This is a genomic window from Enterobacter cloacae complex sp. 418I7, assembly GCF_050030705.1.
Taxonomy (GTDB): domain Bacteria; phylum Pseudomonadota; class Gammaproteobacteria; order Enterobacterales; family Enterobacteriaceae; genus Enterobacter; species Enterobacter intestinihominis.
The window spans coordinates 2,180,179-2,235,728 of record NZ_JBLGUU010000001.1 but is presented as its reverse complement, the minus strand read 5'-3'; the positions used below and the strand labels follow the sequence as shown (position 1 = coordinate 2,235,728).

Annotated in this window: 56 protein-coding genes (2 of these 56 only partly in view); 20 read left to right on the top strand and 36 right to left on the bottom strand. The window is 55.4% G+C overall.

Annotated elements, in window-relative coordinates; genetic code table 11:
- Together ACQG0S_RS10790 and sad are read right to left on the bottom strand one after the other, a co-directional pair.
- Nucleotides 1–606 carry the 5' end (the start) of a methyl-accepting chemotaxis protein gene (locus ACQG0S_RS10790; protein ID WP_063137748.1) on the bottom strand. 984 nt of this gene lie to the left of the window's left edge, so only the first 606 of its 1,590 coding nucleotides appear in the window; it begins with the start codon at nt 604–606; its stop codon lies beyond the left edge, outside the window.
- A gap of 127 nt (nt 607–733) precedes the next feature.
- Complete coding sequence (gene sad, locus ACQG0S_RS10785; protein ID WP_169441104.1) at nt 734–2,116, bottom strand: succinate-semialdehyde dehydrogenase; 1,383 nt, start codon at nt 2,114–2,116, stop codon at nt 734–736.
- Between the two features lie 99 nt (nt 2,117–2,215).
- Here sad and ptrR point away from each other — a divergent pair, with 99 nt between their 5' ends.
- Nucleotides 2,216–3,094, top strand: a complete 879-nt coding sequence (gene ptrR / locus ACQG0S_RS10780) for a putrescine utilization regulator PtrR (protein ID WP_045622741.1) — start codon at nt 2,216–2,218, stop codon at nt 3,092–3,094.
- Here ptrR and ACQG0S_RS10775 read toward each other — a convergent pair.
- From ACQG0S_RS10775 to ACQG0S_RS10765, 3 genes are all read right to left on the bottom strand, one after another.
- Complete coding sequence (locus ACQG0S_RS10775; protein WP_032622224.1) at nt 3,048–3,530, bottom strand: GNAT family N-acetyltransferase; 483 nt, start codon at nt 3,528–3,530, stop codon at nt 3,048–3,050. The two genes, ptrR and ACQG0S_RS10775, sit on opposite strands and share 47 nt — an antisense overlap.
- A gap of 62 nt (nt 3,531–3,592) precedes the next feature.
- Nucleotides 3,593–4,405, bottom strand: a complete 813-nt coding sequence (locus ACQG0S_RS10770; RefSeq protein WP_063137746.1) for a PhzF family phenazine biosynthesis protein — start codon at nt 4,403–4,405, stop codon at nt 3,593–3,595.
- Nucleotides 4,406–4,427: 22 nt separating this feature from the next.
- Nucleotides 4,428–5,216, bottom strand: a complete 789-nt coding sequence (locus tag ACQG0S_RS10765) for a PhzF family phenazine biosynthesis protein (RefSeq protein ID WP_063137745.1) — start codon at nt 5,214–5,216, stop codon at nt 4,428–4,430.
- Between the two features lie 176 nt (nt 5,217–5,392).
- On the opposite strand from ACQG0S_RS10765, the gene ACQG0S_RS10760 reads away from it, so the two are divergent.
- On the top strand, nt 5,393–6,589 hold the full coding sequence (locus ACQG0S_RS10760; protein WP_022648106.1) for a sugar transporter: 1,197 nt from the start codon (nt 5,393–5,395) through the stop codon (nt 6,587–6,589).
- 48 nt (nt 6,590–6,637) lie between these two features.
- On the opposite strand, the gene ACQG0S_RS10755 is transcribed toward ACQG0S_RS10760, so the two are convergent.
- Nucleotides 6,638–7,480: a lysozyme inhibitor LprI family protein gene (locus tag ACQG0S_RS10755; RefSeq protein WP_063137743.1), complete on the bottom strand. Its 843-nt coding sequence runs from the start codon at nt 7,478–7,480 to the stop codon at nt 6,638–6,640.
- 176 nt (nt 7,481–7,656) lie between these two features.
- Nucleotides 7,657–8,322, bottom strand: a complete 666-nt coding sequence (locus ACQG0S_RS10750; protein WP_022648105.1) for a MarC family NAAT transporter — start codon at nt 8,320–8,322, stop codon at nt 7,657–7,659.
- Nucleotides 8,323–8,578: 256 nt separating this feature from the next.
- Here ACQG0S_RS10750 and marR point away from each other — a divergent pair, with 256 nt between their 5' ends.
- The 3 genes from marR to marB are packed head-to-tail and all read left to right on the top strand — an operon-like array spanning nt 8,579 to nt 9,662.
- On the top strand, nt 8,579–9,013 hold the full coding sequence (gene marR, locus ACQG0S_RS10745) for a multiple antibiotic resistance transcriptional regulator MarR (RefSeq protein WP_020884159.1): 435 nt from the start codon (nt 8,579–8,581) through the stop codon (nt 9,011–9,013).
- Nucleotides 9,014–9,033: 20 nt separating this feature from the next.
- Nucleotides 9,034–9,414 carry an MDR efflux pump AcrAB transcriptional activator MarA gene (gene marA / locus ACQG0S_RS10740; protein WP_001303241.1) on the top strand — a complete coding sequence of 127 codons (381 nt, stop codon included), beginning with the start codon at nt 9,034–9,036 and terminating at the stop codon, nt 9,412–9,414.
- A 32-nt stretch (nt 9,415–9,446) separates the two neighbouring features.
- Nucleotides 9,447–9,662 carry a multiple antibiotic resistance protein MarB gene (marB, locus tag ACQG0S_RS10735; protein WP_023300098.1) on the top strand — a complete coding sequence of 72 codons (216 nt, stop codon included), beginning with the start codon at nt 9,447–9,449 and terminating at the stop codon, nt 9,660–9,662.
- A gap of 38 nt (nt 9,663–9,700) precedes the next feature.
- Here marB and eamA read toward each other — a convergent pair whose 3' ends face one another.
- The gene (gene eamA / locus ACQG0S_RS10730) at nt 9,701–10,600 is read right to left on the bottom strand and encodes an O-acetylserine/cysteine exporter (RefSeq protein ID WP_023330139.1); all 900 of its coding nucleotides are present in this window, start codon (nt 10,598–10,600) and stop codon (nt 9,701–9,703) included.
- Nucleotides 10,601–10,793: 193 nt separating this feature from the next.
- On the opposite strand from eamA, the gene ydeE reads away from it, so the two are divergent.
- On the top strand, nt 10,794–12,011 hold the full coding sequence (ydeE, locus tag ACQG0S_RS10725; RefSeq protein ID WP_023306188.1) for an efflux MFS transporter YdeE: 1,218 nt from the start codon (nt 10,794–10,796) through the stop codon (nt 12,009–12,011).
- A gap of 46 nt (nt 12,012–12,057) precedes the next feature.
- On the opposite strand, the gene zinT is transcribed toward ydeE, so the two are convergent.
- The 8 genes from zinT to ACQG0S_RS10685 form a co-directional block, all read right to left on the bottom strand.
- Nucleotides 12,058–12,696, bottom strand: coding sequence for a metal-binding protein ZinT (gene zinT / locus ACQG0S_RS10720; protein WP_045308192.1), 639 nt, complete (start codon nt 12,694–12,696; stop codon nt 12,058–12,060).
- A 52-nt stretch (nt 12,697–12,748) separates the two neighbouring features.
- On the bottom strand, nt 12,749–13,447 hold the full coding sequence (gene urtE / locus ACQG0S_RS10715; protein WP_063137742.1) for an urea ABC transporter ATP-binding subunit UrtE: 699 nt from the start codon (nt 13,445–13,447) through the stop codon (nt 12,749–12,751).
- A 9-nt stretch (nt 13,448–13,456) separates the two neighbouring features.
- Nucleotides 13,457–14,254 carry an urea ABC transporter ATP-binding protein UrtD gene (gene urtD, locus ACQG0S_RS10710; protein ID WP_023300093.1) on the bottom strand — a complete coding sequence of 266 codons (798 nt, stop codon included), beginning with the start codon at nt 14,252–14,254 and terminating at the stop codon, nt 13,457–13,459.
- Nucleotides 14,254–15,327, bottom strand: coding sequence for an urea ABC transporter permease subunit UrtC (gene urtC, locus ACQG0S_RS10705; protein WP_063137741.1), 1,074 nt, complete (start codon nt 15,325–15,327; stop codon nt 14,254–14,256). Before urtC ends, urtD begins: the two co-directional genes overlap by 1 nt.
- Nucleotides 15,327–16,901: an urea ABC transporter permease subunit UrtB gene (gene urtB / locus ACQG0S_RS10700; RefSeq protein ID WP_063137740.1), complete on the bottom strand. Its 1,575-nt coding sequence runs from the start codon at nt 16,899–16,901 to the stop codon at nt 15,327–15,329. Before urtB ends, urtC begins: the two co-directional genes overlap by 1 nt.
- A 22-nt stretch (nt 16,902–16,923) precedes the next feature.
- Entirely contained in the window at nt 16,924–18,195 is a 1,272-nt protein-coding gene (gene urtA, locus ACQG0S_RS10695; protein WP_063137739.1) for an urea ABC transporter substrate-binding protein, read from the bottom strand.
- Between the two features lie 199 nt (nt 18,196–18,394).
- On the bottom strand, nt 18,395–19,498 hold the full coding sequence (locus ACQG0S_RS10690; protein ID WP_023300089.1) for a cobalamin-independent methionine synthase II family protein: 1,104 nt from the start codon (nt 19,496–19,498) through the stop codon (nt 18,395–18,397).
- Between the two features lie 156 nt (nt 19,499–19,654).
- Complete coding sequence (locus tag ACQG0S_RS10685) at nt 19,655–20,065, bottom strand: rhodanese-like domain-containing protein (protein ID WP_023300088.1); 411 nt, start codon at nt 20,063–20,065, stop codon at nt 19,655–19,657.
- 73 nt (nt 20,066–20,138) lie between these two features.
- On the opposite strand from ACQG0S_RS10685, the gene ftrA reads away from it, so the two are divergent.
- The gene (ftrA, locus tag ACQG0S_RS10680; RefSeq protein ID WP_063137738.1) at nt 20,139–21,134 is read left to right on the top strand and encodes a transcriptional regulator FtrA; all 996 of its coding nucleotides are present in this window, start codon (nt 20,139–20,141) and stop codon (nt 21,132–21,134) included.
- A gap of 148 nt (nt 21,135–21,282) precedes the next feature.
- On the opposite strand, the gene ACQG0S_RS10675 is transcribed toward ftrA, so the two are convergent.
- Nucleotides 21,283–21,645, bottom strand: coding sequence for a hypothetical protein (locus ACQG0S_RS10675; protein ID WP_015570547.1), 363 nt, complete (start codon nt 21,643–21,645; stop codon nt 21,283–21,285).
- 242 nt (nt 21,646–21,887) lie between these two features.
- Between ACQG0S_RS10675 and ACQG0S_RS10670 the strand changes: the two genes are divergently transcribed.
- Nucleotides 21,888–22,121, top strand: coding sequence for a DUF2554 family protein (locus tag ACQG0S_RS10670; RefSeq protein ID WP_063137737.1), 234 nt, complete (start codon nt 21,888–21,890; stop codon nt 22,119–22,121).
- Here ACQG0S_RS10670 and ACQG0S_RS10665 read toward each other — a convergent pair.
- Together ACQG0S_RS10665 and ACQG0S_RS10660 are read right to left on the bottom strand one after the other, a co-directional pair.
- The gene (locus ACQG0S_RS10665) at nt 22,118–24,082 is read right to left on the bottom strand and encodes a peptidase U32 family protein (protein WP_169441102.1); all 1,965 of its coding nucleotides are present in this window, start codon (nt 24,080–24,082) and stop codon (nt 22,118–22,120) included. The two genes, ACQG0S_RS10670 and ACQG0S_RS10665, sit on opposite strands and share 4 nt — an antisense overlap.
- A gap of 80 nt (nt 24,083–24,162) precedes the next feature.
- Nucleotides 24,163–24,690, bottom strand: coding sequence for a helix-turn-helix domain-containing protein (locus ACQG0S_RS10660; RefSeq protein WP_032624275.1), 528 nt, complete (start codon nt 24,688–24,690; stop codon nt 24,163–24,165).
- A gap of 92 nt (nt 24,691–24,782) precedes the next feature.
- On the opposite strand from ACQG0S_RS10660, the gene ACQG0S_RS10655 reads away from it, so the two are divergent.
- Complete coding sequence (locus ACQG0S_RS10655) at nt 24,783–25,949, top strand: benzoate/H(+) symporter BenE family transporter (protein WP_048966352.1); 1,167 nt, start codon at nt 24,783–24,785, stop codon at nt 25,947–25,949.
- Here the strand turns inward: ACQG0S_RS10655 and ACQG0S_RS10650 are convergent.
- Entirely contained in the window at nt 25,929–26,801 is an 873-nt protein-coding gene (locus tag ACQG0S_RS10650; RefSeq protein WP_022648088.1) for a helix-turn-helix domain-containing protein, read from the bottom strand. The two genes, ACQG0S_RS10655 and ACQG0S_RS10650, sit on opposite strands and share 21 nt — an antisense overlap.
- Before the next feature lie 174 nt (nt 26,802–26,975).
- On the opposite strand from ACQG0S_RS10650, the gene ACQG0S_RS10645 reads away from it, so the two are divergent.
- Nucleotides 26,976–27,872 (top strand): DMT family transporter, encoded by an 897-nt coding sequence (locus ACQG0S_RS10645; protein ID WP_045308102.1) that lies wholly within the window; start codon nt 26,976–26,978, stop codon nt 27,870–27,872.
- Nucleotides 27,873–27,906: 34 nt separating this feature from the next.
- Here the strand turns inward: ACQG0S_RS10645 and ACQG0S_RS10640 are convergent, their stop codons facing one another.
- Together ACQG0S_RS10640 and ACQG0S_RS10635 are read right to left on the bottom strand one after the other, a co-directional pair.
- Nucleotides 27,907–28,581, bottom strand: coding sequence for a DUF3313 domain-containing protein (locus ACQG0S_RS10640; RefSeq protein ID WP_022648086.1), 675 nt, complete (start codon nt 28,579–28,581; stop codon nt 27,907–27,909).
- A 134-nt stretch (nt 28,582–28,715) separates the two neighbouring features.
- Nucleotides 28,716–30,311: an ABC transporter substrate-binding protein gene (locus ACQG0S_RS10635; RefSeq protein ID WP_022648085.1), complete on the bottom strand. Its 1,596-nt coding sequence runs from the start codon at nt 30,309–30,311 to the stop codon at nt 28,716–28,718.
- Nucleotides 30,312–30,422: 111 nt separating this feature from the next.
- On the opposite strand from ACQG0S_RS10635, the gene pepT reads away from it, so the two are divergent.
- Nucleotides 30,423–31,652 (top strand): peptidase T, encoded by a 1,230-nt coding sequence (gene pepT, locus ACQG0S_RS10630; protein ID WP_426750308.1) that lies wholly within the window; start codon nt 30,423–30,425, stop codon nt 31,650–31,652.
- Here pepT and tehB read toward each other — a convergent pair.
- Nucleotides 31,649–32,242 carry a tellurite resistance methyltransferase TehB gene (gene tehB / locus ACQG0S_RS10625; protein WP_022648083.1) on the bottom strand — a complete coding sequence of 198 codons (594 nt, stop codon included), beginning with the start codon at nt 32,240–32,242 and terminating at the stop codon, nt 31,649–31,651. The genes pepT and tehB overlap by 4 nt on opposite strands.
- The gene (gene tehA, locus ACQG0S_RS10620) at nt 32,242–33,237 is read right to left on the bottom strand and encodes a dicarboxylate transporter/tellurite-resistance protein TehA (protein WP_063849031.1); all 996 of its coding nucleotides are present in this window, start codon (nt 33,235–33,237) and stop codon (nt 32,242–32,244) included. Before tehA ends, tehB begins: the two co-directional genes overlap by 1 nt.
- Before the next feature lie 121 nt (nt 33,238–33,358).
- On the opposite strand from tehA, the gene ydcK reads away from it, so the two are divergent.
- On the top strand, nt 33,359–34,339 hold the full coding sequence (gene ydcK, locus ACQG0S_RS10615; protein ID WP_063849030.1) for a YdcK family protein: 981 nt from the start codon (nt 33,359–33,361) through the stop codon (nt 34,337–34,339).
- Here the strand turns inward: ydcK and rimL are convergent.
- From rimL to ACQG0S_RS10595, 4 genes are all read right to left on the bottom strand, one after another.
- A complete protein-coding gene (gene rimL, locus ACQG0S_RS10610) occupies nt 34,334–34,873 on the bottom strand; it encodes a 50S ribosomal protein L7/L12-serine acetyltransferase (RefSeq protein WP_063200295.1) in 540 nt (179 codons plus the stop codon). The genes ydcK and rimL overlap by 6 nt on opposite strands.
- Before the next feature lie 104 nt (nt 34,874–34,977).
- Complete coding sequence (locus ACQG0S_RS10605; protein WP_032622222.1) at nt 34,978–36,633, bottom strand: glucan biosynthesis protein D; 1,656 nt, start codon at nt 36,631–36,633, stop codon at nt 34,978–34,980.
- 230 nt (nt 36,634–36,863) lie between these two features.
- Nucleotides 36,864–37,637 carry an ABC transporter substrate-binding protein gene (locus ACQG0S_RS10600; RefSeq protein ID WP_038416033.1) on the bottom strand — a complete coding sequence of 258 codons (774 nt, stop codon included), beginning with the start codon at nt 37,635–37,637 and terminating at the stop codon, nt 36,864–36,866.
- 10 nt (nt 37,638–37,647) lie between these two features.
- Nucleotides 37,648–38,817 (bottom strand): pyridoxal phosphate-dependent aminotransferase, encoded by a 1,170-nt coding sequence (locus ACQG0S_RS10595; RefSeq protein ID WP_032624285.1) that lies wholly within the window; start codon nt 38,815–38,817, stop codon nt 37,648–37,650.
- Nucleotides 38,818–38,930: 113 nt separating this feature from the next.
- Here ACQG0S_RS10595 and ACQG0S_RS10590 point away from each other — a divergent pair, with 113 nt between their 5' ends.
- Nucleotides 38,931–39,773 (top strand): LysR family transcriptional regulator, encoded by an 843-nt coding sequence (locus ACQG0S_RS10590; protein ID WP_048966343.1) that lies wholly within the window; start codon nt 38,931–38,933, stop codon nt 39,771–39,773.
- Here ACQG0S_RS10590 and ACQG0S_RS10585 read toward each other — a convergent pair.
- Both ACQG0S_RS10585 and hglS read right to left on the bottom strand, forming a co-directional pair.
- Nucleotides 39,760–41,265 carry a carboxylesterase/lipase family protein gene (locus ACQG0S_RS10585; RefSeq protein WP_169441098.1) on the bottom strand — a complete coding sequence of 502 codons (1,506 nt, stop codon included), beginning with the start codon at nt 41,263–41,265 and terminating at the stop codon, nt 39,760–39,762. The two genes, ACQG0S_RS10590 and ACQG0S_RS10585, sit on opposite strands and share 14 nt — an antisense overlap.
- 42 nt (nt 41,266–41,307) lie before the next feature.
- A complete protein-coding gene (hglS, locus tag ACQG0S_RS10580; protein WP_154051249.1) occupies nt 41,308–42,651 on the bottom strand; it encodes a 2-oxoadipate dioxygenase/decarboxylase HglS in 1,344 nt (447 codons plus the stop codon).
- A 227-nt stretch (nt 42,652–42,878) separates the two neighbouring features.
- On the opposite strand from hglS, the gene ACQG0S_RS10575 reads away from it, so the two are divergent.
- Nucleotides 42,879–43,802, top strand: a complete 924-nt coding sequence (locus ACQG0S_RS10575) for a LysR substrate-binding domain-containing protein (RefSeq protein ID WP_022648073.1) — start codon at nt 42,879–42,881, stop codon at nt 43,800–43,802.
- Nucleotides 43,803–43,843: 41 nt separating this feature from the next.
- Here the strand turns inward: ACQG0S_RS10575 and ACQG0S_RS10570 are convergent, their stop codons facing one another.
- The 3 genes from ACQG0S_RS10570 to ACQG0S_RS10560 form a co-directional block, all read right to left on the bottom strand.
- Nucleotides 43,844–45,532: a methyl-accepting chemotaxis protein gene (locus tag ACQG0S_RS10570; RefSeq protein ID WP_169441096.1), complete on the bottom strand. Its 1,689-nt coding sequence runs from the start codon at nt 45,530–45,532 to the stop codon at nt 43,844–43,846.
- 159 nt (nt 45,533–45,691) lie between these two features.
- A complete protein-coding gene (locus ACQG0S_RS10565; RefSeq protein WP_017693450.1) occupies nt 45,692–46,810 on the bottom strand; it encodes an S-(hydroxymethyl)glutathione dehydrogenase/class III alcohol dehydrogenase in 1,119 nt (372 codons plus the stop codon).
- A gap of 32 nt (nt 46,811–46,842) precedes the next feature.
- Nucleotides 46,843–47,118: a metal/formaldehyde-sensitive transcriptional repressor gene (locus ACQG0S_RS10560; RefSeq protein WP_169441095.1), complete on the bottom strand. Its 276-nt coding sequence runs from the start codon at nt 47,116–47,118 to the stop codon at nt 46,843–46,845.
- Nucleotides 47,119–47,361: 243 nt separating this feature from the next.
- Between ACQG0S_RS10560 and ACQG0S_RS10555 the strand changes: the two genes are divergently transcribed.
- From ACQG0S_RS10555 to ACQG0S_RS10535, 5 genes are all read left to right on the top strand, one after another.
- Entirely contained in the window at nt 47,362–47,967 is a 606-nt protein-coding gene (locus ACQG0S_RS10555) for a hypothetical protein (RefSeq protein WP_023300068.1), read from the top strand.
- Between the two features lie 186 nt (nt 47,968–48,153).
- A complete protein-coding gene (locus ACQG0S_RS10550; protein WP_032624291.1) occupies nt 48,154–48,426 on the top strand; it encodes a DUF883 family protein in 273 nt (90 codons plus the stop codon).
- A 191-nt stretch (nt 48,427–48,617) separates the two neighbouring features.
- On the top strand, nt 48,618–48,857 hold the full coding sequence (gene ycgZ, locus ACQG0S_RS10545) for a regulatory protein YcgZ (protein ID WP_003857265.1): 240 nt from the start codon (nt 48,618–48,620) through the stop codon (nt 48,855–48,857).
- Between the two features lie 112 nt (nt 48,858–48,969).
- Nucleotides 48,970–49,269 carry a hypothetical protein gene (locus ACQG0S_RS10540; RefSeq protein ID WP_045622789.1) on the top strand — a complete coding sequence of 100 codons (300 nt, stop codon included), beginning with the start codon at nt 48,970–48,972 and terminating at the stop codon, nt 49,267–49,269.
- Nucleotides 49,270–49,292: 23 nt separating this feature from the next.
- Complete coding sequence (locus tag ACQG0S_RS10535; RefSeq protein WP_075208094.1) at nt 49,293–49,571, top strand: biofilm development regulator YmgB/AriR family protein; 279 nt, start codon at nt 49,293–49,295, stop codon at nt 49,569–49,571.
- Between the two features lie 85 nt (nt 49,572–49,656).
- On the opposite strand, the gene ACQG0S_RS10530 is transcribed toward ACQG0S_RS10535, so the two are convergent.
- Entirely contained in the window at nt 49,657–51,114 is a 1,458-nt protein-coding gene (locus ACQG0S_RS10530) for an EAL domain-containing protein (protein WP_169441093.1), read from the bottom strand.
- 286 nt (nt 51,115–51,400) lie between these two features.
- Here ACQG0S_RS10530 and ACQG0S_RS10525 point away from each other — a divergent pair, with 286 nt between their 5' ends.
- A complete protein-coding gene (locus tag ACQG0S_RS10525) occupies nt 51,401–52,285 on the top strand; it encodes a MarR family transcriptional regulator (RefSeq protein WP_169441091.1) in 885 nt (294 codons plus the stop codon).
- A 33-nt stretch (nt 52,286–52,318) separates the two neighbouring features.
- On the opposite strand, the gene ACQG0S_RS10520 is transcribed toward ACQG0S_RS10525, so the two are convergent.
- Both ACQG0S_RS10520 and ACQG0S_RS10515 read right to left on the bottom strand, forming a co-directional pair.
- Nucleotides 52,319–53,494: an HlyD family type I secretion periplasmic adaptor subunit gene (locus ACQG0S_RS10520; protein ID WP_022648066.1), complete on the bottom strand. Its 1,176-nt coding sequence runs from the start codon at nt 53,492–53,494 to the stop codon at nt 52,319–52,321.
- Nucleotides 53,491–55,550: the 3' portion of a type I secretion system permease/ATPase gene (locus ACQG0S_RS10515; protein ID WP_022648065.1), read on the bottom strand. Its footprint extends 106 nt past the window's final position; 2,060 of the gene's 2,166 nt are visible here — the last part of the coding sequence; its start codon lies beyond the right edge, outside the window; the stop codon is at nt 53,491–53,493. Before ACQG0S_RS10515 ends, ACQG0S_RS10520 begins: the two co-directional genes overlap by 4 nt.

Here is a 55,550-nt window from a genome sequence, read left to right as displayed (position 1 = left end):
CCGTTGCAGGCCTGAGAGTTGTTCCATGAGCGACTGACGCCCCTGTATAGCCTGCTTCTCACTCCGTTGCTGATAACGTGCAAAGTTGTCATTAAAATCGGTCTGAAACGCCTGGGCGGGTACGGCGAAAAAGAGGTCGATGCTGTTGGTTTTCACCAGCCCTTCCGCCTGCTCGCTAATGGCACCGAAGAACTGCTGATAGCTATTAACAAGCCCCTCGTCCTGCGGAGGATTAAGCGCGAGCCAGGCTTGCCATGCCTGCTGAGACGCCGCCAGGGATTTTTGCGCCTCGTCCATCAGGCTATGCCAGCTCCCTTCCGAACCGGTCTCTTTATCCTGCATAAAGTACACCCCGGAGCGGTTGAGCAGATCGCTCGCCGCAAGCAGCGAAATACGCGCCTGATCCAGTCTGCTCTGTTGCTGCCAGGCCAGCTGATTGCGCTGTTCGTTACGCTGGGCTTGATTCAGGGAAGCGGTAAGCAGGAAGGAGGATGAAAGTTGCAGGGCGGAGAAAAGGCCGATAATACAAAAGATGCCGGTCAGCAGGCCAAACTGACGAGGAAAAAAGCGCTGCGCAAGACGACGAAAAATTTGCGTTAGGTTCATAATTTTCTTCTGTAACAATACGTTAGACGCGAGCGAGTCTACGAAACGAAAATGACAGAACCATTGCAAAATAATGACAGGAAACGTGAATTGCCGGGTAGCGGCCTTGCCCTACCCGGCATCAACATTACACGCGATCCTTCCAGACCGTCTGAACGTTACAGAACTCATGCAGACCGAAATGTGAAAGCTCTCGCCCGAAGCCGCTCTTCTTCACTCCGCCAAACGCAACGCGCGCATCGCTTGCGCTGTAGCCATTGATAAAGACTCCGCCGCACTCCAGCTCGCGAGAGAAGGTTTCAGCCAGCGCATCGTTCGCGGTAAAGACCGTCGCTGATAAGCCAAAGTCGCTGTCGTTAGCCAGCTGCAACGCGTGCGACGCATCATTGGCGACGGTAATCGCAGCCACCGGGCCAAACAGCTCCTGACGGAAGGCCGTCATCTGTGGGGTGACGTCGCCGAGTACGGTTGGCGCATAAAAGTTACCGGTCCCGGCAAGCTTCTCGCCGCCGAGCAGCAGGGTCGCCCCTTCCGCCAGCGTAGCCTGTACCTGCTGTTGCAGTTCATCGCGAAGATCAAATCGCGCCATCGGGCCAATATAGTTATCTTCCTCATCCGGTGCGCCCATTTTCAGCGCCTTGACCGCGTCAACAAAGCGTTGGGTAAAGGTGTCTGCCACGCCAGCTTCCACAATAAAGCGTTTCGCCGCCGCGCAAACTTGTCCGGTATTCTGATAACGTCCGGCCACGGCCGCGTTGACAGCCAGATCCAGATCGGCATCATTCAGAACGATAAACGGATCGGAGCCGCCTAGCTCCAGCACGCATTTCTTCAGCGCCGCGCCCGCCTGCGCGCCAATTGCCGCACCAGCCCTAACGCTGCCGGTTACGGTCACCGCCGCGATACGCCGATCGTTAATCGCCTGGCTGACGCCGTCATTTGTCGCGTTCACCCAGCCAAAGATCCCCTCCGGGAAACCGGCATCCGCGAACACCTTCCCGATCAGCTCCGCCGAGCCGAGCACATTTGGCGCATGTTTAAGCAGATAGCTGTTCCCTGCCAGCAGGATCGGCACCGCACCGCGCAGCACCTGCCAGAGCGGGAAGTTCCACGGCATCACCGCCAGAATAGGCCCCAGCGGACGGTACTCAATCACCGCATTGTCGACCTGGGTAGATTCCGGGCGCAGCATTGCCGGGCCGTATTCAGCGTACCAGTCGCAAAGGCTGGCGGACTTAGCCACCTCCGCACGCGCCTGCACAATGGGCTTGCCCATCTCCCGGGAGATAGTCTGCGCCATCTCTTCCGCACGGCTACGCAGCGCCGCACCCAGATCGCGAAGTTTTTGCGCCCGGTGCGCCACGCTTTCGCGTCGCCACTGACGAAAACCGGTATCCGCCTGCGCAATGGCACGCTCAACGTCACCGGACGTTGCCCACGGGTAAGCAGCCAGCGTTTCGCCGGTAGCCGGGTTGACAGAGTAGGCATGGGTAGCAGATGAATACGTCATGAAGTTCTCCATGTAATAACAGTTGATTGATTGTGGCCCACTCTGCTATTTCTTAAAAATGAATAATACTCACCACCTTGTTCACGAATCGAGAATGGTATGGACTTAACACAGCTTGAGATGTTTAACGCCGTCGCACTGACCGGCAGCATTACCCAGGCGGCGCAGAAGGTACACCGGGTGCCGTCAAACCTCACCACCCGCATCCGACAGCTTGAAGCGGATCTCGGCGTGGAGCTGTTTATTCGCGAGAATCAGCGCCTGCGGCTTTCCCCCGCCGGGCACAATTTTTTGCGCTACAGCAAACAGATCCTGGCGCTGGTCGACGAAGCGCGAATGGTCGTCGCCGGGGATGAACCGCAGGGATTATTCTCGCTCGGCGCGCTGGAAAGTACCGCCGCCGTACGCATTCCGGAAAGTCTGGCGCGGTTTAATCAGCGCTATCCGCGCATTCAGTTTGCGTTGTCCACCGGGCCTTCCGGTACGATGATTGACGGTGTGCTTGAGGGGACGCTCAGCGCCGCCTTTGTCGACGGGCCGCTCTCACACCCCGAACTGGAAGGAATGCCGGTTTACCGGGAAGAGATGATGCTGGTCACCCCTGCGGGCCATGCGGAAGTGTCAAAAGCCACGCAGGTGAGCGGTAGCGACGTGTATGCCTTTCGCGCCAACTGTTCCTACCGGCGTCATCTGGAGAGCTGGTTTCATGCTGACCGCGTAACGCCGGGAAGGATCCACGAGATGGAGTCCTACCACGGGATGCTCGCCTGCGTGATTGCCGGGGCAGGCATTGCGCTGATGCCCCGCTCCATGCTGGAGAGTATGCCGGGGCATCATCAGGTGGCGGCGTGGCCGCTGGCGGAAAACTGGCGCTGGCTCACCACCTGGCTGGTGTGGCGACGCGGGGCGATGACCCGCCAGCTTGAGGCGTTTATAGGGCTGCTAAACGAACGTCAGCCACCAGTGTCTTCTCCATAAACAGGCTCAGCGGATCCTCGTTGTAGGGGGCAAACGCGGGGCGCCGTTCGTATCCACACTGTTGATACAGACGAATAGCGGCGTGTTGTTTGATCCCCGTCTCCAGCCGGACGGTGTGGCAGCAGCGGCTGAGGGCTTCATCTTCCAGCGCCGCCAGTAATTTATCACCCAGCCGTTGCCCGCGATGGGTTGGATCAATATAGACCCGTTTCATTTCCCCGGTCCCGTCCCCGTTCAAAACAACAGCGCCACACCCGACGGCGTTAAGCTGAGTGTCACGAATAATCATCAGGATCAGCGAGTCGTCCGGCAGTTCGGTTAAATCCAGCAGATGATTACTTTCCGCGGGATAGAGAACGCTTTGATAACGGTCCAGCGCCGTAATCAGGGCGAGAATATCTGGATGATGGGCGGATTCAGCGGTAATAGAATACATGGCAGGCTCCTTGTCGTTTTCGTTCAACATACCGCCCGCCCTGTATACCGGCGTCATAGTTTTTAATGATGACCGTAATCCTGGAGACGAAGGAAAATTTTCCCCTTCATATACAGCGTGGCCTGGCCGCCAATCAGCACGCGGTCGCCTTTCAGCTCGCAGCGCAGATCCCCGCCGCGCAAGGAGACCTGGCGGGCCGACATCTGCGTTTTTCCAAGCTTTTCGCTCCAGTACGGGATCAGCATGCTGTGCGCTGATCCCGTCACCGGATCCTCCGGTACCCCTTCCCCCGGGCAGAAGAAGCGGCTGACGAAATCATACTCATCCCCCGGCGCCGTAACGCAGACCATTTTCCCCAGCGGGAGCATGGTTGTGATATTAGGCGTCAGCGCCTCTACCTGCCGCTGGCTGTCGAGCACCACCATGTAATCGCGCCCTGCACGCACCTCTTTTGCCGCGTTAATGCCCAGCGCGCTGAATAGCACTGCGGGTGGAGTATCGACAACCTCGGTTGACCACGCCGGGAAATTCAGCGTCAGCCAGTCGCCGCTGCGTTGTACCGTCAGTTCGCCGACAAAGCGCGTGGTGAAGGTGATTTCCGTATGCGGATAATCCAGGTATTCGAAAATAACGTGAGAAGCCGCGAGGGTTGCGTGGCCGCAGAGGTTAATTTCATCCTGCGTGGTAAACCAGCGCAGTTCAAACCCGTTATCCGTTCGGACAAAGAACGCCGTCTCTGACTGATTATGCTGCTTCGCCATCTTCAGCAACGTCTCATCCGGCAGCCACGCTTCCAGCGGACACACCGCCGCCGCATTGCCGCCGAACGCCCTGTCGCTGAAGGCATCCACCAGATAAAAATCAATTTCCTGCATCGTTGGTTCCTCTTAGATTTATTCAGCGCAGAAATACTGTGCCCTTCAGATACAGCGCCGCCTGCCCGCCCATCCGCACGCGGTCGCCTTTCAGTTCGCAGCGTACGTCGCCACCACGGGCAGAAACCTGACGGGCAAACATCTGTGTTTTGCCAAGCTGTTCACTCCAGTAAGGGATCAGCATGGTGTGCGCGGAGCCGGTGACAGGATCTTCCGGCACGGCCACGCCCGGCGAGAAGAAACGACTGACAAAGTCGTATTCCCCTTCGTCCCGGGCGGTGACGGCCACTTTATGCTCCCCCGGCGTCATGGCGGAGAAATCCGGATTAATGGCTTCCACCTGCTCGCGGCTCTCCAGTACCAGCACCCAGGCGCGGCCTTTTCGCGCCTCGACGTAGTGGCTGATACCGAGTGCGGCGAGCATCTCCGGTGGCGGCGTCTGTGCCTGCGTCGGGCAGGCCGGGAAGTCCAGCGTCATCCAGTCACCTTCACGGCTGACGGTCAGGCGACCAGAAGCGGTGTCAAAATGAAGGCGTGAGTCCGGATAATCCAGTTCGTTAAACAGAACATACGCCGCGGCAAGCGTCGCGTGACCACACAGATTAACCTCGGTGAGCGTGGTGAACCAGCGCAGCTCAATCCCCCCTTTGGTGCACACAAAAAACGCGGTTTCCGACTGGTTATGCTGTTGTGCCATCCGCAGTAACGTCTCATCCGGCAGCCACGCGTCGAGCGGGCACACCGCCGCCGGGTTGCCGCCAAAGGAGGACTCGCTGAACGCATCTACCAGATAAAAATCAATCTCCTGCATCGTGTTACCGCCTGTTTTTGTTGTGTTGTTCTTTATCTTCAATGAAAACAACCGCGTTCGCTACCGCTGCATGAAGGTAAATTTTGTGATTCACATCACATAACGGTTGAGTTTTCGCCGTTTAAGGCTTTAAGATCGTCTCCTCATCTTTCAGGCAACGAATCCCAGATATCCCTATGACAACACACACGGTTTCCCGCAGGGTCGCGTGGCTACGCGTGGTCACGCTCGCCATCGCAGCGTTTATTTTCAACACCACGGAATTTGTTCCGGTTGGGCTGCTGTCCGACATTGCAGCCAGCTTCCATATGGAAACGGCACAGGTTGGCATTATGCTGACCATCTATGCATGGGTGGTAGCGCTGATGTCGCTGCCGTTTATGCTGCTGACCAGCCAGATGGAACGTCGTAAGCTGCTGATTGGGCTGTTTGTGGTGTTCATAGCCAGCCATGTGCTGTCATTTATGGCATGGAACTTTACGGTGCTGGTGATCAGCCGCGTCGGCATCGCGTTTGCCCATGCCGTTTTCTGGTCGATCACCGCATCGCTCGCCATTCGTCTCGCCCCGGCGGGGAAACGCGCCCAGGCGTTGAGCCTGATTGCCACCGGAACGGCGCTTGCGATGGTGTTAGGCCTGCCGATCGGGCGCATTGTGGGTCAATACTTCGGCTGGCGCACCACCTTCTTTGCCATCGGCATGGGGGCGCTGATCACCCTGGTGTGTCTGATCAAACTGCTGCCAAAACTGCCCAGCGAACACTCCGGCTCGCTGAAAAGTCTGCCGCTGCTGATGCGTCGACCAGCGCTGATGAGCATCTATCTGCTGACCGTGATTGTGGTGACCGCCCATTACACGGCCTACAGCTATATTGAGCCGTTTGTTCAGGTTGTGGCGGGCTTTAGCGCTAACTTCGCCACCGTTCTGCTGCTGATCCTGGGCGGCGCGGGGATTATCGGCAGCATCCTGTTCGGGAAGCTGGGCAATAAGCACGCGTCTGCGCTTGTAAGCAGTGCGATTGGCCTGCTGCTGGCGTGCCTGCTGTTACTGATGCCTGCGGCAGGCAGCGAGAGTCATCTGGCGATCCTCAGTCTGTTCTGGGGCGTGGCGATCATGATTATTGGTCTGGGAATGCAGGTCAAAGTGCTGGCCCTGGCCCCGGACGCCACGGACGTGGCAATGTCGCTGTTCTCGGGAATTTTTAATCTGGGAATTGGGGCCGGTGCGCTGGTGGGAAATCAGATCAGCCTGCATGTATCGATGTCGGCCATTGGCTATCTCGGGGCGATTCCCGCGCTGATTGCGCTGATCTGGTCGGTGCTTATCTTCCGTAAATGGCCGGTCGCGATGGAAGAACAGACCAGCCACGGTTGACGTTTGTTATGCCGGGTGGCGGCTTCGCCTTACCCGGCCTACGAAGCATTAATATCCGTGTTCTTCATCACCGCCAAGATAACGGAATCTTTCATCTGTCATTTTGGTCTGACAATCATAGATACCGATTCTCGTTGCCAGAGGAGTGGTTGCAGAAGACGCATCGCTTATTTTGCCGCATTTTTTAGCTTTTTCATTGATCCACATGTTCTGCTCCTTTTTCATCGAAGCTTTGACGGAATCAGGAAGATACTTCCATAGTTCGTTTAACTGGCGATCGCTCTCGGAATAATTATGTGCGGCAATATTTAATTTATTATTGAGTTCAGCCTTTTGAAGTTCATCTTTATTCATGGCGAGAGTAGCCATCGCCGCTATTGATTCAGAAATATAATCTTTATTATTGTATTCATATGAAACTGAAATATCTTTTCCGTTATCCGCCATCGCTAACGAGTAGGTAAACTTGTCCCATTGAACGTTATTGTTAAGCACCTTTCCACCATCGTTAATTATACGTCTCAGTCTGTCTGGGTAGGATGCAATGTAACCCATGATTTCAGAAGGCACCGTGAGCGTGACGGTCGCGCTACAGCGCCGCGCCTGCGCTTCGTCATCAGACGATTTTGTTGTGACATTCGCCATTACAATTGCGATTTCATTAGCTTTTGCAATGTAGTCCTTCAGCGGTTTACCGTAGAAATCTGAGGGGTTAGCGAGATAAGCTACCTGTAACTTACTGACTGCATCATCTCTTATTTTTGACTGAGCAGCAGAGATGGCATCATCGCGACCGCATTTGAAATCTGGCGTGGAATCGAACAACCCAGCATTGGCATTTAATGAAAAAAGCAGTGTGCTCACTGCGATAAATGAATATTTTTCTCGCATGTCTATAACCCGAAAAGAAATGAGTGCTGAACGTTACTTTAAGCGGTAATACACAGCAAGGCAGTGGATAATATTAATGCTGAAAAAATTCGATTTTCAGAATGCATTTATATTCATAAGAATTATATCCATTGCGAGTAGGCCGGGTAAGGCGAAGCCGCCACCCGGCAACGTTCTCAATGATACGTCTTAATGATCTCCAGCACGCCGTTAATAATAAACTGCACGCCCATACAGACCAGCAGGAAGCCCATCAGACGGGAGATAGCTTCAATCCCCCCCTTGCCCACCCAGCGCATAATCGCCCCGGAGCTGCGCAATGACCCCCAGACGATAATGGCGATAAGCGCAAAAATGATCGGCGGCGCAACGGTAATAACCCAGTGCGGAAAAGTAACACCATCACGCACCGTTGAGGCGGAACTGATGATCATCGCAATCGTTCCCGGCCCCGCCGTGCTCGGCATGGCTAACGGCACAAACGCGATATTGGCGCTCGGTTCGCTTTCAAGCTCCTCCGATTTGCTTTTGGCTTCCGGCGATTCATGCGCTTTATGCGCCGGGAACAGCATCCGGAAACCAATAAACGCCACAATCAGCCCACCGGCGATACGCAGACCGGGAATCGAAATACCAAAAGTATTCATCACCAGTTGTCCGGCGTAATAAGCCACCATCATAATCGCGAAGACGTAGACGGAGGCCATCCTCGACTGCTGGTTGCGCTCCGCGCTGTTCATGTTACCCGCCAGCCCCAGAAAGAGCGCCACGGTCGTTAACGGGTTCGCCAGCGGAAGCAACACCACCAGCCCAAGCCCCACTGCTTTAATCAAATCCAACATAATGCACCGCAGTCCTTATCCTTATTCATTACCGCAATTATAGGGGGAAAGTCTCGTCCTGAGCTATCCGCGCAACGTAACCATAATTGTCCCGCGAAACTAATAACCCCAGATTATCTATATGATTTAAAAGCGTACAGAAAAAGTTCCTGAAGCGTTTTAGCATTTCGTGGCATCGGCTGATCCATTCAGTTGACTTATACTTGCCTGAGCAATAATATCTGCCGTGACTAAACTACTTGCCAGGGCAACCATTGTGAAAAGCACCAGTGATCTCTTTAACGACATAATCCCACTGGGTCGTCTTATTCATATGGTTAACCAGAAAAAAGATCGCCTGCTCAATGACTACCTGTCACCGCTGGATATCACCGCAACACAGTTCAAAGTGCTGTGTTCCATTCGCTGCGAAGTGTGTATCACGCCGGTTGAGCTGAAAAAGGTGCTCTCTGTCGATCTGGGTGCGTTAACCCGCATGCTGGATCGTCTCGTCTGCAAAGGATGGATAGAACGAAGCCCTAACCCGAATGACAAACGTGGCGTACTGGTGAAACTGACCAGCGATGGCGCGGCCATGTGTGAGCAATGTCATCAATTAGTAGGACAAACACTGCACCAGGAACTGACAAAAAACTTAACGGCAGATGAAGTGGCAACGCTTGAGCTTTTACTCAAGAAAATCCTGCCGTAAACAGAAAAAGAGGTATGACGATGTCCAGACGCAATACTGACGCTATCACCATTCATAGCATTTTGGACTGGATCGAAGATAACCTGGAATCTCCACTTTCCCTTGAGAAAGTGTCTGAGCGTTCAGGTTACTCAAAATGGCACCTGCAACGGATGTTTAAAAAAGAGACCGGCCATTCATTAGGACAATATATTCGCAGCCGTAAGCTGACGGAGATTGCCCAAAAACTGAAAGAAAGCAATGAGCCGATCCTCTATCTGGCGGAACGCTACGGATTTGAATCGCAACAAACCCTGACGCGTACGTTCAAGAACTACTTTGACGTGCCGCCTCATAAGTACCGTATTACCAGTATGCCGGGTGAATCCCGTTATCTGTATCCGCTAAAACATTGCAGTTAATCATCGCCTGTTAAGACGTAACCGAGGAAATCATGAAATTTATCGTCTCCGCCGCCCTCACCTTGCTGGTGCTGGTTTCCGGCCAGAGCTTCGCGGAGCAAACCCCCAGTGCGGGGCAGCAAAATAATCGTGACACCATGATTATGCCGTCCACGCAAAACCAGTCGCCCTGGGACTTCAATCACATGGGCGCTGGCAGCGACAAATCCGACGAATTAGGCGTGCCGTATTATAATCACGACCTGTAATTCGTTTTTGCCCCGCTAATGCGGGGCTTTTTTCTGCCTTAACTCCGCACCCGCGTCGCCCGACGCACCCGCAAGCCAAAGACGTTGATATACAGCCCGGCCATAATCAGCCCTGCGCCACACAGTTGCAGCGCGCTGAGCGTTTCATCCAGCAACAGGGCGGCGCTGGCAAGCCCGACCACCGGTACCAGCAGCGATAACGGCGCCACGCGCCAGGTTTCATAGCGCCCGAGCAGCGATCCCCAGATGCCGTAGCCAATGATTGAGGCGACTAATGCCAGGTAGATCAGCGACAAAATGGTCGTCAGGTCGATCTCCACCAGGCTTTTCAGCATCACCTGCGGTCCATCCAGAATAAACGACGCGGCCATAAACGGCACAATGGGGATCAACGCGCTCCAGACCACCAGCGACATGATCCCAGGACGCGACTCATGCTGCATTATCAGCTTGTTAAAGATGTTGCCGCACGCCCAGCTCAGCCCCGCCGCCAGGGTGAGCATAAAGCCCAGCAGCGCGACATGCTGACCGTTGAGGCTGCCTTCTATCAGCACCAGCACGCCAAAGACCGCAAGGCTAATACCCGCCAGCTGTTTGCCCTGCAAACGTTCGCCAAAGACAAACGCGCCGAGAATAATGGTAAAGAAAGCCTGCACCTGAAGCACCAGCGAAGCCAGACCCGCAGGCATACCGAATTTGATAGCGCAAAAAAGAAACGCAAACTGACCAAAGCTGATGGTGAGGCCGTAGCCCAGCAGAAGCTTCAGGGGAATCTTTGGACGGGCAACGAAAAGCAGCGCCGGGAAGGCCACCAGCAGGAAGCGCAGACCCGCCAGCATGAGTGGAGGCATGTTGTGCAACCCCATTTTGATGACCACAAAATTGAGTCCCCACACCACGACAACCAGTAACGCTAACAGCCCGTCTTTCCGCGTCATTTTCCGCCTCTGAATTATTAAATTTTTGTAAACACTTCAAGGTAACAGAAAAAATACCCCCGCGAGAAGATCATTAATTCTGGTACTGAGGAGAAGCACTTGCGGATAAATTGGGTGCTATACAAGCTGCCGATCCCATGATAATCCTGTAATAACACAACAAAAAAAGCATAAGCATTTGTCGGGCAGGAAAATGAAACCATCAATCAGGCGCTCAACCGCAGCGCTGCTGGCATCGTCATTGTTATTAACAATTGGCCGCGGGGCAACGCTGCCCTTTATGACCATATATCTCACACGCGTGTACGATATGAGCGTGGAGAATATTGGCTATGCCCTTACCGTGGCGTTGACCATTGGCGTGGTGTTTAGCCTGGGGTTTGGCATCCTGGCGGACAAGTTCGACAAAAAACGCTATATGCTGGTCGCCATCGTGGCCTTTATCGCCGGGTTTGTGGCCATTCCGCTGGTGAATAACGTGACGCTGGTGGTGTTGTTCTTTGCCCTGATTAACTGCGCCTATTCCGTCTTCTCAACGGTGCTGAAAGCGTGGTTTGCCGACGTGCTGACCTCCAGCGAAAAGGCGCGCGTTTTCTCACTCAACTACAGTTTCCTGAACATCGGCTGGACGATTGGGCCGCCGGTTGGCACTCTACTGGTGATGTACAGCCTGCAACTGCCGTTCTGGCTGGCGGCCTTCTGCGCCGCACTGCCGCTCGGGTTTATCCATTTCTTTGTGCAGAAAAGCGTAGCGTCTGACAGCGTGGAGGAAAAAGCGCCGTGGCAGCCCTCGGTGCTGCTAAAGGACCGGGCGCTGTTCTGGTACACGCTCTCCGGCCTGCTGGCGTCCTACGTGGGCGGATCGTTCGCCAGCTGCATTTCCCAGTATGTCCTCGCCGCGTATGCGGACAGCGATTTCGCAGAAAAGGTGGTGGCCGTTGTGTTGCCCGTCAACGCGGTGGTGGTGGTCTCCCTGCAATACGCGCTTGGCCGCAAGATCTCCGCCAGCAACATCCGCCCGCTAATGACTGCCGCGACGCTCTTTTTCATCCTCGGGCTGGGCGGGTTTATGCTTTCCGGCGAGAACCTGCTTTACTGGGGGATTGCGGCGGCGATTTTCACCCTGGGTGAAATTATTTATGCTCCGGGTGAATACATGCTGATCGACAATATCGCCCCGCCGGGCATGAAGGCGAGCTACTTCTCCGCCCAGGCGCTGGGCTGGCTGGGCGCGGCGGCGAACCCGATGATCACCGGGCTCATCCTGACCCATCTGCCGCACTGGTCGTTATTTATTATTATGATGGCCGCCATTATTGCGGCATGGCTGATGGTTTTGCGCGGGATGCGCGTGAAAAGTGAAGATAGCGTGTCGGGTGGCGCTGCGCTTACCCGACCTGGAAAACCCTAATCCCACGCCGGGTAAGGCTAAGCCCCAACCCGGCAAATCCGACAGCCTAGTGGTGCAACATCTCCTCCACCACCTGCTCTTTGTACATCTCGTTCGGGTAGTAGGTCGGCCAGTTATCCATCTCTTTCAGCAGCGCCTCGTGGGAGGTGTTGCCCATAAAGATATGGAAGTGTGAAGAGGCTTTCGGCCCGATGGTATGATCGCTGAACTGCACAAACTTAGGCGCCTGGCTTGCCTTATCCTTACATTCAAACAGGTAGCGCACGCCTTTTTTCCCCGACGCATAGGTCAGAATTTTATAGCCGCTGTAGTCGTAGCGGCAGCTGCTCATCGTTTTGCCTCTGTGGAATTCCATCACGTTGTTTTCAATGCCGATGGCGTCCACGTCCGTCGCGTAGCCCTTACGGTAGTAGGCTTTCACCTCGGCAGCGGATTTTTCCCCCTTCTGCGCTTTCTTTTCGAAAACCGGATCCAGCGAACCATCAAGCAGGAACGGGTAAACAGACTGCCAGGTCCCGTCCCAGTCAGACAGCGTCCTGTCCCTGACGTCTTTATCCTCAAAGACGCCGTTTGCCGCCTTCTGTTCCGCCTCCGTCATCTGATGACCGTGCGAATGGGCAAAAAGCGAGCCGCTTACCAGCAGCGTTCCCAGAGTCAGCGCAATTTTTCCAAGTTGTGCAGCCACAGCAAAACCCTCATTCCGTGTTATAAGAATGAGGATGTTATAGTATAACATTTCAGATCGCAACCAGTCCGCGAACCCCCTCCTGCTCCATGTTCTCACCGCGCCCCTGCTGGACGATGCTGCCGCGCGACATCACCAGATAGCTGTCGGCCAGCTCCGCCGCAAAATCATAAAACTGCTCCACCAGCAGGATCGCCATATCCCCCCGGTTCGCCAGGCTGCGGATCACCTGCCCAATCTCTTTAATCACCGACGGCTGTATACCTTCCGTGGGTTCATCCAGGATCAGTAACCGTGGACGGCTCGACAGCGCGCGACCAATCGCCAGCTGCTGCTGCTGACCACCGGAAAGATCGCCTCCGCGACGGTGTTTCATCTCCTTCAGCACCGGGAAAAGCTGCCAAATCTCCTCCGGCACGCTCCTTGCGTTTCCCGCGGAGAAGCGCGACAGTCCCATCAGCAGGTTTTCTTCTACGGTCAGACGCGGAAAAATCTCCCGCCCCTGCGGAACATACGCCACGCCGGACTGCACCCGCTGGTGCGGTTTACTGTGAGTGATGGTCTTTCCCTGCCAGACCACCTCCCCGGCTTTCACCGGGATCAGCCCCATCAGGCACCTCAGCAGTGTGGTTTTCCCTACCCCGTTGCGCCCCAGCAGGCAGGTAACTTCCCCGACCACCGCCTCAAAGCTCACCCCGCGCAGAATATGACTTCCGCCGTAGTACTGATTCAGCTCGTTAACCTGTAACATCCCCTCTCCTTAGCGTCCCAGATAGACGTCAATCACCTGCTCATTGGCCTGTACCTCGCGAAGCGAGCCTTCGGCCAGTACGCGCCCCTGATGCAGCACCGTGACGTGGTCGGCGATGGTCTCGACGAAGCCCATATCGTGCTCAACCACCATCAGCGAATGCTTGCCTGCCAGAGTTCGGAACAGCTCGGCTGTGTATTCCGTCTCTGCGTCGGTCATACCGGCGGCGGGTTCGTCCAGCAGCAACAGATGCGGATCCTGCACCAGCAGCATGCCGATCTCCAGAAACTGCTTCTGCCCGTGGGAAAGCAGCCCGGCGCGGCGATCGCGCTCGCTGCCAAGCCGTAGCAAAACCAACATCTCGTCAATGCGGTCGCGCTGCTCGCCGCTTAGCGTAGCCCGCAGGCTCGCCCAGACGGACCTGTCGGCTTTCATGGCGATTTCGAGGTTTTCCCCTACGGTCAGCGCTTCAAACACGGTCGGTTTCTGGAACTTACGGCCAATGCCCTGACGGGCAATGGCCGCCGGTTCAAGGGCTGTCAGATCGATGGACTGATCGTAAATAGCCTTCCCGCTTTTTGGCCGGGTTTTGCCGGTGATCACGTCCATCAGCGTAGTTTTACCGGCGCCGTTAGGGCCAATGATGCAGCGCAATTCTCCAATGCCGATATTAAGTGAGAGATCGGTCAACGCCTGAAAACCATCGAAACTGACGTTAATGGCCTCGAGCTGTAACACCGGATCGGTCTGCTCACGGTAACGATCGCCCGGTAGCTGGCGGGTAAAGAGTCCTTCAGAGGGCTGCATTAATTCTCTCCCTTACGAAACAGACCGAACACGCCGCGCGGTAAAAAGAGCGTCACGGCGATGAAAATCAGCCCAAGAAACAGTTGCCAGTACTCCGGCATCGCCACGGTGAAAAAGCTCTTCGCACCATTGACCAGTGCCGCACCAATCACCGGGCCTACCAGGGTGCCGCGCCCGCCCAACGCCACCCAGATGGCCGCTTCAATCGAGTTGGTCGGCGACATTTCACCCGGGTTGATAATACCCACCTGCGGAACGTACAGCGCGCCCGCCAGACCACACAGTACGGCGGAAAGCGTCCAGACCAGCAGCTTGAAGCCGCGCGGATCGTAGCCGCAGAACGTCAGACGGTTTTCCGCATCGCGCACCGCCGTTAAAATGCGACCAAATTTACTCTTCGCCAGCGCGTAGCCTGTGCCCAGGGCCAGAAGCAGCAGCATGACCGTTGCGAGAAACAGCGCGATCCGCGTGGTAGTCGCCGTAACGGAAAACCCGAGCAGCGTGGTAAAGCCGGTAAAGCCGTTATTGCCGCCAAAACCGGTTTCGTTGCGAAAGAACAGCAGCATGCCCGCATAGGTCAGCGCCTGGGTCATGATGGAAAAATAGACCCCTTTTATCTTCGAGCAGAAAGCAAACCAGCCGAAGACCAGCGCCAGCAGGCCGGGGATCGTCACGATTAACACCAGCGCCCAGGCAAAATGCTGCGTTCCCCACCAGAACCAGGGCAGTTCGCTCCACGAGAGAAACGACATAAACGCGGGCAGCCCGTCCCCGGCCGCCTGGCGCATCAGGTACATGCCCATCGCATAGCCGCCCAGGGCGAAGAATATGCCGTGCCCCAGCGAGAGCATACCGGCATAGCCCCAGACCAGATCGAGGGCCACGGCGACAATTGCGTAGCAGAGGATCTTGCCGATAAGCGTCAACATCCACGTCGAAACGGCCAGCGGATGGGTGGCGGGTAACAGCGCGAGAAAAGGCAGCACCAGCAGCGCCGCAACCAGCAGACTGCCGAAGATTTGCGCGGTGCGCGGTGCCCTGCGCGCCAGAGTTAAGGTCAATGGCTGGCTCATCAGTCTGTCACCCTCCCTTTAAGTGCGAATAACCCCTGCGGACGTTTCTGGATAAACAGAATGATCGCCACCAGAATCAGGATCTTGCCCAGCACGGCGCCCATCTGCGGTTCAAGAATTTTATTGAAGATCCCCAGACCAAAGGCCGCCGCGACGCTACCGGCCAGCTGGCCGACGCCGCCGAGCACCACCACCAGGAACGAATCGATGATGTATCCCTGGCCCAGCTCCGGCCCCACGTTCCCCAGCTGGGATAACGCCACGCCGCCCAACCCGGCAATGCCGGACCCGAGGCCAAATGCCAGCATATCTACCCGTCCGGTGGGAACGCCGCAGCAGGCCGCCATGCTGCGGTTTTGCGTCACCGCCCGCACGTTGAGACCCAGACGCGTTTTGTTCAGAATGAGCCAGGTGAAGAACAGCACCAGCAGCACAAAGCCGAGCACCACAATACGGTTCCAGGGCAGCGTCAGGTTGGCGAAAACCTGCACCCCGCCGGACAGCCATGCCGGGTTAGCGACCTCAAGGTTCTGAGCGCCAAAGGTCATGCGGACCAGCTGGATAAGCATCAGGCTTATCCCCCAGGTGGCGAGCAGGGTTTCCAGCGGGCGGCCATAAAGATGGCGTATCACCGTGCGCTCCAGCACCATTCCGATGCCTGCGGTCAGGCAAAACGCCACCGGCAGCGCCACCACCGGATAAAGCGCCAGCCACTGAGGCATCCACTGCGCCATTACCTGCTGCACCATCCAGGTGGCATACGCCCCGAGCATCAGCATTTCACCGTGAGCCATGTTAATCACCCCCAGCAGACCATAGGTGATAGCCAGCCCGAGCGCGGCCAGCAAGAGTACCGACCCCAACGACAGGCCCATGAAGGCCTGCCCCAGCAGTTCGCCCCACATCAGCCGGTGCTGAATACGCTCCAGGCTCTCAGCGGCGGCGGCACGTACCCGTGCGTCCGGCTCGGTTTGCGTTTGGGTGAACGGCGTCAGCGTGGCCTGCACGTCCGGATCGTCAGACTGTCCTAACAGCTCAACAGCCTTGAGCCGTACTTCAGCCTGTGGGCTCGTCAACTGGAGGTTTGCCAGCGCCAGCATCAGCGACTGTCGGGTGACGTCGTCCGTTTCGCTACTGGCCCGCTGTTGCAGAAAGCCGAGCATATCCGGCTGGGCGTCACGCTGAAGTTGCCGCGCGGCATGACGCCTTTCTGTGACACTGTCACTGACAAGCTGATGCGTCGCCAGCGCCGTGACGGTTAACACGCGCAGTCGGTTGGTCAGCCGCACGGCTTTGGTCGTGCCTTCAGCGCTTTTTGCCGCGCCCAGGGCAACCATTTCGCCGTCGATGCGGGTAAATGCCTTCTTCTGGCTGTCGGTATAAAGGTTCTCCTGTTGCAGCGCCTTAAGCAGCGGCAAACGTGCAGGTTCCGGCGTGGCTGCCCAGCGGATCAGCATGGCGGTTTGCTGGCTGCGGCTAGCGGCAACGAAATCATCGGCATCCGATGCCTGCGCCATCCCTGGCAGCAGTCCGGTAAGCCACACAATCGCAATCATCATGCGTATGGCGTTCATGACGTCTCTCCCTGGTGGTGGCTTAGTTGCTGGCGGTTTTCATCGGCTGGTCAGGCTTTTTGTCATTCCCGGCGATAAACGGGCTCCACGGCTGAGCGCGTACCGGCTGTTCGGTTTGCCAGACGACGTTGAACTGGCCGTTGCCTTCAATTTCACCAATCATGACGGGCTTATGCAGGTGGTGGTTGGTGGCGTCCATGGTCAGCGTAAAGCCAGACGGCGCGTTGAACGACTGGCCCGCCATTGCCGCGCGCACTTTGTCCACGTCGGTTGTTCCCGCTTTTTCAACCGCCTGCGCCCACATATGCAGGCCAACGTAAGTCGCTTCCATCGGATCGTTGGTGACCACGTTATCGGCATTCGGCAGCTTATGGGCTTTCGCGTAGGCTTTGTAAGCCGCGACAAAGGTCTGGTTGGTCGGGTTGTCGACGGATTCAAAGTAATTCCACGCCGCCAGGTTACCCACCAGCGGTTTGGTATCAATGCCGCGCAGTTCTTCCTCACCCACCGAGAACGCCACCACCGGCACGTCCGTGGCTTTCAGCCCCTGGTTCGCCAGTTCTTTATAGAAAGGCACGTTGGAATCACCGTTGATAGTGGAGACCACCGCCGCTTTGCCGCCCGTGGAGAACTTTTTGATACTGGCGACAATGGTCTGGTAATCGCTATGACCAAATGGGGTGTAGACCTCTTCAATATCTTTATCTTCAACGCCTTTCGAGTGCAGGAAGGCGCGCAGGATCTTGTTCGTAGTGCGCGGGTAAACGTAGTCCGTACCCAGCAGGAAGAATCGCTTCGCGCTGCCGCCGTCCTCGCTCATCAGGTACTCCACCGCCGGGATCGCCTGCTGGTTAGGCGCCGCGCCGGTATAGAAGACGTTAGGTGACATCTCTTCACCTTCATACTGCACCGGATAGAACAGCAAACCGTTCAGCTCCTCAAAAACCGGCAGAACCGATTTACGCGATACGGAGGTCCAGCAGCCAAACACCACGGCGACCTTATCCTGGCTCAGAAGCTGGCGGGCCTTTTCGGCAAACAGCGGCCAGTTGGATGCCGGGTCAACCACCACCGGCTCCAGCTTTTTCCCGAGCACGCCGCCTTTAGCATTGATTTCATCGATGGTCATCAGGGCGACATCTTTCAGGGGCGTTTCTGAAATGGCCATCGTACCGGAGAGAGAGTGCATAATCCCGACTTTAATGGTCTCTGCGGCCTGGACGCCAAAGCTCATTCCCATGGCGATGACGGAGGCGGACAAGGTGAACGCTTTAATAAAGGTACGACGGTGCATATTTTCACTCCTGAAAAGAAAGCTGTGCGAAGACGTCCGTTACCGCCGGACGCAGAAAAAAGTAACGCCAGTTTCAGGAGAGCAAAAACAGTGCCAGGTTGCAGAGACAGGATTTTAAAGGGATCGAAGAGAGGAGTGACGGGAAACGACTCAGAATGGTACAGCGCTGCACTGTAATAATGCAGCGCTGTAAACGGCGTTACCAGACGTCGCTGGCGATTTGCGTTACCAGGCGAACTTTATCCCACTGTTGGGCTTCGCTCAGGCTGTTACCCTCTTCCGTAGAAGCAAATCCGCACTGCGGGCTGAGGCAAATCTGCTCTTTCGCCACGTAGCGCGCAGCCTCTTCCAGACGCGCTTTCACCCCTTCCGGGTTCTCCAGTTCACCGTGTTTGGTGGTGATCAGCCCCAGAACCACCTGCTGTTTACCCGGGCGCACAAAACGCAGTGGCGCGAAGTCCCCGCTACGGTCGTTGTCGTACTCCAGGAAGAACGCGTCGACGTTCACCGTGCCGAACAGCACCTCCGCCACCGGCTCATAGCCGCCCTCGGAAATCCAGGTTGAGCGGAAGTTGCCGCGGCAGACGTGCAGCCCGACGGTCAGATCGTCCGGTTTGCCCTCCAGCGCCTTATTCAGCACCCGGGCATAGGTCCGGGCAAGTTCGTCTGCATCGTCACCGCGCTCGCGGATCTGGCGGCGCTGGTCCTCCGAACAAAGATAGGCCCAGACGGTGTCATCCAGCTGCAGATAGCGGCAGCCTGCATCGTAAAAGGCCCGAATGGCATCGCGCCAGGTGGTCGCCAGATCGTCAAAGTAATCCTTCAGATCCGGGTAGACCGTAGCATCAATATCCTTGCGGCCACCGCGGAAGTGCAGCACGCTCGGGCTTGGAATGGTCATCTTCGGCTGTGCATTACCGCTAATGCTTTTGAGGTAGCGGAAATCTTCCAGCATAGGATGATCGCCGAAGCCCAGTTTGCCCGTTACGCGCACGCCATGGGCTTTAGTCTGCACCCCGTTGAACTGAATGCCCTGCTGGGAATCATAACGCTCCACGCCCTGTAGCCCGTCAAAGAAGTCAAAGTGCCACCAGGCGCGGCGGAATTCACCGTCCGTTACCACATGCAGACCGCAGGCGCACTGCTGCTCGACAACATGACGAATGGCCTCGTCCTCAACCGCGCGAAGCTGCCCGGCATCGATTTCACCGCTGGCAAATTGCAGACGGGCCTGTTTAATGGCATCCGGGCGTAAAAAACTGCCGACTACATCGGCGCGGTACGGAGCATGGTGTCGCTGCATGGAAATCTCCTCTGTCTGTCGGCGTTAATTGCCCACAGTGATAATTCATCTCTTGAATTTTTAGACTTCTGGATGTCTAAACGTCCTGAAAAGATGTCATACCGGCTCGCCGCCGACAAACGAGAAAATTTCATCTGTGTTGAAATAAATTCATGTTCACAGAGCGGGTGATGAAGATCCTGCAAACGCGAACCGCTCATCTTCCCAGCCGGTCATGCCCCCGAGCATAATCTTAACCGGCAGACCCAGACGCGCCAGCTTTAGGGCCGCCCTGTCCGCCCCGTTGCAGTGCGGGCCTGCACAATAGACGACAAACAGCGTGCCCTCCGGCCACGCTTTCATCCGCTCTGCGGTGATCTGGCTCCAGGGTAAATGCAGCGCGCCGGGCAGATGCCGCCGGGCAAAATGTTCAGGCTTTCCGACAACGTGCAGCAGAACAAAGTCCTGCTCACCGCTGGATACCGCGTGATGGACATCGGCGCAGTCCGTCTCGACACTCAGACGACGCAGAAAATGTCCCACAGCTTCCTGCGGCTCAGCAGCCGGAAATTCAGTAACATAGCTCATGAATCTTCCTCATTTGTGGTGTTTGTGTTAACACTACTCTATCCCTTAATTCAGCCAATGAATGCGTCCGCCTATGCCAGAAAACAGCAAAAAGATGACAAACTTAAGACATCCCTCGCCGCGCGCGGTCGTGCTGGCATATGACGGTTTATGTACCTTTGAGTTTGGCGTGGCGGTAGAAATCTTTGGCTTGCCGCGCCCGGAGATGGGCGATGACTGGTATCAGTTTGCCGTGGCGAGCGTGGATGATGGCGAACTCCGGGCAACGGGCGGGATCCGTATTCTGGCCGATGGCGATCTGGGTCTGCTGGAGACGGCGGATCTGGTTGTCGTTCCTGGCTGGCGAGGGCTGGACGAACCCGTACCGGAAGCGCTCTGCCAGGCGCTCCGCGCGGCGCATGCCCGCGGCTGCCAGCTACTCTCGATCTGTTCTGGCGTTTTCGTTCTGGCAGCCTCAGGCCTGCTTGACGGGCGGAAGGCAACCACCCACTGGCGCTACACGCAAGCGCTGAAAACACGCTATCCCGCCATTACCGTGGTCGAAGATGTGCTCTACCAGGACGAAGGCGACATTCTCACTTCCGCCGGAAGCGCCGCGGGGATTGATCTGTGCCTGCACGTGGTGCGCCGGAATTATGGTATGGAAGTGGCAAACCGCGTGGCGCGTCGGCTGGTGATCCCGCCCCATCGGGACGGCTCGCAAACCCAGCAGCTTAGCCGACCGGTGGCTCAGTTGCGGGAGAGCCAGCGCCTGGGCCAGTTGTTTGATTATCTTCACCAGCATCTGGCTGTTTCCCATACCGTCGAATCGCTGGCCCTGCGGGTGGGTATGAGTCAGCGCACCTTTCTGCGCCGTTTCCAGGACGCGACCGGAACAACGCCCGCGCGCTGGTTATTGACTGCGCGATTGCAGCGGGCAAAAGATTATCTCGAAAACAGTCGGCTCAGCATCGACAATATTGCGGAACAAACCGGATTTGGACAAAGCGCCACGCTGCGCCACCATTTCCGGCAGCAATTTGCGCTTTCACCCGCGCAATATCGCAAACAATTTTTACCAGTACGATAAACGGGCAAAAAAAAACCGCCATAATCTGGCGGTAAATGCTTGCATGGATAGATTTGTATTTTGGTATCTACGCTCCGGTATTCCATACCGGGATGTGGATCACCTGCAATCTACCACTGTGAGCCTCAACGAAGCATAAACGAATCGATTAACCCGCTTTGGTATTAATTTGCAGATAACGCATCAGCCCCTGCTCTGCACTCTGGCGGGCATCATCATTAATCGCTTCGAGATAAAACGCACGAGAGACCCCATACGGCGCCTGCTCGGATGGGTAAACAGCGAACTGGAAGGTTTTGCCCCTCGCCTTATTGGTACAGCCCAGCTCCCAGCGATCTTCACTTACCTGGGTGCTATTACATTCGACACGTCCGTAATCGCTGGTTAAATACGATCCGACACGGCTTTTTGCTGACTGAATATATTCTGGTTCTTCATTTGAATAGATGCTGGCCGCAGCACCCACCGCAACCACTACGCCCAGAAGTGATAGCACGATTATTTTTTTCATTTATTCGATCCAATCCTTAGCCAGAAAAATCTTATTGTAAATGATTTCCCAATAAATCTAGCTTCTCTTTGCATACCAGAAATGGGAGTTTACAACGACGATATTGCTTTTAAGAATAGTCTTAAGTGAGTTTTATGGCGACCACAATTTTTGACAGTCTATTTTCTCAAATTTAAAGAGTCGAATAATTACTCTATGAAATTATCTCTACGATGACCGTAGCGTATTTTCGGGGGTAAAAGATGTTCAGAAAAGGCTTTTCGCTACTGCTGCTGATTAGTGCACTGTTGTCGGGGCAGATTATGGCAGAGCACAAAGGGCATGAATTTGTGTATGTGAAAAACGCCGACCATCAGCTTCGTCATGAAGCTGACAGCGACGAGTTACGCAGCGCAGCAGAGGAGTCTGCGGAGGGGTTGCGCGAGCACCATGCCTGGCAGAAATCGCGCAAACCGGATACCCACTCTGCGGGTTAGCTGCCTTTACGCTTCGGCAGGGTCTTCATCAAATCGTCAGGGCTGACGGAGGCCACAATGCTGCCCGGAGACGGCATTTTGAAGATGTGATTCTTCATCTTGCCGATAACGTGCATTTCACACGGACGGCAGTCAAACTTCAGCGTCAGTACTTCATCGCCATTCACCAGCTGCATCGGCGTCGCTTTCCAGCTTTTAATATTCCCTTTCGCCTGTTTCGGACAAAGGTTAAAGGCAAACCGCAGGCAGTGTTTGGTGATCATCACCGGCACATCGCCCTTCTCTTCATGCGCTTCATACGCGGCGTCAATCAGTTGCACGCCGTGACGATGGTAAAACGCACGCGCTTTGTGGTTGTAAACGTTCGCAAGGAAAGAGAGATGCGTGTCCGGGTAGACCGGCGCAGGCACCGCTTCGGCCTTACGACTGCCGCGCGGATAGTTTGCCAGGCGTGCTTCATCCAGCATCTCAGCCGTTTCACGGCGGAACTGGTTCAGCAGGCTGTTCGGCACGAACAGCGCATCCGGCAGATTCACCTCAATATTGCGCGCATAATAAATGGTCTGCCCGAGCTTCGCTACGCCATCCTTGAGGTTGCTAAGCGCTTTCTCCGCATTGTTCGCCACCTCGAACAGGCCATCGAGCGTATGCGTCACGCTGATGCCGTCTTCGCAGGTCATGGTCAGGATCAGCTGCTCTTCCCAGCCACCCAGCGCGATATCCACCGCAATGCGACGCTCGCTGGAGGTCTTGAGCAAGGCCTGCTGCCAGTTGTGATCCAGGTTACGGTTCAGCGCCGCATTCGGGCGGGCTTTGTAAAGGTCGGCAGGCATTTCGTTCGGCCAGACGCGATAACGATTTTCGCCGGTTTTCTCCACCGTATTGGCGCGAAAACCAACCACTTCACGTTTGATCAGCACGTTGAGGCCATCGCCGTTCGCCAGCGGCTCTGTAACCTGAACGTCAAGATGATCCTTCGCCACTTTCAGCACTTCACCCACCGGCAGACCAATAAACTTCGGTGAATCGAACGCGCCAATATCCCCTTTGCGCGCATTAACGAAATAATCCGTACTGCCGCGGTGGAAAGTTTTGTCCGTCGACGGAATAAAGAAATGCTCTGTACGACCGGCGGACGCGCGCGCCAGGTCACCGCGATCCTCGATGATGGCATCCAGCATCTGACGATAATGGGCGGTGATATTTTTCACGTAGCTCATGTCCTTGTAGCGGCCTTCAATTTTGAAGGAGCGTACGCCGGCATCGATCAGCGCGCCGAGGTTTGCCGTCTGATCGTTATCTTTCATCGACAGCAGGTGTTTTTCGAATGCCACCACGCGGCCCTGATCGTCTTTCAGGGTATACGGCAGACGGCAGGCCTGAGAGCAGTCGCCGCGGTTAGCGCTGCGCCCCGTCTGGGCGTGAGAGATATTACACTGCCCGGAATAGGCCACGCAAAGCGCACCGTGGATAAAGAATTCAATGGTCGCGTCGGTGGTCTGGTGGATATCGCGGATCTGGTTAAGGTTCAGCTCGCGCGCCAGAACAATCTGCGTAAACCCGACGTCTGAAAGAAACTTCGCCTTCTCAACGGTGCGGATATCGCACTGGGTGCTGGCGTGCAGCTCAATTGGCGGGATATCCAGTTCCAGAACACCCATATCCTGAACGATCAGAGCGTCAACGCCGGTCTGGTAGAGATCGGTAATAAGACGCTGCGCGGGCTCCAGCTCATCATCATGAAGAATGGTGTTCAGGGTCACGAACACCTTCGCCCCGAAACGGTGGGCGAACGGTACCAGTTCGGCAATGTCGCGCAGGCTATTGCTGGCGTTATGACGGGCACCGAAGCCTGGGCCGCCAATGTAGACGGCATCCGCACCGTGAAGAATGGCTTCACGGGCAATGGCGGCGTCGCGGGCCGGGCTTAGCAGTTCAAGATGATGGGGGTGCAGGCGCATACTTCGTCGTTATCCGTTATGGTCAAAATGGCGGCTATTGTAGTCAGAAGTCTGTGCCAGTGAAACCGTTTTGCGACGCTTTAGCGGGGATAATGGATCAGAGAGTGAAAATGCACCGTCCGGGTGCTGCTGTTGCGGTACGCGTGCGGTTTATCGCCGGCAAAACGCACGCCTGAATCAGCGTATAGAGTGCGCCAGACACCGTCGATATGCATATCCAGCTCACCGCTTATCACCACCACGTGTTCAATCACCCCGGCTTCGTGCGGCGTGGACTCACTCAGCGCGCCGGGCGACAGGGTGATGGAGAAATGGTCGAACTTAAGCTGTTCATCCCAGGGGAAAAGCGGTTTCACCACCATCGCCTGCTGCTGCGGATCGAACACCGCCTGCGGTTCGCTCTCTGGAGTGATAAACGCCGAAAAAGGTACGTTCAGCCCGGTAGCAATTTTCCACAAGGTTGAGACCGTCGGGCTGGACTCATTGCGTTCGATTTGCCCAAGCATCGCTTTCGACACGCCCGTCTCTTCCGCCAGTTTCGACAGGCTCCAGCCCCGCGCCTGACGCAGCGCTTTCAGTGTGGTTGCCAGATGTTGAGTGATATCCATGGTTCCTCCCGTTGCAGCAAAGCATACCACTTGTACGCTATAGCGCACAGTGATACCTTATCCCGGACGTTATAACGCACAACGGAGTTCACATGCGATCGACTGCCTCTCTCTTTCCTGCCGTGCTGGCCGGTTTTGTTGCCGTTCTGGTGGGCTACGCCAGCTCTGCCGCCATTATCTGGCAGGCGGCTGCGGCGGCGGGCGCCAGTACACAGCAAATCGCCGGATGGATGACCGCGCTGGGGCTCGGGATGGGGATCAGCACGCTTGCATTGTCGTGGTGGTATAAAGCCCCGGTGCTGACCGCCTGGTCGACTCCTGGCGCGGCGCTGCTCGCCACCAGCCTGCAAGGCGTGACGCTGGCGGAAACCATAGGGGTATTTATATTTGCGAATGCGCTGATTCTGCTGTGCGGCGTCACTGGCCTGTTTGCCCGGTTGATGAAACTGATCCCGCACTCGCTTGCCGCCGCTATGCTGGCAGGCGTGCTGTTACAGTTTGGCCTGAAGGCATTCAGCAATCTTGAGGGACACGTGCTTCTTTGCGGCAGTATGCTGGCCGCCTGGCTGGTGGCTAAAGCCGTGGCGCCCCGGTATGCCATTGTCGCCACGCTGCTGGTGGGGGTGTTCGTGGCCTGGGCTGGAGGTGACGTTGTCACGAGTAAAATGACGTTATCGGTGATCATGCCGGAATTCATTGCCCCTGCGTTCACCTTCACCAGCCTGATCAGCATCGGCTTACCCTTCTTCCTGGTGACCATGGCGTCGCAGAATGCGCCCGGCTTCGCCACCATGCAGGCATCGGGCTATCCGCTGGCGGTCTCACCGCTGATCGTTGCCACCGGCGGGCTGGCGCTGCTGTTGTCCCCCTTCGGCGTCTATTCCATCTGCATCGCCGCCATCACCGCCGCCATCTGCCAGAGCCCGGACGCCCACCCGGATGCCAGTAAACGCTGGCTGGCAGCGGCGGCCGCAGGTGGGTTTTATCTGCTGGCGGGGGTGTTCGGCGGGTCGATTTCGGGGCTGATGGCCGCCCTGCCGCTGAGCGGCATCCAGACGCTGGCCGGGCTGGCCCTGCTCGGCACTATCAGCGGGAGTTTGTATCAGGCACTGAATCATGAAGCAGAGCGCGACGCGGCGATCGTCACCTTCCTGATGACCGCCAGCGGCGTCACGCTCCTGGGAATTGGCTCCGCTTTCTGGGGGCTGGTGCTGGGTGGGATCTGTTACGCTGTCTTCTCACGCCTTCGCCGCGCGTAGCTGTGACGGCGTGATGCCGGTCATGCTGCGAAAACGGTTACTGAAATGGCTGGCGGAGTTAAATCCGCAGGCAAGCGCGATGTCGGTGAGCGGCGTGGTCGTGTGCTGAATCAGCGCTTTGGCCTTCTCCATGCGGCGCTGCATGACGTACTGATGCGGCGCCAGCCCCATCGACTGGCGGAACATCCGCGCAAAGTGATACTCACTGAGTGCGGCCTGGCCCGCCAGTTCCGCCAGCGTTAAGGGTTGCGCCAGATTTTCCTCGATAAAGGCCAGCACGTTGCGCAGCACAAACGGCGATAGCCCGCCGGTGACCACCGGTAACTTCCACTGGACGCTGGAATAGTGCTGGACCAAATGCGTCAGTAATAAGGTCGACGCAGTGCTCAGGGTGAGCTGATTGGCGTTTTGCTGCCAGTCGCAGCCGAGCAAAAACTGGCGATAAAGGGCGGTGATTTTCGGATCGCTGCCGAAGATTTTTTCCTCCAGCGTCAGCGATAGCGGTCGTTTATCCCAGATTTTCTCCCCCACGTCCCGCAGGTGTTCATCGGTGCAGTAGAGGTGCACGAACGACAGGTCATCACGAATATCCCATGTGGATTCGCTCTCTTCCGGCATCAGACAAAAACGGTCCGGCCCACCGCCATTTTTCCAGCCACCCGGCGTTTTTTGATAGCTTTCATAGCCATCCGCCACGTACAGGCTAAGGGTGTGATGGTTGCTTTTCACGGTGATCGTGTCGTGCTTGTTGTACCACGCCGCCAGTTGAATGCCAGTATTGAGCGCGACGGTTTCCCGCAGCACTGCATTTTTTTGGCGTAACGTTTCAAAGGTGTCGTAAACGAGAGACATGGCCGTAAACAGGTGATTAATCAGACTGTCAGTCTAAGAAGTGTTGCAGCCTGTTACCAGCCATTGTGCGAGAAAAAAGCGCAAGAATTTGCAAGTCCGGCGCAAGGCGATGAAAGCCGGGGCCCCCTTCTTTCGCCACACTGTTGTTTTTCGCGGTATGAGAAGAGAGACACCATGAACGCATTACTCTATGGGCTGGTTGTTGTTATCTGGGGCACGACCTGGATCGCCATTTTTTTACAACAGGGGCCGGTTGCAGCGCCGGTCTCCATTTTCTGGCGCTTCGCCGTGGCCAGCGCCACGATGATGATCGTCCTGGTCGCCCTTCGTCGCCTGCGCAGGCTGGCGCTGCGGGATCATCTCTATTGCATGCTTCAAGGTTGCTGCGTTTTCTGTTTCAACTTCTGGTGCTTTTACACCGCCGCCGCCCATATCAATACCGGCCTTGAGTCGGTGATTTTCTCGATGGCCGTACTGTATAACGCCATCAACAGCTTTATCTTCTTCGGCCAGCGTCCACCCGCGCGCTTCTGGACGGCGGCAGCGCTGGGGCTTATCGGGATCATTACCCTGTTCTGGAACGATCTGCTCGCCAGCGGCTGGAGCGCGTCATTGCTTACGGGCATCGGGCTTTCCGCCCTCGGCACCTACGGCTTCTCGCTGGGGAATATGATCAGCATGCGTCATCAGCGAAACGGGCTGGAAACCATGACCACCAATGCCTGGGCGATGCTGTATGGCACCGTCGTGATGGGCCTTATCGCTCTCTTCAGGGGCGATAGCTTTATGCCGGAATGGACGGTGAGCTATATGGGGGCGCTGCTCTATCTTGCGCTGTTTGGCTCGGTGATTGCCTTCGGCGCCTACTTTACGCTGGTAGGCCGCATTGGTCCCGGTAAGGCCGCGTACAGCACCCTGCTGTTCCCGCTGGTGGCGCTGTCGATTTCAACGGTGTACGAGGGTTACGTGTGGCATATCAACGGGATCGTCGGCCTGCTGTTGATATTGGGGGGAAATATGGTGATGTTTACGAAACCGGAAACCTGGTTCCGCCGCCTGCTGACGGCATAAAATAACGGCCTGCGTAAATGCAGGCCGTTTTTTATTATTTTGCTGTCTGATGGACATCAAACATGGTGGCATCGGTCGCCATATCATCCACAACCTGTTTCAGTGTGGCGAATCCCAACGGCGTGTTCTCGTTGGCAAGCTCTTTACCTTCACCTTTACGAACAACTTTAACTACCGGTTTGTTCGTGGCGGCATCAATCAGCTCACCTTCAAAGAAAAGATGCGTATCCATGGTGCGATGGCCAGTTGCCATCTGCGTACCCGCAACCAGCAGCGCGACGGGCACCACTTCATAGAACTGCAAACCTTCTTTCTCTGAGCTCACACCCGTGATGGCGCCGCGGAAGATCAGGCTATGTTTGCCCGGCGTCGTCACAATTGGCTTACGCTGGCCAATCGCGTTTTTTAATGTGTTATTGGTGTAACTCAACAATTCATCAAGCGTTTTTTGCCCAAGCTGTGTGGTTGGCTTTGGTGTCGGATAATAGGTTATCGGGGTCCAGATAATACTGTCGTAGTTCGCCGGATCATAGGAAGGATCGACCCAACGCAAGGTTGGTTTCCCGGTTGCTGATGTCATCTCCTGCAAGTCAGAGTAATCTTTTAAAAAGCCTGAATATTGATCGGGGGCTGCGACTTTTGACGCACAGCCAGAAAGGGCCAACAGGCCAGAAAGCACTGCAACTTTAAAAAAAGTGGAAGTACGCATGATGGAGTTCCGAGTTATCTGCAAGTATGCACTTGAAGTTATAACAAAAAACAGAGGGAAATGTTGTGGCAAAAAATGACGGGGAAGGCACAAATTGTAAAAATAGTGCCCGGACGGATCCGGGCAGAAAAATATTACTGTTTTATATCTACCTGCCAGAACAGATGTTTGCCGAAGGGATCGATTTCATAGCCCGTGACCTCTTTTCTGACTGGCTCAAAAATGGTCGAGTGGGCAATCATAACCGCCGGCATTTGATCGTGCATCATCTGCTGCGCCTGCTTGTACAGCGCCACGCGTTTTTCGCGATCGGTTATCGATTTTGCTTCGGCAATCAGGTTATCAAACGGCTTATAGCACCATTTGGCCGAGTTCGACCCGCCGTTGGCGGACGTACAGGTAAACAGTGGTCCGAAGAAGTTATCCGGATCGCCCGTCGCCGTTGTCCAGCCCATCAGCGCAGCCTGATGCTCCCCGCCCTTCACGCGCTTCAGGTATTCGCCCCATTCGTAGGTCACGATTTTGGTCTGCACGCCTACTTTCGCCCAGTCCGCCTGGATCATTTCAGCCATACGCTTCGCGTTCGGGTTATACGGCCGCTGCACGGGCATAGCCCACAGATCGATGCTTACGCCGTTGGCAAATCCCGCCTCCTTTAACAGCGTTTTCGCTTTTTCTGGATCGTAATCGTAGTCTTTCAGCTCGCTGTCGGCACTCCAGACGCCAGGCGGCAGCAGGTTTTTCGCCGCCGTGCCGGTGCCGTGGAAGACCGCCTCAATGATGGCCGGTTTGTTAATCGCCATCGCCAGCGCCTGGCGCACTTTTACGTTATCCAGCGGCGGCTTTTGCGTGTTAAATGCCAGGAAACCGGTATTCAGACCGGCCTTGCTCATCAGGTTGATGTCTTTGTTAGCCTTCATACGCGGCAGATCCGCCGGGTTTGGGAACGGCATCACCTGGCACTCATTCTTCTCGACTTTGGCAAAACGCACCGAGGCGTCCGGCGTGATGGTGAACACCAGTCGATCCAGCTTCGATTTTCCCTGCCAGTAGTCCGGGAAGGCGGTAAAGAGGATGCGGGAATCCTTCTGATATTGCGCCAGTTTAAACGGCCCGGTGCCAATCGGCTGCATATCAACCTTTTCAGGCGTGCCCGCTTTCAGCATGGCATCGGCATACTCCGCCGACAGGATGGAGGCAAAATACCACGCCAGATCGGCAACAAACGGCGCTTCCGGGTGCGCCAGGGTGAAGCGCACGGTGCGATCGTCAACCTTATCAATGGCGGTAATCAGGCTGCCGAACTCCAGACTTTCGAAGTTGGAATAACTGCCGTTGGAGACGTTATGGTAGGGATGATTCACATCCTTCTGGCGCATAAACGAGAAAATCACGTCATCCGCGTTGAAGTCGCGCGTCGGCGTGAACAGTTTATTACTGTGGAATTTCACCCCTTTGCGCAGGTGGAAGGTGTAGACCTTACCATCCTCGCTCACCTCCCAGCTTTCCGCCAGGCTCGGCACCAGTTCGGTAGTGCCCGGTTTGAAATCGACCAGACGGTTATAAACCGGTACGGCGCTGGCGTCCACGCTGGTCCCCGACGTATAGAGCTGAGGATTGAAATTTTCCGGCGATCCTTCGGAGCAATACACCAGCGTTTTTGCCGCGACGGTGGAACTGACCGTCAGCGCAGCAAGCGCCAGCGTTATCATTGTGAATGTGCTTTTCATCATTTATTCCTGTCTTTTTAATTCGACGGCTAATTACTTCTTTTGCCATTTCATAAATAACATTAAAGTGATGGCGCAAACACATGAAAAATAAATACAGAAGGAAACACTATGGGCTCAGAACTCTCCAGACAATTAACCCAACGCTTTTTCCGCTATCTCGCCATCACCAGCCAGAGCGACCCGAAAGTCAAAACCCTGCCCTCCACCCCGGGCCAGCACGACATGGCGCGGGAGCTGGCGAAGGAGCTGGAAACGCTGGGGTTAGACGATATTGTGATTGATGAGTTCGCCACCGTTCCCGCCGTGAAAAAAGGCAATATTCCCGGCGCGCCGCGGATTGGTTTTATTACCCATATCGATACCGTTGACGTCGGTTTATCCCCGGATATTCATCCACAAATATTAACCTTTACAGGAGATGATCTCTGCCTGAATAAAGAAAAAGATATTTGGTTGCGCGTAAATGAGCACCCGGAAATTCTGGCTTATCCTGATGAGGAGATTATTTTCAGCGACGGAACCAGCGTATTAGGCGCAGATAATAAAGCGGCCGTCACCGTGGTCATGACGGTGCTGGAAAACCTCACTGCTGAACATAAGCATGGCGATATTGTGGTGGCGTTTGTGCCCGATGAAGAGATTGGTCTCTGTGGCGCGAAAGCGCTGGATTTGAAGCGCTTCGACGTCGATTTTGCCTGGACCATCGACTGCTGCGAGCTGGGGGAAATTGTTTACGAGAACTTTAACGCGGCGGCGGCTGAAATTCGCTTTACCGGCGTCACGGCGCACCCGATGTCCGCCAAAGGGGTGCTGGTCAACCCGCTGCTGATGGCAACGGATTTCATCAGCCATTTCGATCGCCAGCAAACCCCGGAATGCACCGAGGGGCGCGAAGGTTATATCTGGTTTAACGGCATCCAGGCCGGGCAAAACGAAGCGGTGCTGAAAGCCAACATTCGTGATTTTGACAAAGAGGGTTTTGCCGCCCGCAAGCAGCAAATTGCCGATGTGGCAGCGCGGATTGCTGCGCAGCATCCCACGGCAAACGTGGAGTATCGCATTGAAGATACCTACAGCAATATCAGCAATGCGATTGGCGAAGACCGCCGCGCGATCGACCTGATGTTCGAGGCGATGGAATCGCTCGGTATCACCCCAAAACCGATCCCCATGCGCGGTGGCACGGACGGGGCGGCCCTGTCAGCCAAAGGCTTGCTCACCCCGAACTTCTTCACCGGCGCCCATAACTTCCACTCAAAGTTTGAGTTTTTACCGCTGTCGTCGTTCGAGGCCTCCTGTCGCACGGCCTTGCAACTCTGTCTGCTGGCCGCGCGTTAAGCGGGCTTGCGTGCGAGCATGGTGGCGAAGCGCAGCTTGATACGGTTGCCGTTGGCATCGGTACGGTGGAGTTCCCCCACCTCTTCGTTGTACTTGATCAGCTCCCAGCCTTCGTAGTAGTGGCTCAGTTCACCGGTTTTGAAGGCAAACGGGAAGCCGACGGTGCACGGATAATCCTCCGTATCCATGGCGGCAACGATCAGGTTATAGCCGCCTGGTTTAGTGCAACGCTGCATATTGGCGATAAGACCAGGGATGGTTTTCGCTTCGAGAAACATCAACACGACGGTGGAAAGAATAAAGTCGTATTCGCCGTCAAAGGTCAGGTTGTTCAGATCCTTTATCGCCGTTTGCAGATTCGCGATCCCTTCCGCCGCCTTAATGCGCTCGATGTTATCGATGCTCATCGGGTTTTTATCCCACGCCGTCACGTCATAGCCGTTTGCAGCGAGGTAGAGGCTGTTACGGCCATTTCCGCTACCGAGATCGAGCGTTTTTCCCGGCTTAACAATGTCCGCGCAGAGCAGGACCTCTGAGTGCGTGCGGGTCAGCCCATATTTCTCAGTAAAGTAGTTTTCATCGACAGTCATTATTTTTCCTCAGATTGCATTAGCAGTGCCTTATCAGCGCGCACCAGAAGTTTGCCCTGCATCAGCAAGATAAAAGTACGGACCAGCAGCATCGCGATGATGATGTTGGTGAAAATAAACAGGGGAACCGCGAGGGCATGAAAGAACCCTGACGGACTGCTCTGCCCCAGATGTAAACCGGTGGTCGCCAGCGCCGACACCCCGAACGAGAAGCTCCAGAACGACACGTTGAACGGCTGCGACAGATACCACGGCATCAGACGCAGCATAAACAGGAGTTGCAACAGACCATAGCCGAAAAGCATTTTGGCGAAGGTGTCCGCTTCGCCGCCGTTGACGCTAAACCAGGCGCTACAGGCCACCAGGGCAGGCGCAAGCTGGATCCCGAGCGAAGTACGAAGCGCCGCGGGCAGTTCGCCCGCGCTGCGCAGGCGTTGCAGAATGACCGGCTCGAGGCTCAGCCAGGAAAAGACCCCGGCACCAAGGAACACCAGCCCCGCATCGTGGAAACCCAGCGCACCGCAGGCCATGGCGCTGATAAAATTGTTCGCTACCGTCGGCAGATACAGTCCCGGCGTCGTGGCCTCTTCCGGATGCTTACCGCGCCACAGCCCGGCGCTTTGCCAGGCGGCATACGCAAGCTGGATCACCACGCCTACGCTAAACAGCACCAGCGACACTGGTCGGCACCACGGCACAAAGCCAATGGCCACCAGTAGCGTTGTGGCTGGAAACAGGCTGACAAAACTGCTCATTACCGGATGCAGCATCTCGGCCAGCACGCTATGTGGAAACCGTACCGCACGGGTAAGAAACGCCACGCTCAGCAGGAACCAGATCGCCACCGCCAGCGCCACCAGGATGTCGCCCGGCCAGCGCGTCACCGGCCAGATAGTACCGGCATAACGCCAGGCGAACCCCATACCTATGGTACCCAGAACCATACCGAAATAACCGGCGGGCAAGTTAAGAACGCGTTGGTCTTGGTTATGCATTTTTTTTAAACTTTAAAATGTATTTTAAATGCCATTTTAAGGGGTTTACCGTGCAGACGCCAGCACTTCGAAACGCCAAAAGTTTGCTACGTTTAGTGAATGGCTTTTCAGGGAAAACACGATGACAAAATACAGGCTTAGCAATGAAACGCGTCTCTGGCGCTGGCAGGACGGATCAACGCCGTGCACAACCCTACTCAGACAGATTATTGCCGCAAAGGATTTTAACGATGTGACCAGCGGGACAAAAGGTGGTTGGGTTGAGGATGAACACGCGCTCGCCCAGGACGGGGATTGCTGGGTTTATGATGAAAACAGCGTGGTGTTTGCCGGGGCCAGGATATCCGGCAACGCCCGCCTCACCCAACCCTGCATCGTAAGCCACCGCGCACTCGTAGGCGGCAACAGCTGGCTTGACGCGGCAGAGGTGAGTCATGGCGCGGCAATAAGTGACAACGTCACTATCCAGCACTCCACCGTACGCGGGGAATGCCGTATCGCGGGTGACGCGCGGGTGCTGCATAACAGCATGGTGATTGCAGCCAAAGGGCTGACACCCGACCGTGAGCAGATCCTGCAGATTTACGACAGAGCCACGGTCAGCCAGTCGCGTATTGTGCATCAGGCGCAAATCTACGGCGATGCCATGGTGACCTGGGCCTTTGTTGAGCACCGCGCGGAGGTGTTCGACCGCGCCATTCTTGAGGGCAACGCGCTTAATAACGTCTGGGTGTGCGACTGCGCCAAAGTGTACGGCAACGCCCGCCTGCTGGCCGGTTTAGAGGATGATGCGATCCCGACCGTGCGGTACAGTTCACAGGTCGCGGAAAACGCCCTCGTCGAAGGTAACTGCGTGATTAAACACCACGTATTGATTGGTGGCGAGGCGTGGTTACGCGGCGGGCCGATCCTGATTGATGACAAGGTCGTTATTCAGGGGCGCGCGCGTATCAGCGGTGATGTCCTGATTGAGCATCAGGTGGAGATGACAGACGATGCGGCGATCGAGGCGCTGGAGGGTGAAAGCATTCACGTCCGGGGAGCCAAAGTGATCAACGGTGACACGCGGATCACCCGGACGCCGCTGCTGGGGGCGCTATAGCGGGAATAACCTGGCGTACAGGTTTACGTCATCGAAGCGGCCGTTGAGCATTTCCGCTTCCCGCAAACAACCTTCCAGCGCAAAACCGTTGCGCTGCGCCACGCGGTTACTGTTATGGTTAGCCACGCGACATTTGATCACAAAGCGGCGGATCTCGCCGCGCTCAACGTAATAGCGCATAAACGCCTGTAGCGCCTGAGAGAGAATGCCCTGTCCCTGATGCGCTTTGTCAAGCCAGTAGCCGATGTACCCGGCCTTATTCGCAGGCTCTATCGCGTTAAAAGAAAGCACGCCCACCAGCTCGTCCTTCATGAAAATCAGGAACATTTTGGCGTAGCCGCGCTGGTGCAGCATCTGGTTGCTCTGCACGTTACGACGCGTGTCCTCTTCAGTGCCGACATGCTGCGCCCAGTCGAAGGCGGTTTGCAGCCAGGTTTTGTTTTTAACAACGAGGTTATGCAGATCGGTGGTATAGCGCTCTTCGACGGCGCGAAGCTCGATTTCCTGGGTTACGGGGATAATTTCTGAAGACATAGTGCCTCTTAATTGCCGGGTGCGCTAACGCTTACCCGGCCTACAAATGCGTCCGAATCAGGCCGGGTAAGGCGAAGCCGCCACCCGGCACAAACCCATAAGGACTAACGCATGATCCGGTCGTCAACGTAGTTACGTTTGTCCGGCGCGGGCGGGAAATACTGGTACAGCCAGGTCTCGCTGATGGCGTCGCCCTGACAGCGCAGGAACAGACGCATATCGACCGGCTCGGTGGAGTCAGAGGTTGGGTACCAGTCAAACAGAATGCGATACCCGTCGAACGGCTCGACGTAGAGGATCTCCACCTGCTTCGCTTCACCGCTGGACAGGGTGATCACCGGCTCAATGCCCTTCGGTGCGGCGGCCTTCAAATCGCCCCCGACGAAGTCGATGGCAAAGCGACGGGCCCACACTTTCGGGTAATTTTCACCCGGCGCCCAGCCCTCCGGGAAGCCGCCCATACCGGTACGGGTAGCGTAGACGTTTGCCAGCGGTGAACGCACCGGCGGCTGCGCGCTCCAGTAGAGACGGTATTTGAAGTCCAGTTCATCACCCGCCTGCACCGGTTTTTCCGGCTGCCAGAAGCAGACAACGTTATCGAGCGTCTCGCCGGTTGTCGGGATCTCCATCAGGGCGATGGATCCTTTACCCCAGTTGTTGCGCGGCTCGACCCACAGGCTTGGTCGCTTGTTATACCAGCCCATGACGTCCTGGTAATGGGAGAAATCACGGTCAAGCTGCAACAAACCAAAGCCTTTCGGGTTTTTATCCAGATAAGCGTTAAATTGCAGCTTTTGCGGGTTGTTCAGCGGTCGGCAGATCCACTCTCCGTTACCGCGCCACATTGCCAGGCGGTCTGAATCGTGGATCTGCGGATGAATGGTGTCGCACATGCGGCGTTCGTTGTTGCCGCAGCTGAACATGCTGGTCATCGGCGCGATGCCGAGCTGCTTGATGTCTTTGCGCGCATAGAGATGGTTTTCGACGTCCATGATCACCTGGCTCTTCTCACAGTGGATCACAAACTTATAAGCACCGGTAATGCTCGGGCTGTCCAGCAGCGCATAGACGGTAAAGGTGGTATCGCCCGGCTTAACGGTTTCAAACCAGAAGGAGGTGAAATCCGGGAACTCTTCCGGGGTGTCAGTAAAGGTATCCACCGCCAGCCCGCGCGCGGAAAGGCCGTACTGGTAGGTATCATCCACTGCGCGGAAGTAACTCGCGCCCAGGAACGAAACGATATCGCGTCGCGCCAGTTCCGGCGCTTTAAAGACGCGGAATCCGGCGAAGCCGAGGTCACTCTGACCTTCAAGCTGTTTGGTATCCACGCCCGTATCGCCGTAGCTGAACAACTCAGGACGGAAGTGGATCTCACGCGCCTGAGAGGTGCTTTGATCCAGCGAGAACATGCGCACGCGGCGGCGGAATCCCATCCCCATATGGAAGAACTGGGCGTCCAGCTGGCGACCTTCAATGTTATTCCACAGCGACTGTTTCTCATCGTAACGGATGGCGTTGTACGCCTGCGGCGTCATGGTGGCCAGCGTTTCCGGCAGCGGACGCGGCGCACCACCCCACGGGGTTTTCGCCAGATCGTGCGCCATGGATTGCAGAACAGAGAAGTCAAAGCGACGGCTCTGACCGTCGGCAATGTCGGAGTCAGCAGCATACGCCGCCTGGGAAAACAGAGAAGCAAGGCCAGAAGTGCCGCTCAGGGCAGCCATTGCCAGGGAACCTTTGAGAAAACGTCTGCGATTCATGCCTGAGAAAACGTCCTTATGGTCGTGTGAATGAGTTTCGCGCGCAGCGAAATGACGGCAAGAAAGAACGCACAGCCTAAACAAAAACGGTTAAGAATCCAATTGTTGGCGGGTGATTATCTGAACAAACCGAGAAATATTTTCTGTCGACCAGAACGGCCTGAAAAAGGGGTAAAGTTATGTATAAAAGAGTCCCGGCTGGACATCAACAGCCGGGACCAACGAGGCGGTTATTTTACGCTGACATCGATACCCGGGAAGTACTTATCAGCCAGTTTAGCGATCGTGCCGTCGGCACGTACTTTATCAATTGCGGCATCAAGCTGCTTTTTGGTGGCCTCATCCCCCTTACGCAGCCCAAAGCCGATCCCACTGCCGAGGATGGTGTCGTCCGACACCGGTTTGCCGATAAAGCCAAACCCTTTACCCTGCGGCTTGCTGAGGAAACCTGCCTGCCCGGCCGCTGACATGACCAGCGAGGCATCGATGCGGCCATTCAGCAGATCTCCCCAGGCCATATTCTGATCTTTATAAGACACCACGGTGACACCGTGCTTTTCCCAGTGCTCTTTGGCGTAGGTTTCCTGAATTGAACCCTGGAGAACGCCGATGGTTTTGCCCTTCAGCCCTTCCGGCGTGGCCTCTACCGCAGAACCGGCTTTGCCCACCAGCTGGGAGGGAATACGGTAGATGGGCTGGGTAAAATCAATGCTCTTACGACGCTGTTCGGTGATGTTCATCGCCGAGTTTATGGCGTCGAACTTTTTCGCCACCAGACCGGGAATCAACGCATCAAACGAGGTTTCTACCCAGCTGCACTTCAGCGCGGCGGCTTTACAGATGGCATTTCCCAGTTCTACGTCAAATCCTTCCAGCTCCCCTGAGGCATTGCGGCTTTCAAACGGTGGATATTCCGCTTCCAGCCCGTATCGCAACTCGGTAGCAGCAAACGACGAGAATGAACACAGCAGTCCTATGCCGACAACTAACGCGCGTAATTTCATCTCAAATTCCTTAACGTGGTGTAACCCGACAAAGGGCCTGGGCACCTGCCCGTAACGTCGCCTCATCTTTCGCAAAAGAGAGACGGATCAGTTTATTATCCGTGCCATCGGCATAAAACGCTGACAGCGGAATGGTGGCAACCCCGTACTCAACAATCAGCCTTTTCACCATCTCGCTGTCGCGCTCGTCGCTAAAGCCGCTGTAATCCGCAAGCAGGAAGAACGAACCGGCACTCGGAAGCAGCCTGAACGGTGAGTCGGCGAGCAAACTTTGCAGCAGATCGCGCTTGCGCTGATAAAACGCCGCCAGCGACAGCCAGGTTTGCGGATCGGTCATGTGTTCGGCAAACGCGTACTGCATCGGCGTATCGGCCGAGAACATTAAAAATTGATGGACCTTACATATTTCATCCATCAGCTCCGCGGGCGCCACACAATAACCCACGCGCCAGCCGGTGACGTGATAGGTTTTTCCGAAAGAAGAAATAATCACGCTGCGCTCCGCCAGTTGCGGGTGCGTCGCCATCCCGTGATGCGGTTCGCCATCAAAAACGACGTGCTCGTACACTTCGTCAGACAAAATGATGATGTCGGTGTGGCGCGTCAGCACTGCCAACTGGTGCAGATCGGCGGCTGAAAACACCTGTCCGCTCGGGTTGTGCGGCGTATTGACGATGATCATCCGCGTGCGTGGGGTAATAGCCGCGCGTACTTCATCCCAGTTCACGGCAAAATCCGGTACCGTCAGCTTAATAGCGATCGGCGTCGCCCCCTGCAGACGGACAATCGGCGCATAGCTGTCAAAGGAGGGCTCGAAATAGATCACCTCATCGCCAGGATGAACCAGCCCGCTGATGGCTGAGTAAAGCCCTTCGCTGGCGCTGGCGGTCACCAGTACCTCACTCGCCGGGTCATAGCGGGTGCCATAGAGCGTGGCAATTTTGTCCGCGATGCGCTCTCTAAGCGGTTGCAGCCCGGTCATGGAGGCATACTGGTTATGCCCTGACTCCATGGCGCGAGTGACGCCGGAGATAAGTTTTGGGTCGCAGGAAAAATTCGGCGCACCCTGAGAAAGGTTGATGGCGTTATGCCGGGCTGAAAGCTGGCCGATAACGGTAAAAATGGTGGTTCCTACATCGGGCAATTTGGAGCGGGTCTGCACCGGTGTTTTCAAAGTCATCCTCTGTCCCTTCTCGTGGTGAATGCATAACTATTCAAACAATAACTTGATTGCCGGGACAATCGAATTGTTGTCATAATAGCCATGACAAAAACGCATAGCTAAGGTGAGATATGTCACGTCGTTCATTTCCGCTTAATGCCGTAGAGACGTTTATCGTGACCGCGCGTCACCTGAATCTTACCCATGCCGCGAAGGAGCTTTGTCTGACGCAGGGGGCGGTAAGCCGCAAAATTGCCTCGCTGGAAAGCTGGTTCGGCTTCCCGCTGTTCGAACGCCATGCTCGCGGCCTGCGTCTTTCTTCACAGGGAAGCGCCCTGCTGTCGGAACTGCAATCTGCGTTTGAGCACCTGCTTAACGTTGCTGAACAGGCGCGGACGCACCAGACCGTAATTCGTCTGAAAGCGCCTACCTGCGCGATGCGCTGGCTGGTACCGCGTCTGTTACAGGTCGAGCGCGAACAGCCGGAACTCCAGATTGCGCTGACCACTACCACCGATCATAACGTCAATTTCAAAACCGAATCCTATGACGCGGCGATTGTGTTTGGAACGCACATGAGCGCGGGCGATCTGCTGTTCGAAGAGGCCTTAACCCCGGTGATGAGCCCGCTGCGGGCCGGTTCTGCGCTGGAAACACTCACCTTCCTGCACCCCACGCGGGACAAAACGGACTGGACGCTGTGGCTGGCGAAACAGCCGGGTCCGCCGCCAGCTATGCTCAAAAATCAACACTTTGAAACCATGGATCTGGCCATTACCGCCGCCATTCAGGGGCTGGGCATCGCCATTGCGGATGAAACGCTGGTGGAGGAGGACGTGCGCGCCGGACGGCTGATGCGGCCTTATGATACGAGCATAAAGACGGGGGCGAGCTACCGGCTGGTGTTACGCGACGCACCCGACCCGGAGAACGGGCTGGATGCGTTTCGTGCCTGTCTGCTCAGTCGAGGCTGACGTGGTGTTTCATTACCCGTTTGAAGAGGCTCATACGGGCACGCATAAAACGGTTTTCAAGCCGAAAACCTGCATGTTTATTCACACCGATGCGTAACAACACGTCCCGCCCTTTCCGGCAGGCGGGCCAGCGCGTGGGCCCCACCAGGCTATCGCGTGCTCCCGCATCCCGGGCGAAGCTCACCCAGTAGTCCGCCACCTGAGCGGCGAAGGCCAGATCGCGTTCATTTACATACTGCCGCGAGGGTTCCACCTGCCCAAGGGTATCGAACACGTAGGGCACTTCGTTACCGTGCCAGGCGCCGTTGGTATACGTCGCGTGCTCCGCTTCGGCCACATAATCAAACCAGTATCGCCAGCACAGGCCGCCTGCCCGTTGCTGCGCCTGCATCACCACGTGTCCCATGGTGGTAAAGGCCATGTCGCGGCAAACCTGCCTGCCGAGTTCCTCATCGCCCTTCACGCCCGGATAAAGCAGCTTGATCAGCCCCAGGCCAAAGCGCCGCTCGCGACGGAGCTTCTGGATCTGCCCGGCAAGATCGACCCCGAACACCGACATCACGCTGGCTTCATCGCTGTTTGACCCAATCATCACCGGTACTGAATGCTGACGGGCAGCGAAAAAGACATCGAGCATGGCCTCAGGCAAAACGCAGTCACCCACGATGGGCGCAGGGGCGATATTCAGTGGCGAGGTCAGCGGCCAGAACGCCTCAGGCGGGATCGCGCGAAGCTGTTCCGCGGTGGCATTTTGCAGGCCAAAATGGGCAGCAATCACTTCGCCTTTATGCATGGCCTGCTCGCGCGGGGTGTCGGGCAGCGTGTACCCGCTTTGCACAATGGCTTTATGGAACAGTCCTCCCGCAAGCGGAGAAGCCATCAGCGACAGCACGCTGCGCGCACCGGCCGACTCGCCAAATACGGTGATGTTCTCAGGATCGCCGCCGAACGCGGCAATGTTATCGCGCACCCATTCCAGGGCCTGGATCTGATCGAGCAGCGCAAAGTTATGCACCACGCGTTCTTCTTCCCCCTCCAGCGCCGGATGGGCAAAAAAGCCGAGGTGGCCGAGACGGTAATTAATTGTCACCACCACCGTACCGCGCTTCGCCAGCGCCCTGCCGTTATACGGAGGCAGACCGCCAGCGCCGAGGGTAAATCCTCCGCCGTGCAGCCAGACCATCACCGGAAGCGGATCGGCGCGTACGACTGGCGACCAGACGTTAAGGTACAGGCAGTCTTCAGAGAACTGGCCAGGATCGCCGCCGCCCAGCTCCTGACAGCTTTCGCTGCTCTGCCAGCTGGAGGCGGAGAACGCCGTCGCCGGACGCACGCCATCCCAGCGTGCAGGGGGGCGTGGGGAGCGCCAGCGCCACGGGCCAACCGGCGGTGCTGCATAAGGAATGCCACACCACACATGGGTATCGCCTTCAGTAGAACCAATTAGTGCGCCCTGGCGCGTTTCAACCACAGGGGCGGAGGGATTTTCCATACCAACCTTCTTTTTCCATCACACCCCTGCAGAGTAACGGTTTCAGAGCAAACCGCAACGCTGTTTGCTGCGCGCTTCCGCCTCCTCGTAAAGCGTAAACTCGTCGTACACCGCACAGCCGAGCGCGGCTTCGAAGGCATTGCGGCTGGCATTGCCGTTGCTGCGCGCCTGCGTTTCATTGCCAAGATTCGACTGGAAAATCCCCGCAGCGCTGACGGGCAGAAAATCCTCATAGGTGATCGGCTGCGCCACAACCCAGCCGCGTTCGATCAGCGGCTGCGGATCGTCGCCGGGACGAAACGCGTGGCGATGCGCCTCACCTGTCGGAGTCAGACGGTAGCGGAAATAAGCCAGCCCCTGACGGCGCAGGAACATTTCGCTGTCCGGGAAGGTGCTGAAGATCTCGCGCAGGTGAAGCTGATGGGTCAGGTTGTCTTTGCCGGTCCCGGCCTGATTTAACAGACGGTCGTACAGCTCGCGTCCTTTCGGCGTAAGGGCCACGCCCCGCTGCTCAATCTCACCGAAACGCGCGGTATGCGTACCCTTGTGTTCTCCCGCGAAAAGCACCGGCTCTTCCAGCGCCTTAAAGCTGGTCTGGCGCAGGAGGATCGGCACCTCGCGGCGCGGCGGGCCTTCAATCAGGATTTTCGGCTCAATGCCGTACTTCGGCATCAGTTCCTGTACCCGGTCGATATCCAGCGTGCGCGGCGTGAGATGGTTGATATGGCACCCCGGGAAACAGACCACGTCGGCTATCAGGCGATGTTCGTTGCTAAGCGCCAGATAGGTTTCCTGATCGACCGTCGCATGGCGATGCCAGCGGAAGGTTTCTAAGGCTTCCTGCACAAATTCGCGCGCCTGTGCCTCGGTAAAGTGTCCCTGCGCATCATGCAGGTCGATCAGGTCCAGGCAGCGCGGCGTAAAGATGTTGCGCCGGGAGAGGATCTCTGCCGCCCTTTCGCGCAGCGCAACGTTTTCAATCAGCTCCAGGCGCAGCAGCGAGGTAAAAATGCGAAACGGATTACGGCAGAGCGCCGCATCGTCAGTCGGACGAAACGCCGTCGAGTGGACGGGGACGCCCGCCTGGGAGAGATCGTAGTAGCTGACCGGGTACATGCCCATAATGGCGAAGATCCGGCGCAGGGTGGAAAGCTCCTGCGCGGTGCCAACGCGGATCGCACCGTGACGTTCAACATTCAGGCGCGCCAGTTCGTCTGCATTTGCCAGTTGTTCATGTAAAAGTGGGTTATTTTCCAGAACCGCCAGGTTAACGTCCGCCACCAGTTCCAGCAAGGTGCCGTACTGCGGAACTTCCTGCTGGTACATCGCCGACATAGCCTGCGAAAAGTGTTCCCGAATATCATCAGCCGTGATGGTGTTCGCCATGATGTCATGCCTCCAGTGAATACTACCTGGAGTGTAGAGAAGCCCGTTCTTTTCGTTGGGAAGAATTTACAAATTGTGATCCAGGCAGACGAGTGGTCAAAGCATGGGCGTTTTCGAAAAACAGTTGTAACTCAAACAGATCAAATGTTAAAAATATTTTGCTATCAGGTTATCAAATTCAAACAACTTAACTTGTCACCCGCGTCGCTCTGTTTTTAACATCGCCTATGGAAAAAAATGGTCTGTTCAGTCAGCGCATACGCTTGCGCCATTTGCATACATTTGTGGCCGTCGCTCAACAGGGAACGCTGGGGCGAGCGGCTGAAACCCTTAACCTTAGTCAGCCTGCACTATCCAAAACGCTGAACGAACTGGAACAGCTTACCGGAACCCGCCTGTTCGATCGCGGCCGTCTGGGCGCTCAGCTTACTCTCGTGGGCGAACAGTTCCTGACGCATGCCGTTAAAGTTCTTGATGCCCTCAATACCGCCGGTCAGGCCTTAAACCGTAAAGAAGAGCAGGCCAGCGACATCGTGCGCGTGGGCGCACTGCCAACGGCTGCGCTGGGCATATTGCCTGCGGCGATCGGCCAGTTCCACCGCCAGCAAAAGCACGCCACGCTTCAGGTCGCGACTATGAATAACACCATGCTGCTGGCGGGCCTGAAGTCAGGCGAGCTGGATCTGGGCATTGGCCGGATGTCCGATCCGGAACTGATGAGCGGCCTGAATTACGAACTGCTGTTCCTGGAATCACTGAAGCTGGTCGTGCGTCCGAATCATCCCCTGCTGCAGGATACCGTCACCTTAAGCCGCGTAATGGAGTGGCCGGTGGTAGTCTCCCCGAAAGGAACGGTTCCGCGTCAGAATGCGGAAGCGTTGCTGCAAATGCAGGGCTGCACGCTGCCTTCAGGGTGTATTGAAACGCTCTCGGCGTCTCTTTCGCGCCAGCTGACGGTGGATTATGACTACGTGTGGTTTGTGCCGTCCGGCGCGGTGAAGGACGATCTGCGACGCGGCGTGCTCACCGCGCTGCCGGTAACCTCACCCGGCGCAGGAGAACCCATTGGGATCCTGACGCGGGTAGATGCCCCGCTCTCTGAAGGCGCCCAAACGCTGTTAAGCGCCATTCGTAAGTCAATGCCTCTCTGACCCTAAACGCAGAGCCCGCCGCGAGGGCGGGTCTGTCTTACTCAGAACGTTTCCCAGTTATCACCTGAGACAGCCGCCGCCGGGGTTAAAGGCGCGGGTTTTGCTGCGGTTGCGGCAGCAGTCCTTCCTGCTCGTGCCCCATTGAGACGAAACGCGCCAACGGCTTCCGTCAGACGCGCGCCCTGCTCTTCCAGCGAGGCCGCCGCCGCAGAGGCTTCTTCCACCAGCGAGGCATTCTGCTGCGTCACCTTATCCATCTCGGAAATCGCCTGGCTCACCTGAACAATGCCGCGGCTCTGCTCATCAGACGCGGCCGCAATCTCCAGCATAATATCGGTGACGCGTTTAACCGCCTCGACGATCTCATTCATGGTATTGCCCGCCGCAACCACCTCCCCGGAACCCTGATCGATAAGCGATACCGATTCATTAATCAGGCTTTCAATCTCTTTCGCCGCGTTCGCGCTGCGGCTTGCCAGGGTGCGGACTTCACTCGCCACGACCGCAAAGCCGCGTCCTTGTTCACCCGCACGCGCCGCCTCGACCGCCGCATTGAGCGCGAGAATATTGGTCTGGAACGCGATGCTGTTAATCACGGCGGTAATTTCAGAGATCTTCTTCGAGCTGGTGGAAATATTACCCATGGTTTTCACCACGCCGGAGACCATCTGCCCCCCGCGGCTGGCCTTACCGGAGGCATCTTCTGCAAGTTTACTCGCATGATGCGCGTTATCGGCGTTTTGCTTCACCGTCGCGGTGAGCTGCTCCATGCTGGCCGCCGTCTGTTCGATGGCCGCCGCCTGCTGTTCGGTTCGGGATGAGAGATCGGTATTACCCGCGGAGATCTCGCTGGTTCCACGGTAGATCTCCTCCGCCCCCTGCCGCACCGTGCCCACGGTTGCCACCAGCGCGTGCTGCATTGTTTGCAGATCGCGCGTCAGGCGGCCAATTTCGCTGCGCCCGGTCGGTTCGTCCGGCATGGTTAAATCGCCTTTCGCGATATTTTCGATACGCGTAGCGGCTCGCTGAAGCGGGTTTATCACCGTACGGCGCAGCACCACAAAGGTGATCACCGCCAGCGCCAGCGCCAGGCCAAACGCGCCGAACATAAACATCAGCCCCAGCCGGGTGCGGGTGTGAGCCTGCGCCGTCAGTGCGTTGGCGCGTTCGGTGCGGATTTTTATCGCCTTCAGCAGCACCGCGTTATAGGCATCGTCCAGCGGACGCGCGGTCTCATTTTCATGGTTGATAATGGCTTCAAACATGCCGTTTTTGGCATATTTCAGCATCGGCTGCATACCGGCGATGTAGGCGTCATAGCGGGCTTTCAGATCGCCATCCAGCGCTTCATCAGCCTGAGTGCGAACGGTGCGCTTCATATAGGCGGCAAATCCATCCTGCGACTGCCTGATGCGGATCTCAGCCTCAGCGATGTTTTGTTTCATCGCCTCCATCTCCGCGATACGGCTCGCCGCCCCCGCGTGGATCATGTTGATACGGGCGGTGCGTAAATGGTTGGAACTGTTTGACAGACCGGTGCGCACCTGGATTTCTGCCGTGACATCCTGCTGATCGTTATCGGCCTGGAGCAGGAAATAGCCTGCCAGACCTGAGCTCAATGCAAACAGGAGAATAATGCCACCGAGAATGGAGGAAAACAGCGGAACCAGCCGGATGTGATGCAAGAAACTCAGCTTAGGCTGCGCCTGCATCGATGTTGTGTTGTCCATGACCGTCGACTCTCTTATAGGTAAGATGCGTAATAACACGCCTGTAAAAGAGTCATCGGCACGCCAGGGAATTAAATTACGTCTAAAAGCGCCGGACAGGTCACACTTTAGAGAAGATCAGGGAAGAAATGCCAGCGGAAAAAACCGCTGGCAGAATAATCAGTTGTCGCCGAAATGGATAACGGTGCGAATGGATTTTCCTTCGTGCATCAGATCGAAGGCTTCGTTGATCTGCTCCAGCGGCAGGCGGTGCGTAATGAACGGATCAAGCTGAATTTTACCGACCATCGCATCTTCAACCATGCCCGGCAGCTGTGTACGGCCTTTCACGCCGCCAAATGCCGACCCGCGCCATACGCGCCCTGTCACCAGCTGGAAGGGACGGGTTTTAATCTCCTGACCCGCGCCGGCCACACCGATAATGATGCTCTCACCCCAGCCTTTGTGGCAGCACTCCAGCGCTGAGCGCATCACGTTGACGTTGCCGATACATTCGAAGCTGAAGTCCACGCCGCCGTCGGTCAGCTCAACGATCACGTCCTGAACCGGTTTGTCGTAGTCTTTCGGGTTGATGAAGTCGGTCGCACCCATCTCACCTGCGAGCTTAAATTTCTCCGGGTTGGTATCCACAGCAATGATACGCCCAGCTTTCGCCTGTACCGCGCCCTGGATGACCGCCAGACCGATCCCGCCCAGGCCGAACACCGCCACGGTGTCACCCTCTTTCACTTTCGCCGTGTTATGCACCGCGCCGATACCGGTGGTGACACCGCAGCCGAGCAGACAGACTTTATCCAGCGGGGCCTGCGGATTCACTTTCGCCAGTGAGATCTCGGCGCACACCGTGTATTCGCTGAAGGTGCTGGTCCCCATGTAGTGATAGATTGGCTCGCCGTTATAGGAGAAGCGGGTTGTGCCGTCCGGCATAAGACCCTTGCCCTGCGTGGCGCGCACGGCCTGACAGAGGTTAGTTTTGCCGGATTTGCAGAACTTACACTCGCCGCACTCTGCGGTGTAGAGCGGGATCACATGGTCGCCGGGCTTCAGGCTGGTAACGCCTTCACCCACTTCCACCACTACACCGCCCCCTTCGTGGCCGAGCACCGCCGGGAATACGCCTTCCGGATCGTCACCGGACAGGGTAAACGCATCGGTATGGCAGACGCCGGTGTGAGTAATTTTGATCAGCACTTCGCCTTTCTTCGGCGGAGCAACATCAATTTCAACGATTTTCAGCGGCTGGCCTGGGCCGAACGCGACAGCTGCGCGAGATTTCATGATGTCTTTCCCTTGTTGTGAGGTGTGTGGGTTTATTTTAGATAAGAGCGCAGCAAATGGCCGACTTCCGCCATCCGCACTGCCCGCTGATCCGGGGTGGTCTCCCCCGTCACCAGCTCATCTTTGAGGTGAATTTCAACCATTTCACCCATCAGGCCATTGGCAGCACCCCGCACGGCGGCAATTTGCTGCAGAATGGCGAGACAGGGATCGCTCGACTCCAGGGCGCGTTCAAGGGCATCAACCTGGCCTCGAATGCGGCGGACGCGGGTCAGAATACGTTTTTTATCTTCGGGTGAATGCGGCATACGCCCTCCTGATACTATAGGGGGGTATGGTACCTCGTATGTTATTACCCTGTAAACCACAAGAAAGAGACGCTGCAATGAGCACATCGCCGGCAAGGAACAAAAGATATTTAGGGTTTATTCTGGCCGCTACGAATCCTATTTAGCTCGTAATGTTAAAATTCAGCACTTATATGGCACGATGTGAACAGAAATAACATTCTCGTCACCTAACATACTGCTACAAACAAAATGGTGGTGTTAATGATTGTACTAAAGAGCTTTTTATTCTTTGTTGGCGCGGCAGTCGCATGCGCGCTTATTATACTTTGTCTTTGGGTTGATATGCGGTTTGTCGGCCATGATATTCCGGAATTATCACTGACCGAAATCATGCAGGAAACGGTATTAGCGACTATCGTGTTTCTCCATTTTCGTCTGGCGAAAATGGATGAATCCATGCGTTACTGTAATATACTGGTTGGCGGTTTTTTCCTGACGATGTTAATTCGTGAACTGGACGCGCTTTTTGACCTCATTTCTCATGGGAGTTGGGTGTGGTTCGCGCTGATTACCGCTCTGCTGGCTATAATTCGCCCCGTTATGCATTTTCGCACTACCCTGGAACAGCTGGCAAAATACACGCAATCCCCCTGGTACGGTATTCTGTTGAGCGGCCTGCTGGCTGTACTGGTCTTCTCCCGTCTCTTTGGAATGCAAGTGCTGTGGCACGCCATTCTGGAGCATGGCTATATGCGTGTCGTGAAAAACGCCGTGGAGGAAGGTTCGGAATCGTTCGGCTATATGCTGTGCCTGGCCGCATCCCTTGGCTATTACATTACCTTTCGCGCTAACGCACGAGAGAAATAGTCTCTTCCCGCTACGTAGACAGAGACGGCGAGGGAAATATTTTTCCACTCCATCCTTAGGGCGTTATGGTGGACATGTAAGAAAGACATATCCTAAAAAGAGGTAATCAGGCGTCGATTTTAGCGAATTCTCTCTCACTCTTGCCATCAGCGTCTATCCTTAGACTATCAACAAAAGGAGGCTGGAATGTCTGATTTCGACACTGATAAAAATGCACAATACGCTGGCGATAAAGCCAAAAACAAACTTGATGAATTATCCGGCGCTGCGCAGCAGCAGTTTGGTGAATTCGTTGATTCCCCTAAACATCAGGTGAAAGGTGCAGCGAAAAAATATGCTGCCCAGGCCAGTGATGCCGTCTCGGATGTTACTGAAGCCGTCAGAAATAACCCGTTAACGGGCTTAATCGCTGCGGGTGCGGTAGGCATCGTTCTGGGACTTCTGCTGGGACGGAAATAATTTCAGGCCCTCCGGGGCCTTTTCTTTTCCCCACGTTTTTCTCCCTCTCTTCCCCCCTAATTTTGATAGTTCTTCTGACAAATCCCCGAACTGCACGAAAAACTTGTACAATTTAGATGTACAGATTTGACCGGATAGTATAAATTCGATGCCAGTGATGTTACAAAATTGTTTGTCAACGGTGGAAAATTATGCGTCGCAACCATGCTCCCTCTACAGCAGAAAGCGCTATAACCTTGTATTTTAACAAGGATAATGTCCCAACACAGCAGGAAACCCTTGGTGCCATCGTCAGTGAGATCATCAAAGAAAATGTACAACTGAGCAGAATGACAATTTGTACAAAGCTGTTGCGCAGAATTGAAGAATCAACGTCTGACGTTGAGAAAGCGCACTATAACGGTTTGATAGCCCTCTTCTTCGAGCGTTAACCTGAACACTGTTTTTAACTTACTAAGTTAGTCATGCTGAGTGAGAATAGAGCATCTGGATGCGATGACTAACCCCATGCTACAGCCGCGTGTAGCAGAGTGAGATTAAGCTATGCATAGAACTAAATTTGAACGACTTAAGGATGACCTTATCGGTGAGGCCGTATTATCCATACTGAAAGAGAACGGACCTATTACCTTTGCGTCTCTTGCTAATCGCCTGCAGGCGATGGCTAACGTTGAATCAAATGATGAGCGTAAAAATGCATTGATTGCCGCTGAAGATGAAGTGCGCCAGCGTGTAACCGGCGTATCGCACGACCGGGGAAGAGTGATGGGCGATTATGATATTGGCCGCATGCGCTCTCTCTTTACTCACAACACGCTTCTGAGCCCAAATAAGAAACACTAATTTTAACCGAGACGGTGACCACCATGAGTAAAGCGACTATGCACCAGACGTATAATTTTGAAGCCCTGCACGATAAAGGACTGGCGGAACACTTTCTTAATGCTGGAAAGCATCTCAGTGGTGAAGTTGAAGTGTTAGGCTCGGCAATACGCTGTATTATGCTGACCGGTGACAACCTTTCGAATAAAGAGATCATCCTGCAACTGATTCACGCCCTAGAAATTACCGAGGAGCCTGAAGCCTGCGATGTCATTCGCAACACACTTGAAATTGTTGTCGGCTTTACGCGTGATGATATCTGAGAATACACTATTGCGACGGTGAGTGAGTGTTTTTTACTGGTGGTCGAATACTGTAGTCTGTCGTACCACCAGCATAGTGAAGCCGTTAACTAAATAGCCGTACCATTCGATCCAACTCTTCTTCTTTAACCGCGCGGGAAAGATAATAACCCTGGAATCGCTTAACCCCTAACGCGACAAGTTTTTCAAATTTTTCTTCGCTATCGACGCCTTCCGCAACGCATTCGGTCCCCGTCATGTCGCTGTAAACCTGTATCGCTTTAATAATGCTATAGTCTTTGTCGTTAGCCACAAAGTGCTCAACAATATCGCGATCAAGCTTTAGTCCATCAACATTAATCAGTCTGATGGGCAGCATAGCATGATATTTTGAAAAACAGTCATCCAGAAAAAGCCGACATCCCTCGGCGCGTAAACGCTGGAGTGTTTCGGGAATATTTTTATCCTTTGTTACGTCAATCGTTTCAGCTACTTCAAAGACCAGTTTCCCGGCCCACTGCGGTTTGAGTAACATTTCGACGGCCTTTTTGGCCATCCCCGGCAGCGCGTTTCCCGAAGCAAGTTGAGGAGGAATGTTAACTGAAAAATAATATTTTCCATTGTATTTATTGATACCTGATACGGCCGCATGGATGACTAACGCCGTTAGCTTGAGCCATATTTCACTATTTTTTATCCCTCCCAGAAAATAGGCTGGCTTCAGGATCTCACCTTTTTTATGCCAGCGCAGCAGGATTTCAAATCCAACTCCTTTTTTATCACTATCAGTGATAATTTGATAAGCCGCAAAGATTTCCCGTTTATGTAACGCTTGTAATATATCTATTTCCGTTTCCGAAAACACTTTTGTTTTATTTTTAACTGCACAAACCTCATCTCTGAAAACGCGAGAGTCGCTAAACCATACTCTGATAATATATAATTTACCCAAACCCACCTTGCGATGGGTATAAATAGTTTTATCTGACAGCCCTAACCTCTTACTCTGCTCTTTTATGGAAATACCCCGATAGAAATTCAGTAGCACGGTTAACTCGCGATGTGTTAACCCATGCAAATTTTCTTTACCCTCCTTGTCCGGTACGTTACGCAACAAGCGTGAAGGGCCAGCACGCTCATCTGTCTCATTTTTTACAAAGCCCATTATTTCTGTAATATTCTCTACCCTGATCGTGGAAAGCTTTTTTGTATTATTAACGAGACTTCTCAACGTTGCATTAAGCCATCGCTCAGGTAGTGCACCATACAGGGTGACCCTGCAAATCACCGGCAGTGCATTCAGAACGGATACCAAGCGCTTCAGGCTTTCAAGAAAAGTAGCAACGTCACGACCAAGGAAAACCGAAACCTCGGGCGATTGATTTTCCATCATTTTTTCAACGTCAACGGAACATATTTCATCCTCTTCAAAATGGAGTCGCGTGGCGTGTACGCCTCGAGATTTCAGAAGCAGGCTATACCCTTCAAAGGTGAAACCGCAGGCTGAAATAACAAACCGTTGCTTGTAGCAAGTACCTTGCACAGAAGGTAAATTTTGAGACATAACCTGCTCCTGAGAATACAAACATCATTCCCATATGTAATTAAAGCCAATATTCCTTGTCGCATTGAATAATTTTACCGCACCCCATTTGGTTAATAAACCGTTATCAATGTTATGCACATGAACATCTTTGCGTTAATCAACCGACTCATCCATATGCAGCATAAATATCATTTTCTTTTCATATAACAACAGTAACCAGGACTTTCTCAAGGTATAATGAAAATTCCGAAAAAGAAGTCCGGACACTTCTTCTCATCGGCTCAGACAAAAAAGAGAAAATGCTATGGATAATCACATCTCATCCAGAGCTTTGCTACATCGACGGGATGTCATTAAAAACAACCCGCGATTTAGTGAAGCTATAATAGAACACTACAGAATCAATGACGCCATTTATAAAAAACAACCCCTGTTCTACAAAACGATGCTTCAGGAATCACGGTTCAATATAATACTCTCAATATGTTGTTTTGTTTTTGGCAATCAAGCTGAGTCGGTCTCGGAGATTAAGGCACTGTGCTCACGCTATAATATCGCCAGCCCTAACAGCGTTATTGCGATCATCACCATACTTAAAACCACCGGGCGAATTAAGACCTGGCGCTGTACCGAAGATCGGCGAAAAACAAAAATCGCGCCTACGGAAAAAGGACTGGATGAGCTTAAACGCTATATGTCCGGGGCGTTCACGCCTGTTAGCATTCTTTATCCGACATTCAACATTAATGTTAATCTTCTGGACAATGACACACTCAGGCACAACTTTTTCCGGCGCGCCGCAGAATACCTTTTCCGCGGATTAACATTCAGTAAAGTACTTCCGGAGGTGGGTTTATTTATTGATAAGGATGGTGGCCGAATGATTATGCTCTATCTCTATTTGCAGGCCATTAAAAACAAAACAGCATACGGTGCCATAATAGCGTATTCAGCCAGCACACTTGCAAAAGAATTTTTCGTCTCGCGTATTCACGTCAACCGCATTATCAAATCGGCACAGGAGGCAGGTTATCTTAAAGATCGCGGCGATGGCCGGATGTCCATTTACCCAACATTTATCGAACTTGTCGAAAATTATGCCGGTTTATATTTTGCCTATGTCACACATTACATCAATGTGGTGCCAAAAGAACGACGCCATGCTGTCAACATGACGTCTACACTCTGATCTGACGGGCGTTCGGCTTGCTGAACGCCTTTTTTATCGCTCGCGCAGCGCCTCTTTTGCCTTATTTAACGGTTTCAGCAGATAATCAATGACGGATTTACTGCCGGTTTTGATATCAACCGTAGCTATCATGCCCGGAAACACCGGGAATTCCTTGCCCTGCCGGTTAGTCAGATGGTTACTGTCTGTACGGATATAAACGCGATAATAATAAACATCCCGTTTCACCTCGTCCTGAAGGGTATCCGGTGAAATCATCGTCACCTCCCCCTCCAGCCCGCCGTAAATGGAGTAGTCATAAGCGGTGATTTTCACCAGCGCTTTTTGCCCGGGATGGATAAACGCGACATCGCGCGGCGAGATTTTCGCTTCTATCACCATCTGGTCATCAAGCGGTACCAGGCTCATCAGTTTGCCGTTCGGCGGGATCACCCCGCCAACCGTCGTCACGTCAATGTCTTTCACGATGCCACGCACCGGCGCATTAAACGTTAAGCGGGTGAGTGAGTCTTCGCGCCCTTTCATCACCGAACGCTGCGCTTCGATTTCCGCGTTCGCTTTCGCCAGTTCTTCGCGGGCGCGAACATAGTACTGGTTTTTCATCTCGGTAATTTTGCTTTCCAGCTCATTTTTTTGGCGTTCCAGGCGTAAGACTTCGACCTTACTGGCCGCCCCCTGCGTCACCAGCGGGCGCGTTAATGCCAGTTCACGCTGCACGAGATCCGCTCCCTGGCGTAAACCCGCCAGCCCTTTTTCAAGGCTTTCGCGACGAGACTGGTAAAGCGCCGTTTCCTGTTTAACCAGCTCAACGTCGTCATCCAGCTCTGCCGGGAATGTCAGCCCGGTGTCGTTCACTTCAGCATTCAGACGCGCGGCTGTCGCCATCGCAGCATTTAATCGAGACTCGCTCTCAAGCACGCTGGACTCGGTTTTCGTCCGGTCCAGTTGGGCAAGCTGTTGACCACGCTCGACGATATCGCCTTCGCGCACCATCAGACTGTGGATAATCCCCCCTTCCAGGGACTGGATCACCTGCTCGTGGGAGGACGGGATCACCTTGCCACTGCCCGTAGTGACCTCATCCAGCTGGAACAGGCTGGCCCAGGTAATAAACACCACCAGCAGGGCAAACAGCGACCATGCCACCAGCGACGATCGCGGCAGGCGGGGCTCCTTCAGTCGGCTATTAAAGCGGGAGAAATCATTCATGCCACGCCCTCCGTTTTCAGTTTAACCGTGCGCTGCGGCGCCTGCTGCGGGGCCATTCCGTGCTGGCGTAAAATGGCATCACGAGGGCCATCCATCACCACTTTGCCGTTTTCCAGCACGATGATGCGGTCAACCAGGTCCAGAATCGGCAGACGATGCGTCGCCACCACCAGCGTCCGGCGCTTACCGAGCCACTGGTGCAGATGCTGGATAAACTGCTTCTCGCTGACCTCATCCAGCCAGGCGGTGGGTTCATCCAGCAGCAGAATATTCGGCGAGGTGATCAGCGCGCGGGCCAGCAGCAGCGCCTGACGTTGCCCGCCGGAAAGCCCCATTCCGCCCTCGTTGATGATGGTGTTCAGCCCCATTTTCTGCTTGCGCACAAACTCCAGCGCGCCGCTATTGACCAGCGCCTGATGGATTTCCTCGTCTGTCGCCAGCGGATTACCCATCAGGATGTTGTCGCGTACGGAGCCGAAGAACAGCCTCGCCTGCTGACTGAGCAGCTGCATATCGCGGCGTACGTCAGCCGGGTCAAGATGATTGAGAGCAATATCGTCCAGCAAAATGCTGCCCTGCTGTGGCTCCTGCATTCCCGCCAGCAGGTGCAGTAAGGTGCTTTTCCCCGAACCATTCCGCCCGAGCACCGCCACGCGCTCCCCGGCGCGAATGCGCAGTTTGCTGACGTTCAGCACGGTGAGCTTCTCTTCTTCGTCGTAATAAAACCCGACGTCGTCCAGCTGATAATCACCGCGCAGGTGGGCTTTATGCACTTTTTTGCCGTGCTGGGGATCGTCAATCGGACGCTGCATCAGGTCATCCAGTCCCTTGCGGGCCACCTTTGCTGACTGCCAGCGGGAGAGCACGCCGGAAATCTGCGACAGCGGCGCAATGGTGCGGGACGCCAGAATCGAGGTGCCCACCAGCGCACCGGTGGTCATGTCGCCGCTGATGACCAGGTAACAGCCCACCAGCAGCACCACGGCGTAGACGATAGATTGCACCTCCTGGGTCCAGGTCAGCAGCAGCCCCGTCAGCCAGCGCTGTTTCATGCCGACGCTGGCGGCAACGTCATTGGTGTTATTCCACTGGTTCTGGAACCGCTGCTCGGCGCGCATCAGCTTGATGTCCTCAAGCCCCTGCACCGCTTCCACCAGCGTGGCGTTACGAATCGCCGATTCACGCATCCCTTCGCTGGAGAGTTTTCCCAGCGGGCGCTGCACCAGCAGGCCGGGAATGAGCAGCAGCGGCACGGCCAGCAGCACCACCAGCACCAGCGGGCCGCCAATCATCCACAGAATGAAGACGAACAGCAGGAAGAACGGCAGATCGGAGATGGCTGCAATGGTGGTGGAGGTGATCAGCTCCCGCACCGACTCCAGCTCGCGGATCTGGGCGATAAACGACCCGGTCGATTTCGACCGTGCGCCGTTTTTAATCCGCAGGGCGTGGGCAAACACGCGCTCGGAAATACGCAGGTCGGCGCGTTTCCCTACCACATCCGAAATATGCACCCGCAGCATGCGCATGATGAATTCAAACACGATAGCGATCATCACGCCGCCAAACAGCACCCACAGCGTGGCTTCCGACTGGGACGGCACCACCCTGTCATACACCTGCATGGAAAAGACCATGCCGGAGAGCGCCAGCACGTTGGCGACCAGCGCCACCAGCATAATATCGCTGTAACGACGCCAGTCTTTCAGCGCCAGCTGCCAGAACCAGTTTTTCTCATAGGGTTTGATGTAATCATCCACGCGCGCATCCGGCGTGGACTCCAGGGGACGCAGCACCATCAGCCCTTTTAACCGCGAACCGAGTTCGTCACGCGTCAGCGTCGTCTCCAGGCCGCCGTCGCCGCTGAACTGCACGCTGATGTTCCCTTCGTTGTCCATACGGTTGATGACCGCGATTTGCCCGCCGGTGAACTCCGCCAGCAGCGGTAAGCGCCACGGGTCGAGCGATACGGCTTCCGCCGCTACCCAACGCATCCCCAGCCCAAGCTGGCGCGCCATCTCCTCCAGCACCAGCTGGCGCGAAGACTGGCTTTCAT

Excerpts from the sequence above, each read along its gene's own strand:
- ACQG0S_RS10550 (WP_032624291.1), top strand. The coding sequence starts at position 48,154 with ATGTCTGATTTCGACACTGATAAAAATGCACAATACGCTGGCGATAAA.
- ACQG0S_RS10530 (WP_169441093.1), bottom strand. The coding sequence starts at position 51,114 with ATGTCTCAAAATTTACCTTCTGTGCAAGGTACTTGCTACAAGCAACGG.
- ACQG0S_RS10605 (WP_032622222.1), bottom strand. The coding sequence starts at position 36,633 with ATGAATCGCAGACGTTTTCTCAAAGGTTCCCTGGCAATGGCTGCCCTG.
- urtD (WP_023300093.1), bottom strand. The coding sequence starts at position 14,254 with ATGCAGCCCTCTGAAGGACTCTTTACCCGCCAGCTACCGGGCGATCGT.
- ydeE (WP_023306188.1), top strand. The coding sequence starts at position 10,794 with ATGAAACCATCAATCAGGCGCTCAACCGCAGCGCTGCTGGCATCGTCA.
- ACQG0S_RS10570 (WP_169441096.1), bottom strand. The coding sequence starts at position 45,532 with ATGGACAACACAACATCGATGCAGGCGCAGCCTAAGCTGAGTTTCTTG.
- ACQG0S_RS10770 (WP_063137746.1), bottom strand. The coding sequence starts at position 4,405 with ATGCAGGAAATTGATTTTTATCTGGTGGATGCCTTCAGCGACAGGGCG.
- marB (WP_023300098.1), top strand. The coding sequence starts at position 9,447 with ATGAAATTTATCGTCTCCGCCGCCCTCACCTTGCTGGTGCTGGTTTCC.
- ACQG0S_RS10540 (WP_045622789.1), top strand. The coding sequence starts at position 48,970 with ATGCATAGAACTAAATTTGAACGACTTAAGGATGACCTTATCGGTGAG.
- ACQG0S_RS10760 (WP_022648106.1), top strand. The coding sequence starts at position 5,393 with ATGACAACACACACGGTTTCCCGCAGGGTCGCGTGGCTACGCGTGGTC.
- ACQG0S_RS10520 (WP_022648066.1), bottom strand. The coding sequence starts at position 53,494 with ATGAATGATTTCTCCCGCTTTAATAGCCGACTGAAGGAGCCCCGCCTG.
- ACQG0S_RS10555 (WP_023300068.1), top strand. The coding sequence starts at position 47,362 with ATGATTGTACTAAAGAGCTTTTTATTCTTTGTTGGCGCGGCAGTCGCA.
- ACQG0S_RS10670 (WP_063137737.1), top strand. The coding sequence starts at position 21,888 with ATGTTCAGAAAAGGCTTTTCGCTACTGCTGCTGATTAGTGCACTGTTG.
- ACQG0S_RS10635 (WP_022648085.1), bottom strand. The coding sequence starts at position 30,311 with ATGAAAAGCACATTCACAATGATAACGCTGGCGCTTGCTGCGCTGACG.
- ACQG0S_RS10750 (WP_022648105.1), bottom strand. The coding sequence starts at position 8,322 with ATGTTGGATTTGATTAAAGCAGTGGGGCTTGGGCTGGTGGTGTTGCTT.
- ACQG0S_RS10755 (WP_063137743.1), bottom strand. The coding sequence starts at position 7,480 with ATGCGAGAAAAATATTCATTTATCGCAGTGAGCACACTGCTTTTTTCA.
- ACQG0S_RS10595 (WP_032624285.1), bottom strand. The coding sequence starts at position 38,817 with ATGACTTTGAAAACACCGGTGCAGACCCGCTCCAAATTGCCCGATGTA.
- ycgZ (WP_003857265.1), top strand. The coding sequence starts at position 48,618 with ATGCGTCGCAACCATGCTCCCTCTACAGCAGAAAGCGCTATAACCTTG.
- ACQG0S_RS10600 (WP_038416033.1), bottom strand. The coding sequence starts at position 37,637 with ATGAAATTACGCGCGTTAGTTGTCGGCATAGGACTGCTGTGTTCATTC.
- sad (WP_169441104.1), bottom strand. The coding sequence starts at position 2,116 with ATGACGTATTCATCTGCTACCCATGCCTACTCTGTCAACCCGGCTACC.
- ACQG0S_RS10675 (WP_015570547.1), bottom strand. The coding sequence starts at position 21,645 with ATGAAAAAAATAATCGTGCTATCACTTCTGGGCGTAGTGGTTGCGGTG.
- pepT (WP_426750308.1), top strand. The coding sequence starts at position 30,423 with ATGGGCTCAGAACTCTCCAGACAATTAACCCAACGCTTTTTCCGCTAT.
- tehA (WP_063849031.1), bottom strand. The coding sequence starts at position 33,237 with ATGCATAACCAAGACCAACGCGTTCTTAACTTGCCCGCCGGTTATTTC.
- ACQG0S_RS10655 (WP_048966352.1), top strand. The coding sequence starts at position 24,783 with ATGCGATCGACTGCCTCTCTCTTTCCTGCCGTGCTGGCCGGTTTTGTT.
- ptrR (WP_045622741.1), top strand. The coding sequence starts at position 2,216 with ATGGACTTAACACAGCTTGAGATGTTTAACGCCGTCGCACTGACCGGC.
- marA (WP_001303241.1), top strand. The coding sequence starts at position 9,034 with ATGTCCAGACGCAATACTGACGCTATCACCATTCATAGCATTTTGGAC.
- ACQG0S_RS10660 (WP_032624275.1), bottom strand. The coding sequence starts at position 24,690 with ATGGATATCACTCAACATCTGGCAACCACACTGAAAGCGCTGCGTCAG.
- ACQG0S_RS10535 (WP_075208094.1), top strand. The coding sequence starts at position 49,293 with ATGAGTAAAGCGACTATGCACCAGACGTATAATTTTGAAGCCCTGCAC.
- urtB (WP_063137740.1), bottom strand. The coding sequence starts at position 16,901 with ATGAACGCCATACGCATGATGATTGCGATTGTGTGGCTTACCGGACTG.
- urtA (WP_063137739.1), bottom strand. The coding sequence starts at position 18,195 with ATGCACCGTCGTACCTTTATTAAAGCGTTCACCTTGTCCGCCTCCGTC.
- eamA (WP_023330139.1), bottom strand. The coding sequence starts at position 10,600 with ATGACGCGGAAAGACGGGCTGTTAGCGTTACTGGTTGTCGTGGTGTGG.
- ACQG0S_RS10560 (WP_169441095.1), bottom strand. The coding sequence starts at position 47,118 with ATGCCGCATTCACCCGAAGATAAAAAACGTATTCTGACCCGCGTCCGC.
- ACQG0S_RS10575 (WP_022648073.1), top strand. The coding sequence starts at position 42,879 with ATGGAAAAAAATGGTCTGTTCAGTCAGCGCATACGCTTGCGCCATTTG.
- ACQG0S_RS10640 (WP_022648086.1), bottom strand. The coding sequence starts at position 28,581 with ATGCGTACTTCCACTTTTTTTAAAGTTGCAGTGCTTTCTGGCCTGTTG.
- urtC (WP_063137741.1), bottom strand. The coding sequence starts at position 15,327 with ATGAGCCAGCCATTGACCTTAACTCTGGCGCGCAGGGCACCGCGCACC.
- ACQG0S_RS10585 (WP_169441098.1), bottom strand. The coding sequence starts at position 41,265 with ATGGAAAATCCCTCCGCCCCTGTGGTTGAAACGCGCCAGGGCGCACTA.
- ACQG0S_RS10765 (WP_063137745.1), bottom strand. The coding sequence starts at position 5,216 with ATGCAGGAGATTGATTTTTATCTGGTAGATGCGTTCAGCGAGTCCTCC.
- rimL (WP_063200295.1), bottom strand. The coding sequence starts at position 34,873 with ATGTCTTCAGAAATTATCCCCGTAACCCAGGAAATCGAGCTTCGCGCC.
- ACQG0S_RS10565 (WP_017693450.1), bottom strand. The coding sequence starts at position 46,810 with ATGAAATCTCGCGCAGCTGTCGCGTTCGGCCCAGGCCAGCCGCTGAAA.
- hglS (WP_154051249.1), bottom strand. The coding sequence starts at position 42,651 with ATGGCGAACACCATCACGGCTGATGATATTCGGGAACACTTTTCGCAG.
- ACQG0S_RS10665 (WP_169441102.1), bottom strand. The coding sequence starts at position 24,082 with ATGCGCCTGCACCCCCATCATCTTGAACTGCTAAGCCCGGCCCGCGAC.
- ACQG0S_RS10590 (WP_048966343.1), top strand. The coding sequence starts at position 38,931 with ATGTCACGTCGTTCATTTCCGCTTAATGCCGTAGAGACGTTTATCGTG.
- ACQG0S_RS10650 (WP_022648088.1), bottom strand. The coding sequence starts at position 26,801 with ATGTCTCTCGTTTACGACACCTTTGAAACGTTACGCCAAAAAAATGCA.
- ACQG0S_RS10685 (WP_023300088.1), bottom strand. The coding sequence starts at position 20,065 with ATGAGCTATGTTACTGAATTTCCGGCTGCTGAGCCGCAGGAAGCTGTG.
- urtE (WP_063137742.1), bottom strand. The coding sequence starts at position 13,447 with ATGTTACAGGTTAACGAGCTGAATCAGTACTACGGCGGAAGTCATATT.
- tehB (WP_022648083.1), bottom strand. The coding sequence starts at position 32,242 with ATGACTGTCGATGAAAACTACTTTACTGAGAAATATGGGCTGACCCGC.
- ACQG0S_RS10645 (WP_045308102.1), top strand. The coding sequence starts at position 26,976 with ATGAACGCATTACTCTATGGGCTGGTTGTTGTTATCTGGGGCACGACC.
- ydcK (WP_063849030.1), top strand. The coding sequence starts at position 33,359 with ATGACAAAATACAGGCTTAGCAATGAAACGCGTCTCTGGCGCTGGCAG.
- ftrA (WP_063137738.1), top strand. The coding sequence starts at position 20,139 with ATGCCAGAAAACAGCAAAAAGATGACAAACTTAAGACATCCCTCGCCG.
- ACQG0S_RS10690 (WP_023300089.1), bottom strand. The coding sequence starts at position 19,498 with ATGCAGCGACACCATGCTCCGTACCGCGCCGATGTAGTCGGCAGTTTT.
- ACQG0S_RS10775 (WP_032622224.1), bottom strand. The coding sequence starts at position 3,530 with ATGTATTCTATTACCGCTGAATCCGCCCATCATCCAGATATTCTCGCC.
- ACQG0S_RS10525 (WP_169441091.1), top strand. The coding sequence starts at position 51,401 with ATGGATAATCACATCTCATCCAGAGCTTTGCTACATCGACGGGATGTC.